Here is a 57,671-nt window from a genome sequence, read left to right as displayed (position 1 = left end):
ATTACGATCGAAGAGTTAGGTCTCTTAGTTTCCTTGATCATTTTAGCAATTTTAATGTTTATGATTGCGCGTATCATTCTAGTCGGAGTGCGTTCTAAAAAACCGTTCAATTCATTGATGTGTGTCGGTATTGGTTCAATGTTATTGTTGCAGGTTTTTATTAATCTTGGCGGTATTACAGGTGTTATTCCTCTAACCGGGATCACATTCCCTTTTCTTAGTCATGGAGGAAATAGTGTGTTGATTATTTCTACAGCAGTGGCATTTGTACTGAATATCAGTGCAGATGAAAAAAAACAAAAAATGGATCAGGAATACCGATTACTTAATAATCAATAACTATAAATGAAGGTAATTGTATGGCAAGACAGAAGTAACTTCGATTTATTTTGACGTTAAATACTTCTCAGTCAGCCTAAATAAACAGGTAGGAGTGAAAGAATGAAAAAAGTTTTAGTAGCAAATCGTGGAGAAATTGCAATTCGAATTTTTAGAGCCTGTACAGAGATGCACATCGGGACAGTGGCGATCTATGCAGCAGAAGATGAATATTCAGTTCATCGTTTTAAAGCGGATGAAGCGTATTTAGTCGGTAAGGGTAAAAAACCAATTGAAGCGTACCTTGACATGGAAGATATTATCAGAATCGCTAAAAAATCTGGTGCGGATGCTATTCATCCAGGCTACGGGTTTCTTTCTGAAAATTTAGAATTTGCTCGTCGCTGTGAAGAAGAAGGGCTCACTTTTGTCGGTCCATCATTACACCATCTAGATATTTTTGGAGATAAGATCAAAGCAAAAGAAGCGGCTGTTGCAGCTGGGATTTCATCAATACCAGGTTCTGATGGTCCAGTTGATACTGTAGAAGGTGTCTTGGATTTTGGACGGACACATGGTTTTCCGATCATGATCAAAGCAGCACTTGGTGGAGGCGGTCGCGGTATGCGAGTTGCTCACGATGAAAAAGAAGCCAGAGAAGGCTATGATCGAGCGAAAAGTGAAGCTAAGGCGGCATTTGGTTCGGATGAGGTCTATGTTGAAAAATATATTTCAAATCCGAAACATATAGAAGTTCAAATTTTAGGGGATACGCATGGCAATGTGATTCACTTATTTGAACGTGACTGTTCAGTACAACGTCGTCACCAAAAAGTCGTCGAAGTAGCGCCTTGTGTCTCGATGAATGAAGAAAAACGGAAAGAAATCTGTGATGCTGCCGTTCAATTGATGAAACATGTTCAGTATATCAATGCTGGAACAGTTGAATTCCTGGTTGAAGGAGATCAATTTTACTTTATTGAAGTGAATCCTCGTGTTCAAGTAGAACATACGATTACTGAGATGATCACAGATATCGATATTGTAGTATCTCAATTGCAAATCGCTCAAGGGCTTGATTTACATAAAGATATGAAAATCCCGAAACAAGAAAATATTACGTTGAATGGTGCAGCAATCCAGTGTCGAATCACAACAGAAGATCCACTAAATCACTTTATGCCAGATACTGGTAAAATCGATACTTATCGTTCGCCAGGCGGTTTTGGTGTCCGTTTAGATGTTGGGAATGCTTATTCTGGTGCAGTCGTTACGCCTTATTTTGATTCATTGCTAGTAAAAGTTTGTACCCATGGCTTTACCTTTGAAAAAGCAATCCAAAAGATGGAACGCTGTTTAAGAGAGTTTAGAATTCGCGGGGTTAAAACAAACATCCCATTCCTTCACAAAGTGATTGGTCACCCTGAGTTTCAGTCAGGTGAGGCAAAAACAACGTTTATTGATAATACTCCGCAATTATTTGAATTTCCAAAATTAAGAGATCGCGGAAATAAAACAATGAAATATATTGGTGAAGTAACGGTCAATGGATTTCCTGGCATTGAAAAGTTAGAAAAAAAATATTTTGATGCACCGCGTATTCCGACAGATTTAGAATTACGTAGTGATTATGTGACAGCAAAGAATATTTTAGATAAAGATGGAGCGCAAGGAGTGATCGACTGGGTCAAAAAGCAAGAAAATGTTTTATTGACTGATACGACATTCCGCGATGCACACCAAAGCTTATTAGCGACTCGTGTAAGAACACAAGATTTTAAAGAAATTGCACGATTGACAGGTGAAGGATTGCCAGAGCTATTTTCAAGTGAAATGTGGGGTGGTGCAACATTCGATGTTGCCTATCGTTTCTTAAATGAAGACCCTTGGCAACGACTACGTAAGATTCGTAAATTAATGCCGAATACATTGCTTCAAATGCTGTTCAGAGGTTCGAATGCTGTTGGCTATCAAAATTATTCTGATAATGTTATTGAAGAGTTCATTAAAGAATCAGCAAGACAAGGCATTGATGTTTTCCGTATTTTTGATAGTTTGAATTGGCTGCCTCAAATGGAAAAAAGTATTCAAACCGTTAGAGACACAGGGAAAATTGCTGAAGCGGCTATTTGTTACACAGCTGATATCAATGATCCATCAAGAGCAAAATATAATGTTGAATATTACAAAAATATGGCGAAAGAACTTGAAAAAATGGGTGCTCATATTATTGCGATCAAAGACATGGCTGGTTTATTGAAACCACAAGCAGCCTATCGTTTGATCAGTGAGTTGAAAGATACGACAGATTTACCGATTCATTTGCATACACATGATACAAGTGGAAATGGTATTATCACTTACTCGGCTGCGACGAAAGCCGGCGTTGATATCGTTGATGTCGCGACAAGTGCAATGAGTGGGGCAACAAGTCAGCCAAGCATGAGCAGTTTGTATTATGCTTTAGTTAATGGCGATCGTACGCCTGATGTCAATATCGATAATACGCAAAAAATCAACCATTATTGGGAAGATGTCCGTATGTATTATCAACCATTTGAAAATGGCTTGAATGCTCCGCAAACAGAAGTTTATATGCATGAAATGCCAGGTGGACAGTACTCTAATTTGCAACAGCAAGCAAAAGCGGTTGGTTTAGGTCATCAGTGGGATGATATTAAAAAAATGTATCATACTGTCAATCTGATGTTTGGCGATATCGTAAAAGTGACACCTTCTTCAAAAGTTGTAGGGGATATGGCACTATTCATGGTTCAAAATAATTTAACAGAAGAGGATATCTACGCTAATGGAGAAGAATTAAGTTTCCCTGAATCAGTCGTTACATTTTTCCAAGGAGACTTAGGCCAACCAGTTGGTGGATTTCCAAAAGATTTACAAAGAATTATTTTGAAAGGACGTCCAGCATTTACTGAAAGACCTGGAAGTTTGGCAGCACCTGTAAACTTTGATAAAGTAAAAGCAGAATTAGCTGAAAAAATCGGCTACGAACCAAAATTAGAAGAGATATTGAGTTATTTGATGTACCCACAAGTATTCTTAGATTACCGTACTTCTTACCAAAATTTTGGTGATGTTACTTTATTAGACACACCAACGTTTTTCCAAGGGATTCGCCAAGGTGAATCGGTTGAAGTCCAGATTGAAAAAGGTAAAACATTGATTATTCGTTTAGATGAAATTGGTGATCCTGATATTGAAGGAAATAGAGTATTGTTCTTCAATTTAAACGGACAACGCCGTGAAGTAGTCATCAAAGATACCTCTATCAAATCTTCCGTTCAAGCAAAACGTAAAGCAGAACCAACGAATAAAGAACAAATTGGCGCAACGATGTCAGGCTCTGTCCTTCAGGTTTTAGTTAAAAAAGGCGATAAAGTCAAAAAAGGCGATGCCCTATTAGTAACAGAAGCGATGAAGATGGAAACTACGATTGAAGCTCGTTTTGATGGTATTGTTGAGCATCTTTACGTGTTTGAAGAGGAACCGATCAGTTCAGGTGACCTCTTAATTGAAGTAAAAGAACATTAAACGAAAAGTGGGGGAAAAGATGAAACGATTTTTAGCTTTCTTAGGCGTTTTCTTGGTAGTCCTGATAGGCGGATACTTGCAGCCAGTCTTTTTCCCCGCTGAAAAAATGCAGCAAAAAGCAGAAAGTGGGAGACAAGATATCTCCCATACTGCTTTACCATATGAGGAAATTTCCACATCTGGTTATGCTGCTTACATAGGTGAAAAAACAGATGACTTTGTAAAAGTGTTTGGTGAACCAATTGAAAAACTGAACACAGCTATGGGATATGAGCTATGGATCTATGGCGAAAAAGATGCAGATTATCTAGAAATGAATGTCCAAAACGAAAAAATTTCTGCAATTAAAGCATTCAACGATTCAAAAGAAACAAAACCATTCTCAATTGGTATGAAGTTATCTGATGTTTCAGAACTGATGACAATATATTCAAATTTTGCGTTTACATACAAAGAAAGCAACTATGATGTGGAACTGATGGAAGAAGATATGAATTATCGACCATTGATTGCTTTTGATAACAAAACATTTGCTATTTTATTTTTCAATCATGGTACAGGTAAACTTTCAGCTGTTACGTATTTAGACAAAAAAACATTATTGACATTAATGCCTTATCAATTGATTGAAGGAGAAGTTGTGCCTTTCTTTATAACAGAACAGACCTCTGGTTTTGATGCTGTTAGAAGCAATCAAATAATCAGAACGATCAATTTGCTGAAACTTGAGGAAGATTTACCTAGTTATCGTGTGAATACTGAAAGTCAAAAAAATGCTCAAAAACTATTTGATACTTTAAATAAAAATCAAAAAAATATTTTTTCGCTTGAAAGAGCAGAAATTTGGCAGTATAGCAAAGAACAAATGATGGCAACTGCTAGTTTTACACTCACAAATGATGAATATCAGAAATTATTGAAAATTGCTCAATTAGACAAGAAAAAGGCAACGGGTATGTATACAGAACCGGTTTATGACTCAACGTTCACTGTGCTTTCTTGGTTTTCTGATTCACTGTATTATTCTCGTTTCGCACATCAAGAAAACGAAAACATAGGCGTTGCTTTCTCTAAAGCAAGTATGTTAGTCTTATTACAAGAATCAGAAAAAGAAATATCACAAACAGAGGAAAGTGAATAAGGATGATAGTAACAGAAAAACTTTTTGAAATAGAAGATCAAACAGAAAAACTTGTTCAAGCCATTTTGACAAGTGAAAGCATTGAATCTTATAAAATAAATCGTCAAACAATGTACGGATCAAAAGATGTTCGAGACAAACAAAAGGCATTTTTAGACGCAAAAGATTCATTTGAGCGAATCGAAGCTTATGGGAATCATGCACCAGATTTTCGGACTAAACAACGTGCCGTTCGTCAAGCAAAGCGAGCTTTGGATATGAGCGAAGAAGTCGCAGAATTTCGTTTTTCTGAGACAGGTGTCCAAACGATCTTAGATTTAGTAGGTATGGCAGTAGCAAAAACAATTTCAGACGATATTAAAGTAGATGCTGGAAATCCCTTTTTTGAAAAAGGAAAACACTCGGGTTGTGGAGGTAATTGTCATGCAAGTTAAAGAAGAAAAAGAATTTACTATCCAAAAACGACGTTGTTTAGTTGTTTTTGTATTCAGTTTAAAGCAATTAAAAACGCTGAAGCGCTTTGGGTTGATCCACTATGTATCACGCAGAATGAAGTATGTTGTCATTTATATGAATGAAGAAGATATCGAAAGTTCAGAAGCTAAAATCAATGGTCTGCATTTTGTTCGTAAAGTAGAACGTTCTTACCGTCCTGATGTAGAGATGAATTTTGCTGAAAAGATTGGCACAAAAGCTGCTTATCAGTATAAGAAAGAAGAAGGATTTGAAGTGGAAGAATTAAGTACTCAAATTCGTTTAGCTGAAAATGTGTAAAAATTGAGATGAAAAATGTGAAAGAACGTCAAACATTTTTCATCTTTTTTCTGTATAATTACTATACTATTAAAGTATAGTAGCTGATTAAGTAAAGGAGCGTTAAAAGATGCGGGTTATTTCTGGAGAATATGGCGGACGCCGTTTAAAGGCATTGGATGGTGACAATACACGTCCTACAACGGATAAGGTAAAAGAATCGATTTTTAATATGATCGGTCCGTATTTTGATGGAGGTACAGTATTAGATTTATATGCAGGTAGTGGAGGTCTCGCAATTGAAGCAGTCTCAAGAGGAATGGATATTGGGATTTGTATTGAAAAAAATTTCTCTGCTGTTAAAATCATCAAAGAAAATATTGAAGTAACAAAAGAATCTTCCAAGTTTATAATCAAGAAAATGGACGCCAATAAAGCGTTGGCATTTTTAAAAGAAGAAAAAATAACAATCGATTTGGTTTTACTTGATCCACCGTATGCTAAACAGGAAATCGAAAAACAAATAGAACTAATGCTTGACTATAATTTACTAAGTGAAGATGGCGTCGTTGTTTGTGAGACGGATAAATCTGTCGTACTTCCTGAAACGATCGGTACATATGCAAAAACGCGCGAAACAACTTATGGTATCACTCAAATAACGATTTATAAACGGGAGGTACATGATGACTAAAATTGCTCTTTTTCCTGGCAGTTTCGATCCGTTGACAAATGGCCATCTAAATATGATAGAACGCAGCACAAAAATGTTTGATAAAGTCATTGTGGGAGTCTTTGTGAACACAAACAAAACGTCACTTTTTACCTTAGAGGAAAAACTTGTTTTAATTAAAGCAGCAGTTGCCCATTTAGAGAATGTGGAAGTAATCATTCAAGAAACGAAACTCACTGTTGAGGGTGCAGCAGAATTAGGTGCAACCTTTTTAATTCGAGGAATAAGAAATGTAAAAGATTATGAGTATGAAAAAGATATTGCTAGAATGAATCACCATTTAGCACCTGATTTAGAGACTGTTTTTCTACTAGCCGATGAAGCGTATGCCCACATCAGTTCAAGTCTATTAAAGGAAGTACTTAGATTTGGTGGAGATGTTTCTATGTATTTACCTGACTCTATTAATCAAGCACTAAATCAAAAGAATCGTGAGATGAAACTAAATGAAGAATAAACATGAAGAAAAACGATCAATCAAGTCGATGCTCCCTTTCATAATAGTTATTTTATTAATTGTTATAATGATTTTTCCCATACCTTATTACATTGAAGGCCCAGGAACAACCGAAAATTTAAAAGATTTTGTGACAGTGAATAATAAAAAAGATGCCGAACCAGGTGCTTTCTATTTAACAACAGTTGGGGTTCGTAAAGCAACATTAGGCTCAGCATTAAAAGCAAAATTCTCTGATTTTCAAGAATTAGTTAGTAAAGAAGAGCTGATGGGATCAAGTACCAGCAGTGAATACGATCGAATTCAGCAATATTATATGGATTCGTCAAAAAATGCTGCAATTGAGCAAGCGTTAAAACTTGCTGATGTTCCATATAAAATGATTTTTAAAGGTGTCTACGTTTTAGCAATTGAAGATAATTCTAGTTTTAAAGGGAAAATTTCTGTTGGAGATACTGTGACAGGAATCGACGGAAAAACATTTAAAAGTAGTGAAGAATTTGTCGACTATGTAAAAAAACAAAAAGTCGGACAAAACGTCACTGTAAGCTATTTACAAGATGGTAAATCTAAAGAGGCGGAAGGTAAATTGATCGAATTGCCAACAGATAAAAAAGCAGGGATCGGAATTGGCCTGACAGATCATACTGAAATTGAATCTTCAATTCCTGTTGAAATCAATGCAGGAAATATTGGAGGACCTTCAGCAGGTCTGATGTTTACCTTGGAGACCTATGAACAATTAACACAGAAAGAAATCCGCAAAGGACATAAAATTGCTGGGACAGGAACGATCAATACTCAAGGAGTGGTTGGACGAATCGGTGGTATCGACAAAAAGGTTGTGACTGCTAGCAAAAATGAAATGGAAATTTTCTTTGCTCCTGATGATGAAATCACGAAAGAAATGAAAAAAGCTGAGCCAGGAATCAAAACCAATTACGAAGAAGCAAAAGCTGCTGCTGAAAAAATTGGAACTAAAATGAAAATCGTACCTGTAAAGAACGTGCAGGATGCATTAGATTATCTTGAAGCGTTGAAAGAAAAATAAAAAAGGAAAGTTGGGACAGAAAGAGTTGTTTCTGCTACCGTTTATTCGGATTCCTTAAGTCTAGGCTATAACTCGTAGAGTTATGTCCTGGGCTTTTTTTATTTTAGTGTAAAAATCAAATGAACTTCATGTCGGGCAGATTCAGTGGGACAAACTACTAAAAGTTCTTAAAAACTATAATTTTTCGACGAATGAACTTTCATATTTTCTAACATGAAAAAATAAAAAGAATGCGTATCTTTATTTAGAAGGGGGAAAATCATGGATTATCGTATGTTGTTACAGAAATACAAGCAATATATCATCGGCTGCATTATTCTGCTGATAATTATTGGTAGTATTATACTCTTTACTTTTTTTAAAGCTGCACCTGATAAACTACCAGATGACGAGTTGATGATGAGCTCCGTCCATTCATCCCAGTCAAGTGAGATAGAATCGTCTTCTCAGCAAATATACGTAGATATAAAGGGAGCTGTGGAAAAACCAGGAATGTATGAAGGGACAACGAACATGCGTGTCTGGGACGCTGTGATGCTTGCTGGAGGTGTTAGTGATGTGGCAGATACAAAACAAGTCAATTTCTCTGAGCGAATTTCAGACCAAATGGTCATTTATGTACCAAAAATAGGTGAAGAAATTCAAATATCTGAGAAAAATAGTGAGTCACAAGAGAGTCAAAGTAAAGATACAAGTAAAATCAATCTAAATCAAGCTAGTGAGACCGAATTACAAACTTTACCTGGCGTTGGCCAAAAGAAAGCACAAGAAATCATTCATTACAGGGAAGAAAATGGCGGGTTTAAAACCATTGAAGATTTAAAGAATATTTCAGGTTTTGGTGAGAAGACATTTGAGAAATTAAAAGAGTTAATCACTTCTTAAAAAATTTTACTTAAGTGAAAAAAAGACAACTATTTTCAAAAAATTTTGTGCAGGTTCTTGACGGGACTTTTTCTATAATTTACTATTTGTATATCCTATTCATAATTTAAACTCAGCAAAAATAGATTTAACAATAACAAGTTAAAAAAAGGAGCAGAATATGACATTAGAACGAATTCCTTGGGATCAATACTTTATGGCACAAAGTGTCTTATTATCATTAAGAAGTACTTGTACACGTCTAGAAGTTGGTGCAACTGTAGTCAGAGACAAACGTATAATCGCTGGCGGTTACAATGGATCAGTTAGTGGCGATATTCATTGTATTGATGACGGTTGTTATATGGTTGATGGTCACTGTGTTCGAACGATCCATGCTGAAATGAATGCTATCTTGCAATGTGCTAAGTTTGGTATTCCGACAGATGAAGCTGAAATTTATGTAACTCATTTTCCTTGTTTACAATGCACAAAGATGATTTTACAAGCTGGAATCAAAAAGATCCATTATTTAAAAGACTACCGAAATGACGAATATGCTATGGCATTGATCAAACAAGTTGGTGCAACTGTAGATCAAGTAACACTATCGAAGAAATACTTTGCTGAATTACAATTAGGAGAAGATGAGACTGCTTCAGTGGAAGAAGCACCTCAAACAGATCAATAATTACTGGATCTTTCCAGTATTATTAACTATAGGAACAGTTTTTTTAATTTTAGAACCAAGCTTATTAACAGGTATGGTTTGGTTCTATCTTATCAGTCGAGTGCTTTACACACGAAATAAAATGATTATTGGCGTAAGTTTTTTGTGCATGTTCATTCTGACAATTTCTTGTTGGCAGACCTTAAACAGAGAAAAACAAGAAAAGTTTGTGGAATCAATTGAAATGACAGGTTATTTATCTGTATTACCGGATAAGATTAAAATCGATGGTGATCGTCTTCAATTGGAAGGTCATTTTTCTACGCGTAAAAAACAAAAACAAAAAATAATAGCCTTTTACAAAATTACATCAGAACAGGAAAAACAAAACTGGCAAGAAGAGAATCTACCTTTAAGAATGAAACTTGTCGGTGAATTTGAGACACCATTACCACAAACCAATCTCAATGGATTTGATTATCGAAAGTATTTGAAAGAAAATGGAATATATCAAACCTTATCGGTCAGTAATATTCATAAAATCGAAAGAGAAAGTCCAAAATGGTACGATGTTTTAGCTTTTTTTAGTAGTTTCAGAAAAAAAGCGATTGATTATTGTGACAATATATTTTTGAAAGAAACAGCTTTGCATCTTAAAACGTTGATTTTTGGGTTTAAATCCAATGAGTTTGCTAAAAAAGAAAGTGTATTAGCAAACTTAGGTATTCTTCATTTATTCAGTTTATCCGGAATGCATGTGACGTTTTTTGTTGGAAGTTTTAGGTATTTATTTTTAAGATGTGGTATCACAATAGAAAAATTATTTTGGTTGCAGCTGTTGTTTTCAATTGTTTATGCAGGATTAACTGGTTTTTCCATCAGTGTTGTTCGGGCATTACTGCAAAGTATGATTTCACTTAGTAATCGCGAATTTAAATGGCGTTTATCGGGGTTGGATTGTTGGAGTTTATCATTGATAGGTGGCTTAATTTTCCAACCTTACTTATTATTTTCTGCAGGTGGTCAATTAAGTTACGGTTTATCTTTTTTTATTTTGTATGTCCATCCTATTCTAGAAAGAATCAGCAATCAATATATCCGAATGTATTGTTTTTCTCTGTTATTGAATATTACGATGATTCCGTTGATTGGGCTAACATTTTTTGAATGGCAATTAACAAGTAGTCTTTTTACATTTTTATTATTGCCTATTTTTGAGCGAGCAATCTTACCTGTATTAACCATTAGTTTGTTAAGTTCATTTCTCTGCAAGATCCAACTATTGATAGATGGTTTAGAAATATATTTTGTGATTCAGCAATCAATTTTTGAGTGGTTCAGTCGTTATAGTACATTCACATTGATTACAGGAGTTTTTCCACCAGTTCTTTTTTTGTTCATGTGTATCTTACTTTTTTTATTACTTCATATGATGTACAAACGTTCAAAAAAAGCCTATTTGATAGGTGCAGGATTACTGTTGATGATGAACAATAAATATTTTTCTCCCAAAGGCACGATTGCTTTTATCGATGTTGGGCAAGGGGACAGTATTTTTATTCAAACACCATTTCATAAAGAGAATATTTTGATCGATACCGGTGGGAAGGTCGAGTTCGAAAAAGAAAAATGGGCTGTTAAGGCAAAACAATCGGCTAATGCAGACTACTCGGTGATTCCATATTTGAAAAGCAAAGGGGTAAAGTATCTTGATAAAGTTTTGATCAGTCATGGAGATATGGATCATTGCGGTGATTTGCTTGCGATCAATGAAAAGATACCGATTCGTTCATTGTACTTTCCTGTAGGAACAGAAAATAAACTCGCTTTTCAACAAATTCTAGAAAAGTTAAAATTGAAAGGGACAAAAATTTATCCAATCTTAGCTGGCGCATCGATTAGTCGTTCGATTTCTTTGAAAATACTGGCTCCAATCGTCTCAGGAGTTGGGGAAAATAAAGACTCGATGGTGGTTTATACAAAAGTTTCTGATCGACGCTTCTTATTTACAGGTGATTTGGAAAAAGAAGGCGAACAGCAATTAATAAGACACTTTCCAACACTGAAAGTAGATGTACTAAAAGTGGGTCATCACGGAAGTAAGACATCATCTGATCCTTTGTTTATCCGAAAAATTGGCCTCGAGGACGGAATTATTTCTTGTGGGCGTAATAATCGATTCAACCATCCTCATGCAGAAACCGTTGAGGTATTAAACCAAGAGCAGATAACTCAGTTCCAAACAGATAAAAACGGAATGATTTATTATGAATGGACACCATTTTCAAGAATGTCTCCAGCTAGAACAGTCATGGAATAAGACTAGCATTTCTTGAATTGCCATGATAGGATGGAAAAGAGAAATGAGGGAATTTATGAACTTACAAGAGGCATTAAAACAGGTGAGACAACAGCATTTTACTTCTGTTTATTTAATTCAAGGAACAGAAGAATATTTAAGTGAGTTATTTAAAACAGAATTAATGAATCAATTGATCAAAACAGAAGATGATCAATTTAATTATTCTTCATTTGATATGGAAGAAGTACCACTTTCTGTAGCAATGGAAGAAGCTGAAACGATTCCTTTTTTTGGTGATTATCGATTAGTTTTTATCGAAAATCCTTATTTTTTAACAGCAGAAAGAAAAACGAATGGATTGGATCATGATATCGATAGTTTAATAAACTATTTGGAGCAACCTTCACCGACGACTATTTTAGTATTTAGTGCAAATGTTGAAAAATTAGATGAACGAAAAAAAGTAACAAAAGCAATAAAAAAGAAAGCTGAAGTCATTGACGTTAATCCAATGGGAGAACGTGAAGTAAGGCAATATGTGGAACAGACGATTCAAAGTGAAGGGTATGAGATTCGCCCAGAAGCATTTGATTTATTGTTACAGCTGACAGATTTGAATTTATCGAAAGCGATGGGAGAACTACAAAAATTATTTTTGTATTCTTCTGACAAAAAGATAATCTCGTTAATCGGCGTCAAAGAACTTGTCCCAAAATCATTAGAACATAACGTATTTGATCTGACCAATGATGTTTTGTCTGGTAACGGGGAAAAAGCAATTCAGTTGTATGAAGACTTATTACTTCAAGGGGAAGAAACGATTAAATTAAATGCGATTTTGTTAAATCAAATTCGCTTATTCTTACAAACAAAAATCTTAGCAAAATTAGGTTATCAACAAGCGAATATTGCCGAAACGCTAAAAATTCATCCCTATCGTGTAAAACTAGCTTTGCAGCAAGTCCGTCGATTTGAGTTGGACCGTTTGGAAGCTATTTATGATGAACTAGTGGAGAATGATTTTAAAATGAAAACGGGTAAGATGGACAAAGAGCTGTTGTTTGAATTGTTTATTCTTAAACTATCTGGACAAGTGAACAGATAGTTTAAGAATATATATGATCGATTGCTATGATACACTCAAGAAATATAGCTGATGTCAAGAAGGTCTATAGCTGCTTTAAGCTGGGCAAAAAATTAAAATGGACATAGAATATGATTATCTAAATCGTTAGCGCCTTTTATTTAGTTGAAAGAAGAAAGTTTGTTGAATATAAGAGTTAGATCGATCGTAAAGATAGTGAGGTTCAACTAAAATAAATAGAAAGTATGGAATTAAACTTGAAGCGAATTTAATTCCATACTTTTTTACCATAAAAAAGAAGCTAACACGAGGTTAGCTTCTACAATATCATTATTTTGCTAATTGTTTGCTTAGACGTGATTTGTCACGGCCTGCTTTGTTTTTATGGATTAATCCTTTTGTTTCAGCCATATCAACAGCTTTAATAGCTTCAGTATATAACGCATCAACGTTGTCAGCACCAGCAGCTACAGCATCTTCAAATTTCTTGATAGCTGTACGCATTGCATTTTTTTGAGATGAATTTTGAGCATTCTTATTAGCGTTAGTACGTACACGTTTAATTGCAGATTCAATATTTGGCATTTCTTTCACCTCCGATAAATTAAGGTCTTACACAGGAAAATCCATATGTAATTCAACACTAATCATTATACCTAATCCAAACAGGCATTGCAATAAAAGATGACAAGTTTTTTTCCTTAACAGTAAAAAATATTGATTTCATCAATTGGAAATTAGTTTGAATTTAAGTGTGACAAGAAAAAACAGATACATTTTATAAAAAATATGTTATTATGACAGGGGAAAAATGAAATGGTGGTGTTACTATGAATATTGCTCTAATTACAACAATTACTCTTGTGATGGGCGTTATTTTTGTTAATGGTTGGACAGACGCACCAAATGCTATTGCAACCGCTGTCTCTACTCGTGTCTTAAAACCAAATGTTGCGATTTGGATGGCTGTTGTAATGAACTTCTTTGGTGCATTGGTAATGACATATTTTAATGCACAAGTTGCCGAAACAATCAGTAATATTGTTAGTTTTGATGCACAGGGAAATGCATCGCAGGTCGCTTTAGCAGCGTCTTTATTTTCGATTGTCGTGTGGTCTGTGGCGGCGTGGTATTTTGGCATTCCAACGAGTGAAAGTCATGCGCTGATTGCTGGTTTGACCGGTTCTGCAATGGCCTTAGGAGGTATTGGCGCAGTGAACGGTTCTGAATGGGCGAAAGTAATTATAGGTTTAATTGTCTCCACAGTTATGGGCTTTGGTGGCGGTTTTATTGTTACAAAGCTAATTGTAATCCTTTTCAAAGGAGTTGCGAGAAGAACAGCAAATAAAGTCTTCACTTATGGACAAGCGATCGGTGCAGCTGCAAATGCTTTTTTACATGGCGCTCAAGATGGTCAAAAATTCATGGGTGTATTTATGTTAGGCCTATATTATAATAATCTGGCGGAAAAGTCTGGTTCAGGATTTATTATCCCGATTTGGGTCATGGTTCTTTGTTCTGTTACAATGGGATTTGGGACATCAGTAGGTGGTATGAGAATCATCAAATCAGTTGGGATGGACATGGTAAGATTAGAACGCTATCAAGGATTTGCGGCCGATTTAAGTACAGCAGTTTGTTTATTTGCAGCGTCCCTTTTTGGTATTCCAGTTTCTACTACGCACACCAAAACGACTGCGATCATGGGTGTAGGGGCTTCAAAACGAGTATCTAGTGTGGATTGGCGGATTGTAAAAGAAATGCTGATTGCTTGGATCTTGACGTTTCCAGGTTGTGGGATCATTGCTTTTATTATGGCAAAATTATTTATAGCACTATTTTAAGGAGAGAGTAAAATGGCTAGAAAAAAACAATTTGATTACTTTAGTGAATTGGAACATTTAGCAAAAAATGCTCATCAAGCAGCAGAGCTTTTAGAGCTGATTGCACTCAATTATTCGCTTGAAACATTAGAAGATGAAGCAGAAAAAATTCATGTCTTAGAACGTGAGGGAGACCAAATTGTTCAAAAAATTATGAGTGAGTTATATATTTCATTTATCACGCCTATTGATCGAGAGGATATCGTTAAAATTACACAACGTTTAGATGATGTCCTTGATACCATAAATAGTATTGTTTATTTACTCAGTAGCCTAGTGGTAAAAGAGTTGAAGGATAATGCTATGATATTCATTACGTACGCTGTAGAAGCTACGGCCGGCGTATTAACAGCAACAAAAGAGTTTGCAAAGTTTAAAAATTCAAAAACGTTGCATACGATGATAAATGAAGTAAGTGAAATAGAGGGGAAAGCTGATAAATTATATAGTGATTCTCTCAAAGATTTATTTACGAATGAGCAAAATCCGATTGAAGTGATTCGCTGGAAAAATGTCTATGATCAACTAGAAGAATTATTAAATGCTAGTGAATCGGTTGTTGATGTAATCGGTGGTTTGGTCATAAAAAATAGTTAAGCGTGTAGAGATCGAAGCAGAAAGACTTGATCATTGTTAGAGGTGAAGAAGTTTCTTATATCCACTCATTATTTTATTCGTATTTCAAATTTTAAACGAAAAAGGAATTTACTGTTGTTCTTGTATACTCAGTCGGAGGGATTAGATGGATAATCAAAAAATTCTAGCAATAAAACAATTTGCACAGTCGAAAATGAAAAAAGATCAATCAGGTCATGGCATGGATCATATAAATAGGGTGGTCCGCTTAGCGGAAAAAATTTCAGCTACTGAAACGTGCGATCGTTTTATTATTACAGCAGCAGCTTATCTTCACGATACTGTCGATGATAAATTGGTTTCTGATTCTGAGCTAGCGTTTCAAGAACTAACTGAATTTTTAAAAGAAATTCAACTTTCAACTATCCAAATCCAGCAAATCACACATATAATCAAGAATCTTTCTTTTAGTCAAGCACTTAATGGGAACTCAGAAAAACTTACAATCGAAGGTCAAATTGTGCAAGATGCGGATCGTTTAGACGCTATGGGGGCTATTGGTATTACACGAACAATTTATTATGGTGCATCTAAAGGAAATCAACTCTATGATCCTAAAATCAAACCTAGAACACTTGGCTCAAAAGCTGAGTATAGAGAAGAAAGTACGATTATCAATCATTTTTATGAAAAAATTCTTTTGCTTAATGAGACGCTCAATACGGATTATGCTAAAGTTTTAGGTAAAAAAAGACATGAGTTTTTAGAGTCTTTTTTGACAGAGTTTTTTGAGGAATGGGATTAAGAAAAAGAGATTGTTTCTGCTCCACCGTTTATTTGGATTACTTAAGGCTAGAATGTAACTCGTAGAGTTATATTCTAGTCTCTTTTTTGATTAAACTAATTCTGTTTTTTGTGTATGAAATGGTTGAAGAGATTTTTTTTCAATGGGAATTGTTTTTAACATTCTTAATCCATTTAAAATGACAAGGATCGTACTTCCTTCGTGTCCTACAACGCCAAGAGGCAAATTAATAATTTGAAAAAAATTGGAGAGAATAAGTATTGCAATGACTCCAGCAGAAAAAGCAATGTTTTGAGTAACGATTCGTTTTAATTTTTTTGAAAGCAAGTGACTCATTTGTAATTTTTTTAAGTCATTTTTCATTAAGACCATATCTGCTACATCCATTGCTATATCGGTGCCTTGGCCCATAGCAACACCAATAGCTGCATTCGCTAAGGCTGGCGCATCATTAATACCATCTCCGACCATCGCATTGATTCCGTACATCGCTTTTTGTTTTTTGACCAAAATTGTTTTGTCTTCAGGCAAACAATCTGCATAAATATCATCCACTTCAAGCTCAGCTGCTACAGCCGTAGCTGTTTTCTCGTGATCTCCAGTAATCATTGTGGTATGAATACCCGATTGTTTAAAATAAGTGATTACTTCCTTAGCTTCAGGTTTTGGAACATCTAATAATCCAAAGTAAGCGACGATCTCTTGATCCTGAAATAGATAAATGACCGTTTTTCCAGCATTTTGTAGTTGCTCGATTTCAATTTCTAATTCTTTACTTATCGTTGTATATTCATTGAATGCACTTTTTCCGACACGCCAAGTTGTTGCACCAATCGTTGTTTCCATTCCAAAACCAATAATATTTTTCACTTCGATTTGGTCATAGACAGCAGTATTTTCATTTTCAAATCGAGTAATTATTGCTTGAGCTAAGGGGTGGGTGGATTGTCTTTCCATTGCTAACAATATATTTAGGCTTTCTTGCTTATTTTTTAAAAATATAGCATCTGTGACTACAGGAACACCAAGAGTCAGAGTTCCCGTTTTATCAAAAGCTATTGCTTTTAATGAAGCTAAGTTTTCTAAATAAGCGCCACCTTTGAATAGTACGCCATTTCTTGCACCATTAGAAATGGCAGCTAGTGTTGCTGGCGTGGCTGATGCAACCAGAGCACAAGGTGAGGCAACAACTAATAATACTATCCCTCTATAAAAGCTTTCATTCCATGACCAGCCTAAAAATACATACGGAATGATGATCATCATAGGAATTGCAACTAAGACGATTTTTACATAGGTATTTTCCAGTTTTTCAATAAAACTAGCTGTTTGTGATGGTGTATTTTGCGCTTCTTCTACTAAACGTATAATTTTAGCAAATAATGTATCTTCACTATTTTTGTTGACTGTCATCGTGATCGCTTCGCCTAAATTAATTGTTCCGCCAAATAATTCATCGTTGATTCCCTTTTCAACGGGAACAGATTCCCCTGTGATAGCTGCCTCATCAATAGTTGAGGACCCTTTGATCAAAATACCATCGATTGGAATACGTGCACCTTTTGGTACAAGCAAACGATCACCTATTTGTAATTGAGTAACAGTGACGTCTGTTGTTTTGCCTTGATCGTCAAGTAAAAGAGCTGTTTCAGGCTGCATATTCATCAAACTGGCGATTTCTTTTTTACTTTTGTTAGTTGTGTATTCTTCCAGTGCACTACTAAGACAGAAAATGAAGGTCAACATTGCGCCTTCAAACCAATTTCCAATGATACAAGCTCCGATTGCTGCCAAGGCCATTAGTAAATCGACATTTAGATGCTTATTTTCAAACGTATCTAGTATGCCTTCCTTTGTTTGTTTGAAGCCACCAAAAAAGACAGCGAGAATAAAACTGATTGGGTAAAATACTGTTCCTGATTTTTCTAAGATAAAGCCGATGATCATAAAAATTAAACATAAAATAGTGGATAATAATGCTTTTTTTTCTTCTGAAAGTTTCATGGTTATCACTCCTCATAACGAGAATAGCATAAAATAAATATAATTGATAATGAATTATTCTAAATGAGAACGATAGTGATTATCAATTAGTTAAATCCTTTATTTTAAAGGGGATTTGATTATATTTTTTGAATACTTATTCTAATTAAGAGTGATAATCATTATCACTGGTTTAAGTTGATTTACTCATTTTTCTATAAAAAAAAGAACCGATTCAATCGGTTCTGATATGAATTATGAAAATAGCCAATAACTGATAAGTAAAACACCTAATATTATACGATACCAACCAAAAACAGTGAAATCGTTTCGTTTTAGATAGTTCAATAAGAACTTGATGACGATTATAGAGACAACAAACGCCACAATAGAACCAGTCAATAAAATAACTATTTCACTAAATCCAAATGAATTTCCTTTCATAACAAACTTCACTATCTTTAGAAAACTTGCTCCAAACATGACAGGAATACCAAGGAAAAATGAAAATTCTGTTGCTACAAATCGCGATGCGCCGATAATAATAGCGCCAAGAATCGTTGCTCCTGAGCGAGAGGTACCTGGAATCAAGGATAGGACTTGAAAGAATCCTACAATTGCTGCAGCTTTATACGTAAAGTCTCTCAAATCTGTGCATTTTGGGTTGCGATCTCTATTTCTTTTTTCAATCACTACAAATGCAATTCCATAGACGATCAGCATCAAAGCAACGGTAAAGAAATTATGAAATTTTGCTTCTAGCCAGTCATCTAATGGGATTCCTATTATTGCAGCCGGAGCACACGCAACAACAACTTTTGACCATAGAATCCAAGTATCTTTTTTCTCAACTTCATTTTTTTGTGGTGAGAAAGGGTTTAACTTATGGAAATAAAGAACGACGACAGCCATGATCGCACCAAGTTGGATCACGACATTAAACATTTCCATAAAATCTTTGCTGAGGTTCATTTTAATAAATTCATCGACTAAAATTAAATGACCAGTACTACTAATTGGAAGCCACTCTGTTACTCCCTCGATAATACCTAAAATAATTGCTTTCCATAAATTTGATAAAAGCATAGCTTCAATCCTTTCCAGCATAAAATAATAAATCAATAATAGTATACCTTTTACAGTCAGAAAAACCAACTAACTTTTGATAAGTGTAAGAAAAATTTAGATTCAAGCATATTGAGTGTTGTAATTATCCGTGGAATTTCCTATACTGTTACTATTCATGAAAATTGGAGGGAAAAGAAATGTTCGGATTTTTAAAAAAGAAAGAACCAGTTCAATTAAACGAAACAATGTATGCAGTAGCAACAGGAAATTTGATTCCAATCAGTGAGGTCAATGATCCTGTCTTTTCACAAAAAATGATGGGTGATGGTTTTGCTGTTATTCCAGAATCAGGCGAGATTTATTCACCAATTGATGGTGTTGTATTAAGTGTTTTTCAAACAAAGCATGCTGTTGGGATGAAGATGGCAAATGGACTTGAAATTTTACTTCATATGGGAATCGATACTGTTGAACTTAATGGAGCCCCTTTTGAGGTAAAAGTAAGTGAAGGTTCTAAAGTATCTCAAGGAACGTTGATTGCGACGGTTGATTTAGAGGCTATTAAAAATGCCGGAAAAGCAATCGATATGGTTGTTGTGATCACGAATATGGATGCAGTAAAAAGCTTTGATCTTAGCCGTACTGGACAAGTTAAAGCAGGAGATGAAGTTGGTACTGCTAAAGCATAATTAAGTTGAAAAGAGTAGAAAACATTAAATTGTTTTCTCTTTTTTTTGCTCCTTTATGAAAAAAAATTTCATTTTAAAAATAAAAATGATGTTTAAGTTGAAATAATATTTCAAATGATCTATAATGAAAGCGGATTAGGAAGGAGCGACTAAAATGTATGGCATTTCGATTTTTTTGAGTGAAGAGATGACAGATGAAACACGCACATATATTGAAAAAATGAGCGAAATTGGTTTTAAAGGAATTTTTACTTCTCTACATATCCCAGAAGATGATGCTGCGTTATATGCTCAAAGATTAAAAGAACTTGGTCAGATTGCACAAAATACCGATATGAAACTGATGGTTGATATCTCAGGTGAAGCAATAAATCGAGCGGGATTTTCTTTTGAACGACTGGATGAAATTTTATCTATAGGAGTTACTGGTTTACGTATGGATTATGCTATTTCAAACCAAGAGATTGCGAAGGCTTCTCAATATTTAACAATTGGATTGAATGCTAGCACAATCACTGTAGAAGATGTGAAAGAATTGCAATCCTTCAACGCCGATTTCACAAATTTTGAAGCTTGGCACAATTATTATCCGAGACCCGAAACTGGGTTATCTAGTCAATTTTTCCGAGAAAAAAATCGTTGGCTAAAACAATCAGGTTTTCAGGTATTTGCGTTCGTTCCAGGAAATCAGCAGTTAAGAGGACCATTATATGAAGGTCTGCCAACACTAGAAAAGCATCGATATGACAATCCGTTTTCAGCAGCTTTGGATTTGAATGAAAATTATGAAGTGGATGGTGTTTATCTGGGTGATCCTGAAATTACCAAGCGCACAATGCATCAATTTGAAGCCTATAGTTGTGATCAAATTCTGTCACTTGAAGTAGCTGATATCGGCAGTAGCTATTACTCACATATTCTAGGGGTCCACAAAAATCGTCAAGATGAAGCACGTGATGTAATTCGTAGTGCAGATGCGCGATTTAAAGAGATACCGACAGTTGATCCGGAAATAGTATTAGAACGAAATCAGGGCAGTGTGACTATTGATAATCTTCACTACGGAAGATATATGGGCGAAATACAAGTAACAAAAAAAGATTTACCGGCGAATAAAAAAATTAATATTGCAGCAAAAATTGTATCAGAAGACTGCTCATTGCTTCATTTAATAAACGCAGGTAGAGTCTTCAATTTAATAGAGAAGGGAACTTTGTAAAATGAACTTAGAAAACTTAACTACAGAACGTAGAAATCAGGAAACTATGAACTTGGATAAACTAACGATAAAAGAAGCCTTAGATAAAATGAATCAAGAAGACCAGAAAGTCGCTTTGGCAGTAAAAGAAGCACTTCCTCAAATCGAACCAGTGATAGAATCGATCATCGCAGCCTTTAATAACGGTGGCCGTCTGATATATATGGGTGCTGGAACGAGTGGACGTTTAGGTGTACTTGATGCAGCAGAGTGTGTACCAACATTTGGCGTAGATGCATCTATGGTTCAAGGCCTGATTGCTGGTGGCCAAAAAGCTATGACTGTAGCGGTTGAAGGCGCAGAAGACTCTAGAGAGTTAGGACAACAAGACTTAGTAGATCTTGCGTTGACAGACAAAGATGTTGTGATTGGGATCGCAGCTAGTGGTCGGACACCGTATGTAATTGGAGCTTTGATATATGCAGATTCAATTGGTGCTGCTACAGCGTCGATATCTTGTAATAAAGAGGCTGAAATCAGTCAATACGCTCAAATGCCAATCGAAGTCGATGCAGGACCAGAATTTTTAACAGGATCTACTCGATTAAAATCAGGTACAGCACAAAAATTGATCTTAAATATGTTGTCGACGATTTCAATGATTGGAATCGGCAAGGTATACAACAATTTAATGGTCGATGTAAAACCTACAAACGAAAAATTAGTTGAACGATCAAAACGAATTATCATGGAAGCGACGAATTGTGACTATGAAACGGCCGCAGATTATTTTGTAAAGGCAGATGAAAATGTAAAACTTGCTATTGTCATGTTGCTAACAAATTCTTCAAAAGAAGAAGCAGTAGAAAAATTAAATCAAGGCAATAATTTTATAAAGAATACAATTTAAAAAAAGTTTAAAGGAGAAAAGACTATGGCAGAAGATAAAATCAAACGTATAGCGAGGGAAATCTATGATGAAGTAGGTGGCCAAGGGAATGTTTTGAAACTTAGACATTGTATGACTCGTGTTCGTATGGATATTCGTGATTATGATGAAGTTAATTTAGAAGGATTGAAAAATATTGATGGCGTAATGGGTGTTGTAGAAGATGATACGCTACAAGTTGTAATCGGTCCTGGAACAGTCAATAAAGTAGCACAAGAAATGGTCGATATGGCTGGTGTAAAACTGGGAGAATCCTTTGCAAGTTCTAATGAGCAAGATTCAACTGGAAAAGAATTAGTTGAAGAAAAAGCAGCACAAATGAAAGCGGCACAAAAAGAAAAAAACAAAAGTAATTCTAAGTTTAAAGTAGTTTTGAAGTCTATTTCCAATATTTTTGTTCCACTGATTCCAGCATTTGTTGGAGCGGGTATTATTGGTGGGATCGCGGCAGTTATGTCCAATCTTTTAGTCGCTGGAACAATTGGTGATTCTTGGCAACAATATATTGATGTTTTAAATATTATCAAAAATGGGATCTTTGCTTACTTAGCATTATATACGGGGATCAATAGTGCCAGCGAATTTGGTGCAACTCCAGCACTTGGTGGTGTAATTGGAGCAGTGACAATGCTGACAGGAATGAATCCTGAGACACCTCTACCAAATATTTTGACTGGCGATAATTTATCAGCAGGGCAAGGGGGAATTATCGGAGTTATCTTTGCAGTTTGGCTACTTTCTTTAATCGAAAAACGACTACACAAAGTTATTCCTGATTCAATTGATATCATTATTACTCCAACAGTCTCATTGCTTGTGATCGGATTGATTACAATATTCCTCATAATGCCTGTCGCGGGATTAATTTCAAATAGTCTAGTAGGGGTAATCAATGTTGTATTAGAAAAAGGTGGTATTCTAGCCGGTTTTACTCTAGGTGCTACATTCTTACCAATGGTAATGTTTGGATTGCATCAAATATTGACACCTATTCACATCGAAATGATAAACCAAACGGGAATGACTTTATTGTTACCAATCCTAGCAATGGCCGGTGGTGGTCAAGTTGGTGCGGCATTGGCTTTATGGATTCGTTGTAAAGATGACAAAAAACTTGTCGAAATGATCAAAGGTGCGTTGCCAGTAGGAATTTTAGGTATTGGAGAACCGTTGATTTACGGCGTGACATTGCCTCTGGGACGTCCGTTTATTACAGCTTGTATTGGTGGCGGTATTGGTGGAGCTGTGATTGGTGCTTTTGGGAATGTAGGCTCGATTGCAATTGGTCCAAGTGGTGCAGCTTTAATCCCATTAATCGCAAATAACCAATGGTTGGTTTATATTTTAGGATTACTGGCAGCATACGCAGGTGGTTTTATTGCAACATTTTTCTTTGGTATTCCAAAAGACCTACAAGAAAAATAAGTCTAAATAATTGTTAGTTAAAGAACAACTGGTTTCTTAGCATAAGGCATTTGAATGCTGAGCTAGATAAATCAGTTGTTTTTTTATTAACTATTTCTAATTTAATAGACGGATTTCCTTTCTGTTTTTTTTTAGCTATAATAAAGAAGTAAACTGCTGAAATAGATATTAAAATAAAATTGATTTCGGTAAGAAAAAGGATGTGTAGGAAATGCAGCAAAATATAATTTTAACAATTCAAGATCATCAAAAACATTTGCCTGGTTCTGAGCAAAAAGTAGCAGAATATATTTTAAAAAATACGAGCGAAGTCATTAATTTAAGTGCCCAGGAATTAGCTAAAAAGTCTGGGTCTAGCCCGGCAGCAATCATTCGTTTTTGCCGATCGATTGAGGTCAGTGGTTTTACTGATCTAAAATTATTGCTTTCAGCGAACCTTGGATCTGTGCATACTCAAATGTCTACCGAAGTCGAAAATGGTGAGACTACGAATGCGATTAAAGAGAAGCTTCAGCACCGCTTGATTCATATTTTAGAACGTACCAATGAACATTTGGAAAGTGAAGCAATTGATCAGGCAGTTGTGGATTTGCAATGTGCTGAAATTATTTTTGTTTATGGTCTTGGGGCATCGTCATTAGTTGCTCAAGATATTTATCAAAAATTTACCCGTTTAGGATTGAATGTGTTTTTTACGATGGATCATCATTTGTTTGCTTCTGCGCTTGGTACAAACGGGTTGAAAGGGATTTTTATAGGCGTTTCAAATTCAGGGAAAAATCAGGAAACAAATGCATTGGCCGATCTGGCTATTGAAAAAGGGCTGATGGTGATTGGATTGACTGCTGATTCTGATTCATTATTGGCGAAGAAAAGTTCTATTTTACTATTGACACCAGCAGGAGGAGAAGCCCCATTGCGAAGTGCAGCAACTGTTTCATTAACAGCACAACTCTATGTAGTTGACGTCTTGTTCTTTGCTTATGCTGCTAAGAATTATCAGGAAACATTAGAAAAAATCCAATATTCTAAGCAAGCTGTTGAGATTGTAAAAAAAGACTTGAATTAAAAAAATGTAAAAGTAAGAGAGGGTAATTTTTGTACCCACCTCTTACTTTTTAAATATCGTGAAACAAAGCTGAAGGTCACTAATGTTTCACAATGTACTTATTCTGGATTGATTAATTATATGAGGCACTACGTCCATTTTCAATATAGTGGGTATCATTGACGGAATCAATCGTAAATTTTCCATTTTCATAGATAAGTTTAGTCACACTGCCATTTTCAAGACCAATCTGCATAGGTAAGCTATCATCGATCAAGGACATTAAAAATGAAATCGTCAATCCATGGGAAACGATCAAAACATTGCCACCACCATTTTTTTCTCGATAATAGGCAATATCTTCAAAACCACTCCAAACGCGTTCACGAATTTTTTCATAAGGTTCAGCCCAGTTAGCTGTGTCTGCAGCAACGATGGCTTCAGCCAACTCTTTATAACTGATCCGATTAGTCATCATATCTTCATAATTGTTAAACGCTAGAATTCTAGGAACGACGCCCCAAAGTTCTCCATCATAACCGCCATCTAAAGAACCGAAGCACCATTCACGAATACGGCTATCTGTGCCATAAGGAATAGCTTCGCCTTTAAGATGTTCTTGTAAAATAATGCGTGCGGTCTGCATTGCACGACCGCTATCACTGGAATAGGCTTCTTTGAAATCAATCTCTTTTAAACCAAGCCCCAAATAGTGAATGACTTGTTCCCCATCTTTCGTCAAGGGGGTATCAGACCAGCCCTGAGTTCTGCCTATTGTGTTGAACATCGTTTTGCCATGTCGAACAATGTACAGCGTTGTTGGTTCATTCATACTTTATTTCCTCCCTTATTAGATAAATAACAATAGTATACGTTGTTTTTAGTTAAAAAAAGGATTTGTTTTCTTCTCATGTTCGATCGTAGTTGCATCGCCATGTCCAGAGTAAGCTGGAAATTCATCTGGTAATGTGAAAAGATAGGTATTGATACTGTGAATAAGTTGTTGCATGTCACCCGTGTGTAAGTCAGTTCTACCGATGCTTCCTTTAAATAAGGCATCACCTGTAACAACAAAGTCATCAAACACAAAACTCACACTGCCAATCGAATGTCCAGGTGTCGGTACAACAGAAAAAGTCATTCCACCCAACTCATAATCGGTCAATTCAAATTCTACTTCAGCAGGCTGAACGATAATATCTGCAATATCGTCATGACGGCCTAGTCCAGATAAATTAAGGATAGGGTTTGACAACCATTCTTGTTCCAGCGGACTGACATAAACAGGGATAGTATATTGGTGACGGAGCTCTTCGACTGCACCGATATGATCATAATGTGTGTGTGTTAATAAAATAGCAATTGGTTTTTTCCCTGTCTTTTCAATAAATGTGGCTATTTTGTCTGCTTCAGCACCTGGATCAATAATCAATAAATTTTCTTCATTATAAATTAAATAGCAATTTTCTTGAATAACACCAGTTTGAATACGTTCGATTTTCAGCATAATTAGTTGCCTCCTAGTAGTATGATTCATTACTAAGTATAACTCAATTCTACTTAGAATCAAAAGGCAGTGCAGTAATTTTAAGTATAAAATCAAAATTTAGCTGGATGGTTGAACGCAATGATATTTTACTTTTATTTTGCTATCCAGCATAATAGAGAGAGTTTTCTAAAAGAGAATGCAAGGTAAGGAGTTGATCGGAAATGAAAAAAATAAATCAATTTTTAGAACAAATTCCAGCGTTGTTAGCTAGTAAAATATCTATTTTCATTTACCTGTTTCTTTTTTTCTATTTAGTTGTTTTTGCTGTTTTAACAATGTGGGTCCCTCTATTAAAAAATGTACAACCATCCGCTAATGTACAGTTGATTCTGGGAAATTATACGAATGTTTTGAGTGCTTTAGGTGCTTCTTTGGCAGCAGGTAGCGGCACACTTATTCATCACAGCTTGTCAACGCTACATAAAAAACACGATAAAATGCATGATGAACTGCAAAAAACAATCGCTGAACTTCATGATAAGATCGACCGTTTAGAAAGAGAAAAGCAATAGCTTGAATGGTGAATCAAATTATTTAAAAGAAGATAAAATGTTTTATCCGATTATAAAGAGAACGCAAAACGATATTTTAGTTTTGTGTCTTTTTTTGCTAAATTCGATTAAAGTTCGTGTTTTGAACGATTCGAGAAAGTTTTTACAGATGTTTGACAGAAAAATATAGAATAAAAACGAATTATTTTATATAATGTTTTTGTATTGTTATGAAAGGGGTTTTCATTTTGTATAAGTTTGTCGTAAAAGGAACAGCATTTTCAAGTAGTGATTCAAAGAACGTGGCAGTTCTAGAGGATTCTCTGTTTTGTATCTCAGAATCAGGTAGGATCAGTGCTATTATTTCGCCAAAAGAAAAAGAATATGAATTCATTATTCAAGAGTATTCCCAAAAAAATAAACTTCAAGAATTAGCTCAGGGTCAATATATTCTTCCAGGTTTTATTGATCTTCACATCCACGCACCTCAATGGGCGCAAGCTGGAACAGCACTTGATCTGCCTTTATATGAATGGCTCAATACGTATACTTTTCCACTGGAAGCAAAATTTTGTGACCTACAATTTGCGGAAAAAGTTTATTCAGACTTAGTTTCACAATTAATAAAAAATGGAACAACAACAGCTTTGTATTTTGCAACAGTTCATCGGAAGTCTAGTCTACGATTAGCAGAAATATGCAGCGAAAAAGGGCAGAGAGGTTTAGTTGGTAAAGTTGTAATGGACGATCACGAACAAAACCCTAACTATTATCGAGATGCTACAACTGATATAGCGCTGAATGAAACTGAATTATTTATTCAGGAAGTATTAGAATTGAATCAAAAAACACCTCAAGGGGTCTATCCAGTTGTAACACCTCGTTTTATTCCAAGTTGTACGGACGATTCTTTAAAAGGCTTAGGCACTTTAGCAGCTAAGTATGATATTCATATCCAATCTCATTGCAGTGAAAGCGATTGGGCTCACTCTTTTGTTCAAAATAGGTTTGGTAAAAACGATGCCTTTGCCTTAAATGATTTTGGACTACTTACAGAAAAATCAATAATGGCGCATTGCGGATTTTTATCAGATGAAGATATGACGTTATTTGCCGAAAAAGGAACGGCAGTTGCACATTGTCCGATTTCTAACGCATATTTTGGTAACGCTGTAACGCCGATTGCAAAACTATTAAACGAATATCAAGTAGAAATAGGGTTAGGAAGTGATATTTCTGGTGGTTTCTCACCTAGTTTGTTCGATAATATCAGGCAAGCTGTTATATCATCTCGGATGTTGGAAGATGGCGTTGACAAAGATTGCTGTAGTGGGAAAAGAGGTGTTTCGGGGTCGAGTATCACCTTAAACGAAGCGTTTTATCTAGCAACTGCAGGTGGTGGAGAGTCTTTGAGTTTACCGATTGGGAAATTAGCTGTTGACTACGCATGGGATGTTCAAATTATTGATAGTAAAGAGTTACCGATTTTTTCTGAGAACGAACCATTGATGGAAATTTTTCAAAAATTGCTTTATTTATCACGTCCTGAAATGATCACTGAAGTATGGATCCAAGGAAGAAAAGTTCACGATAAAACTATGAATTTGCAGGGAGTGTAAGCACAAAATGACAGATACACAAATGAAAAAATCAAAATTGACGGTAGGACCAAATGATGATCTATCAATTGGTCAATCTGCTCTTTTAGGAATTCAACACGTTTTAGCGATGGATGTGTATGTAGTACCATTTATTATTGCATCAATCATTGGATTGACAACGAAAGAATCTTCAGCGCTGATCCAGTCGACTTTTATTGCAGCAGGTATCGCTACAATCATTCAGTCTCATTTTTGTATGAAATTGCCTGTTGCCCAAGGCCCATCCTTTATTCCTATTGGGGCTGTTGCAGGTATTTATTTTGCAAATAATCACAATGGTAACGGCTGGGGAGCTGTTTTAGGCGCCAGTTTGGTTGGCGCAATTTTAGTTATTGTTTTAGGCTTAACGGGTATTTTCAATCGATTGATCAAAGCTTTTGTCCCACCAATTGTAGGTGGTACGATCATTTTTATTGTGGGCTTATCATTGATGCCGGTTGCACTCAATGACAATGTTTTTAATGCTTCAGGAGATTTAGGACAAAATATTCTGCTAGCAGTGATTTCAGCTGTAACACTGATCTTATTTGCGATGATCGGTTCACGATTTCCTAGAAAAGGCCGTATTTTTAGAATATCTTCTGTTATTTTAGCCTTAGTCATTGGAAGCTTAGCGGCAAAATTTATGGGGATTCTTGATTTATCTCAGGTCAAAAATGCATCATTGATCAGCGTACCAAAATTACCATTTGTTGATCTTTCCTTTTCATTCGATTTGTCTTCAATTTTAACAATGATCATTATTTATGTTGTACTAATGGCTGAAACGACCGGTACTTGGTTTGCAGTTAGTAATGTCTGTGAGGAACCTTTAACAGATGAAAATATCAATAGAGGAGTTGTAGGTGAGGGAATTGGCTGCCTAATTTCGTCTTTGTTGGGGACAACACCTGTTACGGGGTATTCAACGAATGCAGGGATCATTTCTATTACAGGAGTTGCAAGTAAAAAGGTATTTGTGGCAGCTGGTGCTTGGTTTGTCGTTTTTGGTTTGTCAGGGAAACTATCAACGTTGATTTCTTCAATTCCTTCTCCTGTAATCGGCGGTGTTTTTGTGATTGTTTGCGGAATTATTTCAATTAGCGGAATCAAAGTGATTAAAGAAGTTGAAATAAATGAAAAGGAAATGTATGTGATCGCAATTCCAATGATTCTAACGGTTGCATTGACATTGATTCCTGAAGTGTTTATTCAATCATTGCCGCAATTTTTACAGTATTTAATCGGTTCATCTGTGGCAACGGCTTCGATCGCCGCGATCGTATTGAATTATGTATTACCTGCTGAAAAAACAGAAGAGCAAATAGTTGAACCCAAGAAAATAAAAACTGTATAAACACGAAAGATAACCATTGTTCTTTCAAAACACGAACTATTGTTTCTGGAATTGTAATTTTTCGTTATTTACCTTTGACTTTTGTATATGAATAGTGTAAATTAGCATAGGTGTTTTAAAATGCGAACTATTAGATGGAGAACATTCTTTTTTTTGCGTGTTTTAATAGAACTTACTAGGAGGCAATACAGTATGAAAGTTTTTGATTACGAAGATGTCCAGTTGATTCCAAATAAATGTATCGTGAGCAGTCGTTCACAATGTGATACAGTGGTGAAATTAGGGAAGCATACCTTTAAAATGCCTGTCGTACCTGCGAATATGCAAACGATTATTGATGAAGAAATTGCAGAATTTTTAGCTAAAAATGATTATTTTTATATCATGCATCGCTTTGATGAAAATGCTCGAATTCCATTTATTGAGAAAATGAATGCTAAAGGCTTGCTCACGTCCATCAGTGTAGGGGTAAAAGAAGCTGAATATGGTTTTGTAGAAGAATTAGCAGAACGTAATTTGATTCCCGATTATGTAACGATCGATATTGCGCATGGTCATTCAAATGCAGTGATCAATATGATTCAACATCTGAAAAAACATTTACCAGATACCTTTGTTATTGCTGGAAATGTTGGAACGCCTGAAGCGGTCCGTGAATTAGAAAATGCTGGAGCGGATGCGACAAAAGTCGGAATCGGTCCAGGTAAAGTGTGTATCACAAAAATCAAAACAGGATTTGGAACTGGCGGCTGGCAACTAGCAGCATTACGCTGGTGTGCTAAAGCTGCAAGAAAACCAATAATTGCAGATGGTGGCATCCGGACACCGGGTGATGTTGCAAAATCAGTCCGTTTTGGTGCAACAATGGTCATGATTGGTTCACTATTTGCAGGTCATGAAGAATCCCCTGGTGAAACAAAAGTAGAAAACGGCGTAGTTTATAAAGAATATTTTGGTAGTGCATCAGAGTTTCAAAAAGGTGAAAAGAAAAATGTTGAAGGAAAGAAAATTTGGATTCAACATAAAGGAAGTTTAGCAGATACATTAGTAGAAATGCAGCAGGATCTACAATCTTCGATTTCTTATGCTGGCGGTCGAGATCTTGAAGCGATTCGTAAGGTAGATTATGTGATCGTAAAAAATTCTATTTTTAATGGGGATACAATTTAATTTAAGACGAAAGGTTCTTTTTCCCTTCAGTCCCCCAATAGTATATATCTTCAGTTTGACCATCAGTCGCTGTGAATTAAAATAAAAAAGGAGCGTATTTTACGTTTCTTTTTTATTTTGATTATTTTTACTTTACCTGTCGTAGTAATCGTGTTATGATTATTACAACGACAGACGTAGTACGTCAGGTGAAGTAATAGGAGGTGATTCAATGATCGGCAGTGATGCAATAAGAGGATATAATGACACATTCATTCTATCAGTACTACAAGAAGGTGATTCTTATGGTTACGCGATTTCCAAAAGAATCACAGAAATCTCCGAAAGCAATTATTCAATCAAAGAAACGACGTTATATTCAGCTTTTAACCGCTTGGAAAAAAATGGATTTATCGACTCTTTTCCTGGTCAGATAACGCATGGGAAAAAGAGGACATACTATAAAATCACTTCGGCAGGACACGCGTATTTAGAAGAAAAAATACAAGAATGGAATCTTACAAAAAAAGTCGTTGAACGCTTTATAAAGGAGGAAAAATAATGAAAACGATCCAGGAATATATCGACAGTTTATTTTTAGGAATAGCTGAAACAAGTCAAACAAAACAATTAAAAGAAGATCTGTTAGCAGGTGCTGAGGATCGCTATGAGGATTTAAAAAAACAAGGAAAATCCGAAAATGAAGCAATTGGTGGTGTCATTTCAGAATTTGGATCAATTGATGAGTTAGTAGAAGAAATGAACATAAAACAAGAATTTATTGATGAAAAGGGATTTGAAATGGATGAAATCACTTTAGCTGATTCAATTGATTTTCTAGCTGTTCGACGTAAAGGAGCAACACTGATTGGATTTGGTGTTATGACGATTATGATAGGTGCGGCAACTTTATTCACGTCTATGGGATTAGCTAGTGGAAATTATGGGATAGGTTTTGGGCTACTATTTTTGTTTGTCGGTACCGCTATTGGAGTTCCATTATTTATCATCGCAGGAATAAGTATAGTCAATTCGAATAAAAAATTGGATGATCGTTTTATTCCTATGCAAGTAAAACATGAAATGAAAAAAAGAAAAGAAAACTTTCAGCGTTCGTTTGTTTTTTGCATGGTGGCCGGAGTAGTGTTGAGTATTCTCTCATTGATTCCTGTATCCTTATACGCTTTAATAGATTCATCACAAGAAAATGTAATGTTTGGTGCTGGGTGTATGTTTTTAGTCGCATCTTTTGGTGTTTTCTTCTTTATATTCGGAGGAGTGATCATGGGAAGTTTTACTAAAATGCTAGAGCAAACGTATTTCATTTCTGATGAAGGAGAATTAGGACCACGCGCTAAAGCAGAACGAGATAGCAAAAAGCCATCCTGGCTGCAAACCCTTGAAAAAATTTATTGGCCAATCGTTGTTGCAATCTTTTTAGGACAAGGATTTTTATTAGGAAATTGGGGATCAAACTGGATCATTTTTCCTGTAGCTGGAATTGCTTTTGGTGTATTAGAAAATATTTTTAGCAAAAATGATTAAAGAAAACTCCGCTTATTGTTGGAATACCCAAGATAAGCGGAGTTTCTTTATATAAAAAATCAAAAGGATTGCCTTGAAAAAATGATACTCATTGCCTTTTTCAATGGAAAATAAACAAGTGTCACAATAACAATAGTTGTAGCCACATTAATAAATGTTGCTGGTAGTTTGGATAAGGCACTTGCAAAAGATACACTAAAATCTGCACCTGCAATAAGTCCCATCACAGTGTTTTTTATTTGCGTCATGATTATCTTAACAATTCCTGTTACGACAGCAACTACAATGACTTTCCAAATGACATCAATATTTTGATGGAAAAATAAGATGACCAACGCCGCCGCACCCCCGACAATAAAACTTTCCAAAATAAAGTATGGCGCTTCGGCAGCAAAGCCATTTAAAACATCAAAAATAGCAAAACCTAGCCCTCCAGCTAAAGCCCCTTTTTTATAACCAATCAAAAGTACAGCTAATAATAAAACTGAGTTACCTAAATGAGCAAAGGCACCAGTTGGCATAGGAATTTTGATCATTGTTCCAAGAACGGTCAATGCAGCAAACAATCCAACCAATACAATGGATGTCGTTGAGCTTTTTTTATTCATTCAAACACTCCTTATTTTTCTATCATTCGATCTTGGGCATGATTATATGCTCCATGCCATACATGGCCAAGAAAAGGATTGATTTTTTGACCGTTTTCAATCGCCGCAGCTACAAATTTCTTTGCTAAGGAGACAGCATCAACGACTGAGTAACCTTTTGCAAGACCCGCAGTGAGAGCTGCAGCAAAGGTACAGCCAGCTCCGTGGTTATAATCGGTTAAAAATAGTTCACTTTCAAAGAGAGTGAAATTCGTTCCATCATAGAATAGATCAATCGCTTTATCAGTTTTTAAACGGTGACCCCCTTTAATCACAACATTTTTAGGGCCCAAATCAATAATATTTTTTGCTGCTTCTTTCATTTGTTCAATAGAAGTTAAATCTCCCATTCCAGACAAAATTCCTGCTTCTACTAAGTTTGGTGTTGTTACAGTTGCTTTAGGCAAAAGCAAACGAGTCATTGCAGCAACATTTTCTGGTTGGAGTAATTCACTTGTACCTTTACATGCCATGACGGGATCGATCACGATATTTTTCATATTAAACGTATCGATATAAAGTCTAGTTACTTCGATAGCTTCAATAGAGCCAAGCATTCCTGTTTTCATAGCGTCAAGTGCTCCGCCTGCAAATATAGTTTTTAATTGTTTTTCCACTAAATCAGGTTCGATCGGAGTAACTGCGTGACTCCAACCTTCATCTGGATCCATCGTCACAATACTAGTTAAAGCTGAAAATCCAAATGTTCCATATTCTTCAAACGTCTTTAAATCCGCTTGAATACCTGCACCGCCACTAGAATCAGAACCAGCAACTGTTAAAACTTTTTTTATCATAGTCTAACCTCTATTCAGATAAATTTTGATATATATAGTGTAAAACAAACATAAGTTGACAAAAACAGCCAATTGGGTTATTTTCAGGTCATCCAATTGCTGCGAATCACGGAGAACGTAGTGATCCGATGATGAGCAGTACAAGCCGACTGAAAGGAGAGTTGATCCTTGATTTTGAATCACGGAGAACGAAGTGATCCGATGATGAGCAGTACAAGCCGACTGGAAGGAGAGTTGATCCTTGATTTTGAATCACGGAGAACGAAGTGATCCGATGATGAGCAGTACAAGCCGACTGAAAGGCGAGTTGATCCTTCAAAATAATAATCAAACTTAGTCAATTATAAAATATCCAACTAAAAATAACAAAAAAATCAATCCAATAATGGAGGCTAAAAAATGTGGTCACTAAAAAAAGAAAAAGGGGTTCCAGTATATGTCAGTATCATCGAACTAATTTTGTCTTACATTAAAAATGGCGATCTTCTACCAGGTGAACGTTTACCCTCAGAAAGAAAGTTAGCAAATTATTTTCAAGTAAATCGTTCTACTGTCGTTCATGCATTAGATGAGCTTGTATCTTTAGGCTGGATTATCAGAAAACAAGGTAGTGGAACGATTGTTAATGAAGGGAAATGGGGAATCAGCACTACGCCAAGAACAGATTGGCGGCGCTATTTGGAACAAAATGCTTTTGCTAAGGTTGATCCTTTTACTGAAGAAATCGAACGATTGATCAAGCAATCAGATGAGCATATTTTAGATTTGTATACAGGAGAATTGCCAATGGATTTGATTCCCAGTTTCTCATTTCCACCATTGACATGGAAACATTTTTTAGAGCAGGAACAGCAAGACGACTTAGGTTATTTACCATTAAGGCAATCAATCAGTCTTGAAACTAAAAAAGAGTATGGTCTTTCGCTTCCACCAGAAAGTCTTCTAATTACATCAGGTGCGCAGCAAGCGTTATTTTTGATTTTACAAGTATTGCTTCAATCAGGAGATAGTGTAGCAATCGAAGATCCGTCTTTTCTGTATGCATTACCGATATTTCAAGCAGCTGGTATTCGTCTTTATGGCGTAAAAATGGATCAAGAAGGTATCCATCTAGAATCGCTAGAAAAAATGATGCGCCAACATCGCGTCAAAATGGTCATGGTCAATCCTTCATTTCAGAATCCTACTGGAAAAACGATGTCGATGAAACGCAGAAAAGCATTAGTCGAGTTATGTCAAAAGTATCAAATCCCCATATTAGAAGATGATGTGTTTGCCAAACTAAATTTTGTTCCGTCAGATCAAATTCAGCCGTTAAAAAAATTAGACCCGGAAAATGTCCTCTACATTGGTTCTCTTTCAAAAATTCTTGGCTCAACAACCAAAATTGGTTGGCTAAGTGCACCGACATCAGTCAATCAGAAGTTAGCGGAAGCAAGAAAAATGATGGATTTCTCTATCAGTATTTTCCCACAACTATTGGCGAATTTGGCTTTAACAGATAGAGGTTTTACAGATAAAATTTCTGATCTAAAAGAAACGGTAGAACAAAGAGCCACAGCGGTATTTGAGGTGCTAGATAAAATGGACGAATGGGAAGTAAGTATGCCTAAGGGAGGCTTTTATATTTGGGCAAAATGGAAACAAGGAAAGCTTAGATCAAAGGATTGGTCTGTATTTTTACAGGAAGGGTTATTAATTGCGCCAAGTTTCTCTTTTAGTGAAAATCAAGATAGTATTCGGATTAATTTTACCAGAATAGACATGGAAACCTTACCGATTTTTAAAGAAAAATTGCTAAAAATCACAAAAATAATTACGCTTGATTCTAAAATAGTATGATAAAATAAACATAAATGGAGGAAAATGAAATGAACAGAACGCTTGATATTTTGAAAAATAGACGTAGCTATCGTGATTTTGACGAGAAACATGATCTAACTAAAGACGAACTGCAAGAGATTTTAGATGCAGCTCGCCAAGCACCAAGCTGGATGAATGGACAGTTTTACAGCATTATCGTAATTCAGGACAAAAAGCTTCGTGAACAATTAGTCAATTGGAATCCAGGCAATCCCCATATTTTGAAAAGTTCTATCTTTTTACTATTTGTCGGTGATTTGTATCGTACAAAAATGGTCAGCGAAGCGCATGAAAGTGTGTATTCTATTGATGAAAGTATTGAACCAATTATTCTAGCAACGACAGATGCGGCTTTGGCGCTTGAAAATGCAGTCATTGCAGTTGAGAGTTTAGGCTTAGGTTCGGTAGTTGTTGGAAGTATACGCAAGCATGGAAAAGAAATTAGTAAATTATTAGAGCTGCCAGAGTACACTTTTCCATTATTTGGTTTAAGCATCGGAAAGCCCATCGTTGAAATGGAGGTCAAACCACGTTTGCCAGAGGCTGCGGTAGTTCATTATGATCGATATAAACCATATACTTACACATTGATCGAACAATATAATCAGATAATGGAAGAATTCGGTGAAGCTCGAGAAACGAAACATTGGAGTCGAAAATTTTCAGATTTTTTTGCATCGGAGCCAACAATGCTTACCGATCGATTATTAAAACTTCAACATCTATTAAAGTAAATATGTAGAGCCGATTTGAGGAGGGTTTTTTTTTTTATAGTCATCACTTTATTCTAAAGCTCTGCAATGATATACTTACTAGTGAGAAAAAACAAATGAAAAAAAGAGGTGCTAACATGTCTTGGGAACAAGTATATGAACAGTGGATAAATGAAGAAAACGTACCAGAATATTTAAAAAAAGAATTAAACGATTTAAAAGAAGACCCTGAAAAATGCGAAGATGCGTTTTATGCACCTTTAGAATTTGGAACAGCGGGTATGCGGGGTATTTTAGGTGCTGGTATCAATCGGATGAATATTTTTACGATTCGTCAAGCAACGGAAGGATTGGCCCGTTTTATGGATGCTGAAGGAGCTGAGGTAAAACAACGCGGTGTTGCAATCGCTTATGATTCTCGCCACATGTCTCCAGAATTCGCGATGGAAGCAGCAAAAACATTAGCGCAACATGACATTCCTGCTTTTGTATTTAAAAGTTTAAGACCAACCCCTGAGCTATCTTTTGCGGTTCGTTATTTGAATGCATTTTCAGGGATCATGATCACGGCATCCCACAATCCGGCAGCCTACAATGGCTACAAAGTTTATGGTGCAGATGGTGGACAAATGCCGCCAGCGGATGCGGATGCATTAACGAAATACGTTCGTGAAGTTGAAAATCCATTAAAAGTTGACGTTCTAGCAGATGATCAAGCAAAAGAGAGCGAATTGATCACGATCATTGGTGAAGAAGTTGATGCCGCTTATCTAAAAGAAGTGAAGGCTGTTACAATCAATCAAGAATTGATCAATGAAATGGGTAAAGAGTTGAAACTTGTTTATACACCATTACATGGCACAGGAAAGATGCTAGGTGAAAAAGCGTTGCAACAAGCTGGATTCGAAAAATTTGTTCTTGTTCCAGAACAGGCAATTGCTGATCCTGATTTCACAACAGTTAAATCGCCAAATCCAGAAGAACATTCTGCCTTTGAATATGCTATTCGTCTAGGTGAAAAAGAAGGTGCGGATTTATTGATCGCAACAGATCCTGATGCCGATCGTTTAGGTGCAGCAGTTCGCTTACCAGATGGAAATTATCAAGTTCTAACAGGTAACCAATTAGGCTCAATCATGATTCAATATATTTTAGAAGCGCATAAACAAGCTGGGACTTTACCAGAAAACGCAGTTGTTTTGAAATCAATCGTGTCTAGCGAGTTAGCGACTGCGATCACAGCGAAATACAATACAAAAATGGTAGATGTCTTGACAGGTTTTAAATTTATTGCAGAAAAAATCGAGCAATATGAAGAAGATCATTCACAAACATTTATGTTTGGTTTTGAAGAAAGTTATGGCTATTTAGTAAAATCTTTTGTACGTGATAAAGATGCCATTCAAGCATTAGTTTTATTGGCGGAAGTTGCAGCATTCTACAAAAAGCAAGGAAAAACCCTGTACGATGGCTTACAAGATATTTTCAATGAATATGGATATTTTGAAGAAAAAACAATTTCAGTCACGTTAAGTGGAATTGAAGGTAGCGAAAAAATTAAAGCCTTGATGAAAAAATTCCGTGAACAAGCACCCAAGTCCTTTGCTGATATCAACGTAACGCAAACAGAAGATTTCAAACAATTAACAAGAACTTTCTCTTCGGGAACAGTTGAAGCATTGACAACTCCACCATCCGATGTACTAAAATACTTCTTGGAAGATGGCAGTTGGATTGCTATTCGTCCATCTGGAACTGAGCCTAAAATCAAATTTTATTTGGCAACTAAAGCATCTTCTCAAACAGAAGCTGACCAAAAAATAAAGAATTTTGAACAAGCGGTTAATGCATTAACAAATTAAAATGAAAGGACTGAAAAAAACTGGACAATAGGTTTATTTCAGTCTTTTTATTTGTAAAATCATAAGGAGTGGTAAAAATGAAGATTGGATTTATCGGAGCAGGACATATGGGCAGTGCGATGATCGAAGGATTGCTAAAAGCAAAAATAGTAGCACCTGAAAATTTATTTGTAAAGGGTGGTTCAAGTGGTACTGCTGAAGCACTGCAAAAGAAACTTGGATTTAAATTGATCAAAGAGTATGACGCTTTGAAAGAGTGCCAAGTGATTTTCATTGCTACAGGTGCTAAAATTGTCTTAGAGATATTGACACAAGCAGCCCCGAACATAAGTAAAAATACTATTCTTATTTCGGTGGCGACAGGACATACAGTAAAAGAAGCTCAAGCTGTGTTAGGGGAAGCGATTCATGTTGTTCATGCTATTCCAAACACTCCTGTAAGTGTGAATGCTGGAATGATCGGTACTGTTTTTGCAGATCAGATGCCTAGTGAATCAAAAGCAGAAGCAACTCGCATATTGGAATCATTAGGAAAGGTAGAAGAGGTCAGCGAGGATCTTTTGGGAACATTTGGTACAGTTGCAGGATGTAGTCCAGCATTTGTAGATATTTTTATGGAAGCATTAGCAGATGGCGCGGTGTTAGAAGGTATGCCTCGGGCGCTTTCATATGAGATAGTTGCCCAAATGATGTTAGGGTCTGCTAAACTTGCAATCGAAACAAAAAAACATCCAGGAGAATTAAAAGATGGTGTCACTTCACCTGGAGGCAGTACTATAAAAGGTGTTACTGCTCTAGAAAAAAACGGATTTAGATATGCTGTGATCGATGCAGTCAAGCAAGCAAATAGCTAAAAACGATACTTTACAAGAGGCAAATGGGAGAGCTATTTAAATCCTAGTTGCCTTTTTAGCATCAAAGAAGAATTTTATCGTCTTTTGAAAAAAGTTTGCTATAATATATAATAGAATAATGAAAGGAAGCTCAGCGATGAAAGAAATAGAAGAGATTCAAAAAGTAAGCCAGTTATATAAAGTGTTGAGTGATCCAACAAGATTGCGAATTTTACTTTTGTTAAAAAAAGGAGAATTGAATGTAACGGCGATCGGAGAACAGCTTTCAATGGAACAATCAGCCGTTTCTCATCAATTAAAACTATTACGAGATAATCATGTAGTAAGATCCAGACGTGAAGGAAAAACGATCTATTATACATTGGACGATCATCATGTCATCGACATTCTTAACCAAACATTTGAACATATCAAACACCAATAACTCACCTTTTCTAGGATTCCCATGGGAAAATCAAAGAAAAGGGTAGTTTTTTTTACGTCAGTTGGGTATACTAGAAACATGTTTTATTAGAAGAAAATGAAATGTTTCTAATTTTATAGTTGGAGGAAGAAGAATGAAGGAAAAATTGAAAGTTGGGTTACTTGGACTAGGTACAGTTGGCTCTGGTGTACCAACAATTTTACAAGAACATCAAGAGAAAATTTCGCAAGTGACAGGAATGGAGATCTCGATTTCAAAAGCGTTAGTACGGGATGAAGAAGAAAAAAAACGTCTAGCTGAGAAATTTGATATCCAACTCACAACAAGTATTGAGGATATTATCAATGATGATGAAATCAAAATAATTGTAGAATTGATCGGAAAAGTAGAGCCCGCAAAAACCTTCATTACTAAAGCACTAGAAAATGGCAAACATATCGTGACAGCAAATAAAGATCTTTTGGCCCAACATGGGAGTGAATTGGTATCATTAGCGCAAAAAAATAATTGTGATCTCTATTATGAAGCAAGCGTCGCAGGTGGTATTCCTATTTTGCGGACGATTGCCAATAGTTTAGCTGCGGACAATATCCAGAAGGTATTAGGAATAGTTAATGGAACGACAAACTACATGCTGACTCAAATGGTTTCAGAGAAAAAAACGTATAGTCAGGCGTTAAAAGAAGCCCAAGAATTAGGTTTTGCTGAATCTGATCCGACGAATGATGTGGACGGTATTGATGCAGCTTATAAAATGGTGATCTTAAGTCAGTTTGCTTTCGGAATGAATATTCGCTTGGATCAAGTTGATGCACGTGGTATTAGGGGACTATCTTTAGATGATGTTGAAATGGCTGCTCAATTGGGGTATGAAGTGAAATTGATTGGTTCCTCAGAGAATCAAGAAGGCAGTATTGCAGTTGAAGTCGGACCGATGCTTGTCGCAAAATCACACCCGATCGCTTCCGTTCGTAATGAATTTAATGCTGTATTTATCGAAAGTTCAGGTGTTGGGGAATCTATGTATTACGGACCTGGCGCTGGTGCAAAACCAACTGCTACAAGTGTGGTCAGCGATATCATTACGATTGCCAAAAATATTCGCTTAGGAACGACAGGGCATATGTTTAATGCCTATCAACATGATACAAAATTGGCAGCAGATGATACGATTTCTGGAAAATATTATTTCTCAATCGAAGTGCCAGATCGACAAGGTCAAATATTAAAATTAACACAGATAATGACTGAAGCAAATGTTAGTTTTGATCAACTCGTTCAACAAAAGTCTGATGGTACTAGAGCTCGAATCGTAGCAATTACACATACAATTACAAAAGAACAGATGAAACAAGTCGCCAAAAAAATCGAATTGACAGAAGAATTCGAACTATTAAATACATTTAAAGTATTGGAGGATTAATCGATGTACGAAGGGTTATTAACACAATATAAGGAATATTTACCGATCACAGATAAAACGCCAATGATTTCATTAGCAGAAGGAAATACACCATTGATTCCATTGCATAGTTTATCAAAGGAATTGGGAATTAATCTATATGGAAAATATGAAGGATTAAACCCGACCGGTTCATTTAAAGACCGCGGAATGGTCATGGCCGTTGCTAAAGCAGTTGAAGAAGGCGCAAAAGCAATTGTTTGTGCTTCAACCGGTAATACGAGCGCAGCAGCTGCTGCATATGCTACAAGAGCAGGGGTTAAAGCGTATGTTGTTATTCCAGATGGCAAAATCGCAATGGGCAAGCTAGCTCAAGCAATCATATATGGTGCAGATATCATTTCAATTCCAGGAAACTTTGATGAAGCACTAAAAGCAGTCCGTGATATTGCCAAAACAGAAGCAGTGGCATTAGTAAATTCAGTGAATCCATATCGATTAGAAGGCCAAAAAACAGCCGCCTTTGAAGTCTGCGAACAACTTGGGCAAGCGCCAGATGTACTTGCAATCCCTGTTGGAAATGCTGGTAATATTTCGGCATACTGGAAAGGATTCAAAGAATGGCATGATAAAAAAGGAACACTATTACCAAGAATGCATGGTTTTGAAGCAGAGGGAGCCGCAGCTATCGTAAAAGGTGAAGTAATCGAACAACCTGAAACAATCGCGACAGCGATCCGCATTGGGAATCCTGCTAGCTGGACATTGGCAGAAGCTGCTCGTGATGAATCAAAGGGATACATTGATTCTGTTACAGATGAAGAGATTCTAAATGCCTACCGCAAAGTAGCTGCGCAAGATGGCGTGTTCGTTGAACCAGGATCTGCAGCATCGTTAGCAGGAATCATTCAACATGTGAAAAGTGGAAAAATAAAACAAGGTGAAACAGTAGTCGCTGTTTTCACAGGAAATGGATTGAAAGATCCTGATACAGCAATTAATGCAACTGAAGTCAAAATTTCTAAAATGAGTGATTTAGAAGAGATGAGACTGCATTTGCGTAACGGAGTGTCAGAACTATGAAAATAAGAATTCCCGCAACCAGTGCAAATCTAGGTCCGGGGTTTGACTCATGTGGTATCGCCGTGTCACAATACCTTAATATCGAAGTATTGGAAAACGCGAAAGAATGGCAAATTATCCATTCTTTAGGAAGTGATATCCCCTCAGATGCAACAAATTTATTGATTCAAACAGCACTAAAATTAGCACCAGACCTTGCTCCTAAAGTGTTGAAAATGACATCGGATATTCCGTTAGCAAGAGGTTTAGGTAGTAGTTCTAGTGTAATAGTTGGCGGAATTGAACTTGCTAATCGTTTAGGAAATTTGCAGTTATCTCAAAAAGATAAAGTACAGATTGCGACTGAGATCGAAGGACATCCAGACAACGTTGCCCCAGCCATATGTGGAGATTTTGTTGTGGCGAGTTACGTTGACGGACAAGTCCATTCTGTGAAACATCATTTTCCAATGTGTGATGTGATTGCTTATATCCCTGATGTTCATCTATTGACATCTGAAAGCCGCAGTGTACTTCCAACTTCTATTCCGTATAAAGAAGCTGTCCAGGCAAGCTCGATCGCAAATGTAATGATTGCGGCAATTTTAAATGGAAACTTGCCATTGGCTGGTGTAATGATGGAAAAAGATCGTTGGCATGAAGCGTACCGCAAGAAATTGGTGCCTCATTTAGAAGAAATCCGAGCGTTAGGTCATAAAATAGGTGTCTATGGCGCATTTTTAAGTGGAGCAGGACCAACTGTTTTGGTTTTATCACCTGAAGAAAAAACAGATCAAATGGTTCAAGAATTGGAGAAATTACCTGATTCAGCAGCTATCAATGTGCTATCAATAGACCAAGAAGGAATTCAAGTATTTTAAGAAAAAAAACTAAGAGCAGTGAGTTTTTAATCAACTCATTCTTATGCTCTTAGTTTTTTTTATTACGCTTCAGGTGATTCAGTTGCGTAATAACTATGATCTTCCAGATTTAACGCATTTAAAATCATCGAAGCTGTTTCTTCAATCGAGAGTGAGGCAACATTAATAACGACACATCCCAGTTTTTCATATAAATCATTGGCAAAAGTCAATTCTTTTCTGATTTTTTCAATATCTGAGTAAGAAGTATTAGCAGGTAATCCATAAGTTCTCATTCTCTCTTTTCGGATACCATTCAAAATATCTGGATCATTTGTCAAGCCCACAATTTTTTTAGAGTTTGTTTCCCACAATTGTTTTGGTAAATGAGCCTCTGGGATCAAAGGCAAATTTGCTACTTTCAAATTTTTATTCGCTAAAAATAAACTAAGTGGCGTTTTCGAAGTTCTAGAAACACCTAATAAAAGCACATCGGCTTCCAAGAAACCGCGAGGATCTTTTCCGTCATCATATTTAACAGCAAATTCCATAGCTTCGATCCGTTTAAAATAATTTTCATTCAAATGATGCAGTGCTCCAGGTTCTCTTGTAGGTGCAATCCCAGTCAATCGCTCGATTTCAGCTACTGGAGGTGTGAGTATATCAAAGTGATATAGATTATGTTCTTCGAAGAAATCATTCGCAATTTTGACTAAACGATCACTTACAATCGTATGTAAAACCATAGCATTTTCACGTTTGGCATCTTCAAGTGCTTTTCTAAGTTTACCTTCTTCTTTTGCAAATGTTCGTCTAAATAAAGAAAAATCGATCGTTGGATATTGTGCCATAGAAGCTGCTGCCAATTTTGAAGCTGTTTCGCCAGCTGAATCGGAAATAACGAAAATCGTTACGCATTTTTTAGGTTCATTTGTTGTCATGATAGGATTCCTCTCTTGCTTTTTTTTTAGATTTATTATACCATACCTTCATGAATCTTATCCGTAATGATTCTGATTTGAAAAACTGGAGGTTGTCAAATGGCACAGTCAAATTCAAAAGTAGAGCAGTCATTAGCAGTGATGAAAAAGCATGGCTTAAAGTATACAAAAAAAAGAGAAGCCATGATTACTTATCTAATTCGAAGAAATCGTTATATTTCTGCAAGAGAAGTCTATGAATTTATGAATCAAGAATATAAAGGTGTAAGTTATGACACTATTTATCGCAACTTACACGATTTTGAAACATTTGACCTGTTAGAAACAACAGATTTGAACGGAGAAAAAAAATTCCGGTTCCATTGTTGCCAAGAAGTAGGCCATCATCATCATTTCATTTGCACGGTTTGTGGAAAAACAAAAGAAATTCACATGTGTCCAATGGATTTTTTTGAAGAGCAATTAAGTGGATGTGAAATTGAAGGACATCGATTTGAAATTTTTGGACGATGTGAGGAGTGTAAATGATTGTTTTTTTAGAGGAAAAATGATGAATAATACATGTGTGTGTAAAAATTTACTCATTTTGGGACTTTTTTATGCATTTTTTCAATACAAAGGTTGACGTTAAAATAACCATTCGATATAATGTAACAAGAACGGTATTTTATTTATGTCTAATAATTCATAAATATAAAAAACGGTTACTTTTTAAGCTCGGAGGGAGGGAATTAACATGTCAAAAACTGTCGTTCGTAAAAACGAATCTCTTGACGATGCTCTTCGTCGCTTCAAACGTTCCGTTTCAAAAGCGGGTACTTTACAAGAATCTCGTAAACGTGAATTCTACGAAAAACCAAGTGTAAAGCGTAAGAAAAAATCTGAAGCAGCTAGAAAACGTAAAAAATTCTAGTTTTCGATGAATTGGAGTCGGTTGTATGTCATTACTAACAACATTGAATGACGACATCAAAACTGCAATGAAGTCAAAAGATAAAGATACTTTATCGGTACTTCGCATGTTGAAAGCAGCCATTCAAAATGAGCAGATTAAAGCTGGCCGTGATTTGGACGGAGAAGAAGAGTTGACAGTGTTATCTCGTGAGATGAAACAACGCAGAGACTCTTTATCAGAGTTTGAAAAAGCGGGACGTGACGATCTTGCTGACAAAGTAAAAATCGAAATCACAATTGTTGAAACATATATGCCAAAACAACTTTCAGAAGAAGAAATTCGTCAGATCGTTCAAAAGGCAATTGATCAGACTGGAGCCGCTTCACCAAAAGAATTTGGTAAAGTAATGAGCGCTGTAATGCCTGAAGTCAAAGGCAAAGCAGATGGCAATAAGGTCAATGCAATTGTAAAAGAATTACTACAAGAGAATTAGTCAAAATGAAATGGCCAACGGAAACCCGTTGGTCTTTTTGTTTAAAAAAAATGAAGACAGAAAATGGGAAAACAAAGAGGAATCACTAAAAACAAGTATCTAGTTTAGCCCACTCTCTTTTTAATAAATAAATAATATGGTATGATTATAAAGAATGAAAAAATAAAGGAGATGGGCGTTTTTTGACAGAAAATCAGTCAATATCGTTGGAATTAAAATTAAATGATTCTGATGATGTGAGTATGCTTTTAGGAACCCATGATAAACATATAAAATATTTAGAAGAAAATACAGAAGTAACCATCAACACAAGGGGAGAAATAATCCAATTACTTGGTGAAGAATCCGAAGTTCAATTAATTGCTTCAGTTTTGCGAACTTTGCAGGTGTTGATTCAGCGCGGTATTAAAGTTAGTACACCAGATGTTGTTTCTGCTTTAAAAATGGCAAAAAGTAATGATTTAGATTCTTTTGTAGCAATGTATGAAGAAGAGATTTTAAAAGATCATCACGGCAGAGCCATTCGAATAAAAAATATTGGTCAAAAAAGATATGTGGATGCGGTAAGAAAACGTGATATTACTTTTGGAATTGGACCGGCAGGAACAGGGAAAACCTTTTTAGCAGTCGTTATGGCTGTTTCGGCATTAAAAAAAGGTGAAGTCCAAAAAATTATTTTGACTCGTCCAGCTGTTGAGGCAGGAGAAAGTCTGGGTTTTTTACCTGGTGATCTAAAAGAAAAAGTTGATCCTTATCTACGACCTGTATATGATGCGTTGTATCAAATTTTTGGTATGGATCATACAAATCGTTTGATGGAACGTGGTGTGATTGAGATTGCACCATTAGCCTATATGAGAGGTCGAACTTTAGATGATGCTTTCGTTATACTAGATGAAGCTCAAAATACGACAATCGCTCAAATGAAAATGTTTTTGACAAGATTAGGATTTAACTCCAAAATGATCGTCAATGGTGATACAAGTCAGATTGATTTGCCTAAAGGCGTAGGCAGCGGTTTGATCCACGCAGAAAAAACATTACAATCGATCGATAAAATTGCGTTTGTTCATTTTGATGCTGGAGATGTTGTAAGACACCCAGTAGTTGCTCAAATTATACGAGCATATGAAAAAGAAGATCAAAAATAGGCTTAAGTCTGCGGAAAGGAGTGAAAATTCCGTTGAAATACTCATTACTAAAATTACGAGATAAATTAGGGAAAGCGTATATCCCGATACTTCTATTAGTTTTTTCATGTTTTTTATTTATCATTATGTTTGGTAGTGTCCACCAAAAAAGAGTAGAAATCAAAGAAGGTCAATTGGCTGAAAATACCATTCGAGCGAATAAAAACGTTGAGAACACGTACGAGACTGCCCAAAAGAAGAAGCTGGCTGCTGAAGCTGTTACACCAGAGTACATTTATCAGGAAGACACAGCGGATGTTCAGCATAAACGAATAGAAAAACTATTTAAGTTGATTATTACCGCAAATGAAAAGACGGATAAAGACTATGAAGAAAAAAAAGCGAAGGCAAAAAAAGACGAAACGATTCCGAAACCGACTACAGAAGAGAGAATCGCGAATTTAAAAGCTCAATTTGAATCGTTGGATCAAGATGAAGTTGCCTTTTACCAAAAGTTTCCAAACGTGTTTTATGAGAATATATTTTCATTAGACGAAAATCAAATTCAGCAAGTTAAAACGGAAAGTTTAAAAATTGTAGATGAAAAAATGAAAGATCATGTTCGTGAGGCTGATTTGGATAATATTCGTCAAAGTGCAATTGAAAAAATCCAATTTCTTGATGTCACGAATACCATGCAACAAGAAATTCGCTATATTGTAAATCAAGGTATCGTAGCAAATGATTTTGCTAACGATAAAAAGACTAAAGAGATGCGTCAAAATGCAATGGATGCTGTTCCACTTGCAATGATCTATCAAGGTGAAATCATCGTTCGTGAAGGAACTCAGATCGATAGTAAAGCGATGGAAAAACTTGAATTATTAGGTATGACAAATCAAAATACCTCACTATTTCCAATGGCAGCACTGGCTTTAGCAATAGTATTACAAGTGTTCGTTTTATTATTTTTTACAAAGCAAGTAGCTGAAGAAGGCAAGCGTAGACATTTTATTTTGTTTTATGTAGGTGCAATGTCACTAAGCGTTGTATTGATGAAGTTTTTCCAAATTTTCCAATCTGAACAAATGATGTATATTTCTTTGTTTTTCCCAGCAGCATTTACACCACTTGTATTAAATTATTTTGTAAGCCGGCGAGCAGGTGTTTTAGCAGCTGTTTTCCAAGTGATATTTTCGCTATTCGTATTTTATAATTCTATAGGAACAAACTCATTGACCATTATTTTGGTGAGCTACATGTTTTCTGGATTATTAGCTACAGTCGTTAAACGAACTAGAATTGCTGAACAAGGATTAGTGGCAGTTTTTTGGGTGATTATTTTCCCTGTCAGTTTAGAGTTTATTTTGATGGTTTACCAAGGTATGAGCTTTTTTGACGGTAAATCATGGACGATGATGATTTGTGCTTTAGCAGGAACCGTCTTGTCTTTCCTTGCAACGATGGGACTTCACCCGTATATCGAATTGCTTGTAACAGATGACAGTGTAATCGTCTTAAATGAACTCAGCAACCCAAATCATCCGTTGTTGAAACAACTACTTGAAGAAGCACCTGGAACGTATCACCATAGTATGATGGTGGCAAGTTTGAGTGCAAATGCAGTAGCTGAAATCGGTGGACGTTCATTATTGACACGAGTTGCTTGTTATTATCATGATATTGGTAAAATCAAGCATGCAAATTTCTTCGTTGAAAACTTGCCGGCAGGAGCTGAAAATCCACATAATTTCTTATTACCTGAAGACAGCAAACAAATTATTTTCGGACATGTCATTGATGGGGCTAAAATATTAGAAGACTATCATATGCCTGAAATGGTGATTGATATTTGCCGTCAACATCATGGAACGACATTAATGAAGTTTTTCTATGTAAAAGCAAAAGAACGAAATTCTGAGATTTCTGAATCAGATTTTAGATATCCTGGTCCTAAACCTCAAACAAGAGAAGCTGGAATCGTTAGTATTGCAGATACGTGTGAGGCTGCTGTTCGTGCGATGGATCATCCAACAAACGAGAAGATACAGGCATTTGTTCATAATGTTATTCAAGATCGGATTTCAGATGGACAACTAGATGATTGTGGCTTAACAATGAAAGAAATTCGTATTATAGAGAAGTCTTTAGTAAATGGTTTATGTAGCACTTTCCATTCTAGAATCAAGTATCCAAAAATGAAATCAGAAGCGGAAGAAATGAAAGTCGAACAAGAAAAGAGAGATGACTAATGGATATTTCATTCATTGATGAAACAGAGAATTTATCAAAAGAAAATCTAGAAGAAGTAGAAAATCTGTTGCAGTTTGCAGCGGATTTTCTGAAAATAGCTGAAGATACTGAAATGTCTGTATCATTTATGGACAATGCAGGTATTCAGGTGATAAACAGAGAGTATCGAGGAAAAGATGTCCCCACAGATGTTATAAGTTTTGCTTTGGAAGAAGAAGGACAAGACGAAATGCCAATTATATTTGAAGATGCAACGGAAGCTTTTCCAAGAAATCTTGGCGATATTATGATATCAACTGAACGTGCTGCAGAACAAGCGGTGGAGTATGGTCATTCTTTTGAACGTGAATTGGGCTTTTTGGCTGTCCACGGTTTTTTACATTTAAATGGTTACGATCATATGGAACCTGAGGATGAGAAGGAAATGTTTGGTTTACAGAAAGAGATCTTAGATGCCTATGGACTCAAAAGATAAGCGGACAGCAAAGAATAAACATTTTATAGCCTCATTAGAGTTTGCTCTTCAAGGAATCAAAACAGTATTCAAGGAAGAGCGCAATATGCGGACACATTTTATTATGGGTGTTCTAGCGATTATTATCGGTTTTGTGTTTCGACTGGCCATTTCAGAATGGTTATGGCTATTACTTGCGATTTTTCTTGTATTAGTAATGGAAATCATTAATACGGTATTTGAAAATGTAGTGGATATGGTGACCGATTTTCATTTTCATCCAATTGGTAAAAAAATCAAAGATATGGCTGCGGGCGCAGTTCTTTTGACGACAGGATTTGCTGTTGTTGTTGGAGTGCTGTTGTTTGTCCCAAAAATTTGGCAGATACTACAAGGTTTTTTATAAAGGAGAGAAACAATGACAGAAGCACATAAATCCGGATTTGTAGCGATTGTAGGAAGACCAAATGTTGGTAAATCTACTTTGCTGAACCGAATTGTCGGACAAAAAATTGCGATCATGAGTGACAAAGCTCAAACGACTAGAAATAAGATACAAGGAATTTATACTGTTCCAGAAGCACAGATCGTTTTTATTGATACACCAGGTATTCATAAACCAAAACATCGTTTAGGTGATTTTATGGTTGAAACAGCTTATAGTGCGTTACGTGAAGTGGATGCAACGCTATTCATGATCAGTGCAGATCAAAAAAGAGGTAAAGGGGATGACTTCATTATTGAGCGTCTTAAAACAATGACCAGTCCTGTTTATCTTGTCATCAATAAAATAGATACGGTTCATCCAGATCAACTTTTGGGTATCATTGAAGACTATTCAAGCCAAATGGAATTTGCAGAAGTTGTGCCGATTTCAGCTACAGAAGGGAATAATGTGGATCGGTTGATGGCTGTTTTGGTTGATCAAATGCCGGAAGGTCCTCAGTATTTTCCAGATGATCAAATCACGGACCATCCAGAATATTTTATTGTTTCTGAATTAGTTCGTGAGAAAGTGCTATTGCTTACAAGAGATGAAATTCCTCATTCAGTTGCTGTTGTAGTTGACTCTATGAAACGTGATGAGAATGATAAAGTACGTATTCAAGCAACGATTATCGTTGAACGTGACAGTCAAAAAGGGATCATTATCGGCAAAGGCGGTAAGATGCTTAAACAAATTGGAACCAAAGCCAGACAAGATATTGAATATTTACTTGATGATAAAGTTTACTTGGAACTTTGGGTAAAAGTACAAAAGGACTGGCGTGACAAAAAAGTTCATTTACAAGACTTTGGTTATCGTAAAGATGACTATTAATGAGAGCAAAAAGAACAATTCTGTATTATTACGGAATTGTTCTTTTACTTGTATCTCTGTTAAAATAGAGTAGAGCGGATAGGAGGCGAAAAAATGACCTTAGGTGAAACAAAAGGAATTATTTTATTTACCAAAGACTACAAAGAAAAAGACAAACTAGTCAAAATTTTTACGGAATCTTTTGGTAAATTGATGTTTTTTGTCAAAGGAGCACATCGCAAAAATAATCCGATCGGTCCTGCAATTTTGCCTTTTACTGAAGCTGCATACATCGGTGATTTTAGAGAAGATGGGTTGTCATTTTTAAATGGTAGTAAAGACGTCCAACCATTTCGAATGATTCAGAGTGATATTTTTATAAATGCGTATGCAACCTATATTTTGAATTTGGTCGATGCGGCAATCGATGATCGGACTTACGATCCGAACTTGTATCATTTTGTTCAGCAAGCGTTGCGTTTATTGAATGAAGGTAAAGATGCCGAGATTATCACAAATATTTTTGAAATCCAATTATTAAGTCGTTTTGGTATTACACCCGAATGGACGCATTGTACGGTCTGCCAAGAGACACGTGGAAAGTTTGATTATTCATCAAAATATAGTGGGGTTCTTTGTGAACGTCATTGGCATCTTGACAATCACCGTTACCATGCTGATCCTAGAGCAATCCATTTCATTCGCCTTTTTTCTGGGATCTCTTATGACAAGGTTCAAGATATCAATGTGAAATCGGAGACGAAAAATGCGATTAGACAAACGATTGATGAATTATACGATGAGTATGTTGGGATTCATCTAAAGAGTAAGAAATTTATTGATCAAATGAAAAGTTGGGAAGATACTTTGAAAATACCGAAACGAAAAAATAAAAATGAAGAGAATGACAAAACGATAACTTAAAATCAATGATTATAAAAACTATAGCTGAGTCAATGGATTTAAATCACGAAGATGGATCAAAAAATATTTTTTTGTTTCATATGAAGAACAATTTTACCAAAGATTGTTTGAATCTTGAAAAATAATTTGACATCTCATCAAGCAACGATTATCATAAAGAAGAAATAAATAAATACGTTGAAAAAGAAGAGTAGAAAGAACTGCTGTCATAGCGAATCTGGGAAGGTGTAAGCCAGATACAAGCAACTTTTGAAGGGCGCTTTTGAGTATGTTTAAACGAAGCTGCCGATAGTCGATATCGGAAGTAGGGTGGAACCGCGATTATTCGTCCCTATGTCTCTTTGAGGCATAGGGACTTTTTGTTGTAGTACGATGCCTGTAATACTATTGTAAAAAGCTTGTCTCTTATGTATCCAAAGAGAACAACACTTTAGTGCTATTTTTAAAATCATCGAAAAGGAGGTACAGCATGCAATTTAATGCAACATTTTTTCCTGCTGATTTTACAGAGAACAAGTTAAACGTTTTATCTCTTGTGAGACTATTGGTTCAGGTAAAGGAGAATGATGGTACAGAAATCGAAGAATTTGAAACGGACCCTAGCGAAAAGTTATATAAAATCGATACAGAATTGACAGAAACAATGAAAGTTGAAGTGTCTGTTGTTCAAGGTGAAGTAATTGAGTTTTACCCAGTTGTTACTGCGTTATGAAAAATAGCTTGGTTTTGAATGAAGAAGATAAGAAGGGAATGCGACAAAAAGTGTCACACTCATTTTTTTCTATTTTCCAGTCGAGGCTGACTAAGCTCTTTTAGCTTTTAAATTAGGAGGATCACAATGGAAAAGAAACTTACTGTGCAAGATATGATTTTAACGTTACAAAAATTTTGGTCATCAAATGGTTGTATGCTGATGCAAGCATATGATACTGAAAAAGGTGCAGGGACAATGAGTCCGTATACTTTTTTACGAGCAATCGGACCAGAGCCATGGAATGCTGCGTATGTAGAGCCATCAAGAAGACCAGCAGATGGACGTTACGGAGAAAATCCTAACCGTTTATATCAACATCATCAATTTCAAGTTGTGATGAAACCTTCACCTGAAAATATTCAGGAGTTATATTTAGAAAGTTTAGAATTATTAGGGATCGATCCATTAGCTCATGATATTCGATTTGTTGAAGATAATTGGGAAAATCCTTCTATGGGATGTGCAGGTCTAGGTTGGGAAGTTTGGCTTGATGGTATGGAGATCACTCAGTTTACCTATTTCCAACAAGTAGGAGGACTAGCTTGTCATCCAGTCACTTCAGAAATTACTTATGGAATTGAACGACTTGCGTCTTATATTCAAGAAGTAGAAAGTGTTTACGATCTAGAATGGACTGATGGCGTGAAATACGGAGAAATTTTTAATCAGCCAGAGTATGAACATTCGAAATATTCGTTTGAAATCAGCGATCAAGAAATGCTATTGGAAAACTTTGATAAATTTGAAAAAGAAGCGAAACGTTGTATTGATGAAAGTTTAGTGCATCCAGCGTATGATTATATTTTGAAATGTAGCCATACATTTAATTTATTGGACGCTCGTGGTGCTGTATCTGTAACGGAGCGCGCTGGTTATCTAGCCCGCATTAGGAACTTGGCGAAAGCTGTGGCGAAAATTTTTGTCGCAGAGCGTGAAAAATTAGGATTTCCACTTTTAAACAAAGAAAATAAAACGACTAAGGAGGCAAAATAACATGGCCAAAGACCTATTACTTGAAATCGGATTAGAAGAAATACCAGCTCATATTGTCAGCCCAAGTCGTTTACAATTGGAAAATAAAATTGTGAAATTCTTAGACGAAAATAATTTAACATATGAAACAGTTCAAAGCTTCTCGACCCCTCGTCGTCTAGCTGTTCGTGTGACACAATTGCCAGAGCAACAAGAAGATACACAAGAAGAAGTTAAAGGTCCTGCTAAAAAAATTGCTCAAGATGCTGAAGGGAATTGGAGTAAGGCCGCTGAAGGTTTTGTTCGAGGGCAAGGGCTGACGACTGATGCAATCACCTATAAAGAATTGAATGGTGTGGAATATGTCTATGTGACAAAGCATAATCAAGGACAAAAAACGATCGATGTCTTAACTGGATTGAAAGATGTTATTACAAGTTTGACTTTTCCAGTCACGATGCATTGGGCTGATTATGACTTTGAATATATACGTCCGATTCATTGGATCGTTGCTCTGTTAGATGATGAAGTGATTCCACTTACTGTTCTTGATGTAGCGACAGGAAGAAATTCTCGTGGACACCGTTTCTTAGGAGATGACGTGACGCTTAATCACTCAAATGAGTATGAAGAAAAGATGAAACAACAATTTGTTATCGTTGATCCTAATGAAAGAAAAACGATGATTATCGAACAAGCAAATCACTTAGCCAAGAAAAACAATTGGAAGTTAGATCTAGATGAGAAACTATTGGAAGAAGTCAATAATTTAGTTGAATACCCAACAGCTTTTGTGGGTGCTTTTGATGAAAAATATCTTTCTGTTCCAGATGAAGTATTAGTAACGTCAATGAAAGAACACCAACGTTATTTTGATGTACGTAATGATCAAGGATTATTACTGCCGCATTTTATTTCCGTAAGAAACGGAGACAGTGTGCATATTGAAAATGTGATCAAAGGAAATGAAAAAGTTTTGATCGCTCGTTTAGAGGATGCTGAATTTTTCTATAGCGAAGACAAAAAACTATCAATCGAAGAATGCGTTGAAAAGCTAAAAAATGTCACTTTCCATGAAAAAATCGGCACGATTTATGAAAAAATGCAGCGAGTGGGCATTATTGGACAAATCATTGGAAAAGAAGTAGGTTTATCGGAAGATGAAATGACTGATTTGAAACGTGCTTCTGAAATTTATAAATTTGATTTAGTCACAAATATGGTTGGTGAATTCCCAGAATTACAAGGAATCATGGGCGAAAAATATGCATTGCTTAAAGGCGAAAAACCTGCTGTAGCTCAAGCGATTCGTGAGCATTATTTGCCGACATCAAGTGAAGGAGAACTGCCTATTTCTGCTATTGGAGCGGTACTAGCGATCGCTGATAAATTAGATAGCGTATTATCATTCTTTGCAGTGGGTATGATTCCTAGCGGTTCTAATGATCCTTACGCGCTGCGTCGCCAAACGTACGGTGTAATCCGAATTGTTGAAAATAAAGACTGGCAGTTCCCGTTAGTTCAATTGCAGAAGGATATCGATGCAGCTGTCAATTCAGACAGCCAAAAATATGGCATTCAATTAACTAGCGGACAAGAAGAAGTTATTGACTTTGTAAAAGCGCGTCTGCGTCAGTTATTAACAACGAAAGATATGCGCCATGATGTAATCGATGCAGTCATTTCATCTGAGCAAAAAGACTTAACAAAACTATTTTCATCTGCGACGATTTTAAAAAATCATCTGCTGGATAAAGACTTTAAACCTTCAGTTGAGGCTTTGACACGAGTGATCAACTTAGCTAAAAAAGGGCACGAAATATTAAGCCATGAAGGAAAAGTTGACGCAGCTTTATTTGAAAATGATGCGGAAAAAGCTTTACATCAAGCAGTAAATAAAATTGAAGAGAAATTCAATCAAAATACAATGTCTGAAAATTATCAAGCATTGGTAGACTTACGACCGTTGATCGAACAGTATTTTGATGAAACGATGGTCATGGTAGATGATGAGAAGGTGAAAGCAAATCGTTTGAAAGAACTCAATCGAATTGCTAAAATGTCATTATCATTAGCTAGTCTTGATTTACTTGTCGTTAAATAAGAATAAAGTGAAAAAGGTGAGGAGACTAATTAAGTTTTACTCACCTTTTTTATAGAAGCAAAATTTTTTCATAAATGAATTTAACGTGGTACGATAACCTTATCATTTGATAAGGCTATCGTACCTATTTTTTTATTAACCTGAGGAGGATCTAAAATGAATCATTTTGTAAAATTATTTAGTATTGCAGCAGTGGGGTTTTTAGTACTAGATTTTATATGGTTACTTTTCATTGCGAAAAAAATCTATCAAGAATATTTAGGTTATCTATTAGGGCCCACTAAAATACTTCCAGCAGCTATTTTTTATGTATTGTATCTTATTGGAATCTTATTTTTCGTCATTTATCCTGCAATTGAAAAGGATAGTTTGATCTATGCTATTTCTGCTGGAGCATTACTTGGAGTGCTCTGTTATGGGACGTATGATTTAACCAATTTATCTACAATCAAGGACTGGCCAGTTTTTGTAACCGTTATTGATTTGATATGGGGAGGATTTGTCACTGCAGCTACTTGTGGTATAACCGTCTTTATAGCGCAGCATTTTAATTGGAGGTAAGAAGAATCATGAAAAGTCAGTCTATTGATTCCAAAGAGTTGTTATTTGCATTTCAACAAGGTGCGATTCAACTGATCAATGAGAAACAAGAGTTGAACCACATTAACGTTTTTCCTGTTTCAGATGGTGATACAGGTAGTAATTTGGCCTCATTAATGCAAACGATCCTTGAGGAAACAAAAGATGAAACAAGTTCCGTCATTGATGTTTTTGAAAAGATTGCAGAAGCTTCTTTAGTAGGAGCTAGAGGGAACTCAGGTATTATCTTTGCCCAATATTTTAATGGTATCTATAATAATTTATTGCTTCAGGACGAAAAAAATTCTGTCACTAGTTTTGTAAAAAGTGTAAAATCTGCAATCAGTGAAGCCTATCAAGCTATTGCAAATCCTGTTGAAGGTACGATTATTACAGTCATTCGCTCGTGGGCAGAAGCTTTGGATGAAAATGACCAACTAACTAGTTTAGAAGAGCTGTTACCAAATGCTCTTGTTAGAGCTGGAGAAGCACTTGAGAACACAACGAGACAACTAAAAGTCTTGCAGAGAAATCAAGTTGTTGATGCAGGTGCAAAAGGTTTTTATGTCTTTATAGAAGGGTTTACTCAAGCTTTTATCAACAAAGAGAACGTGGTTAAAACAAATATCAATGTAGACGATTCGATAAAGATGGCTCTCTCTGAATCCTTGCATCAAAATACATCTGAACCGCGATACAGATACTGCACTGAAGTTTTGTTAGATCAAGTGACACAATCAAAAAATAATATGCAAGAAAAGTTAAGTCCTTTTGGTGATTCCTTAATCGTTGCCATGAATCGAAAAAAAGCAAGAATTCATATCCATTCTAATCAACCTGATCAAGTATTGCGCTATTTAAGCACTGTTGGACAGCCAATTCAGCAAAAAGCTGATGATATGTTATTACAGTATCAAGTAAACACAAAACCAAAGGCATCCATTGCACTAGTAACGGATTCGATCGCTGATTTACCCGCTGATTATGTACTGAATAACCAAATTCATGTATTACCAATGAATATTTTGATAGGAAATACTAGTTATATCGACAAAATAACGATTCAAAGTAATCAATTTTTTGAAATAAATAAAAATCAAGCGGAACGAGCTACTAGCTCACAACCAACGTTGAAAGCAGTAGAAAATCTTTTTTCATTTTTAGAGACTAAATATGAAGCAATTTTAGTTATTACAGTGGCTAAGAAATTAAGTGGCACGTTTCATACCGTAAAAGAAGCTGCTAAGCATCTGACATCAACAACCACTAAAATTGATGTAATCGACTCCAAACAAAATTCTGCAGCACAAGGGTTACTTGTAATGAGCGCGAATGAGTGGATTCAAGAAGGGTTATCTTTTGAGGAAATTGTTGAACGAACAAAAAATAAACGGAGCCAGCTTAAAATACTCGTTAGTGTCGATGATCTAGATCCTATGGTAGAATCCGGGAGAATTCCTCAATTCGCTGGAAAAATAGCAAAGAAAATCAATTTGAAGCCTATTGTCAGTTTAAATAATGAAGGGGAAGGAACATTGAGTGAATTTGCCTTTAGTTTGGAAGGGAACGAAAGAAAAATTATTAAACAACTCAAAAAATGGCACGAGAAAAACAAAATACAACGCTATGCCATCATCCATGCCAATTCGCCAGAGCGAGCACTGCAATGGGAAAAAAACTTAATTGAACAACTTGGTTTTCAGCCGAGCTATAAAATGGATATCTCGACGGTGGTTGCTATGAGTGCGGGACAAGGAAGCGTTGCGGTTGCTGTTGAATTAGAAGAAGGAGGAAGTTAGTATGACGATTTGGATTATTAGTTTGGTACTGTTTATTTATTTTACTGCATTATTCTTTTTGGCACAATATCTTCATAATAATTCTATTGTTGACTTAGCTTGGGGAATTGGTTTTGTTATTGTCGCCGTTACTGGTTATTTAGTCATGCCAGATAAAACGAAAATCAGTACGATCATTTTATTATTGGTAAGCATTTGGGGACTGCGTTTGTTTTTCCACTTAGCTAAGAGAAATATCGGAAAACCTGAAGATTATCGTTATGTGAACATGCGGAAACGATGGGGGAAACATTGGGCAAAATTAAAAGC

57 protein-coding genes and 1 other annotated feature (2 of these 58 running past the window's edge) are annotated in these 57,671 nt (G+C 35.9%); of the genes, 49 read left to right on the top strand and 8 right to left on the bottom strand.

Going from position 1 to position 57,671, the window contains the following annotated elements:
• The 12 genes from AC4BC4_RS09260 to holA all read left to right on the top strand — a co-directional run.
• Positions 1–339, top strand: the final stretch of a protein-coding gene (locus tag AC4BC4_RS09260; protein ID WP_438755773.1) for an FtsW/RodA/SpoVE family cell cycle protein. It extends 855 nt beyond the left edge of the window; 339 of the gene's 1,194 nt are visible here — the last part of the coding sequence; its start codon lies off the left edge, out of view; its stop codon occupies positions 337–339.
• Positions 340–441: 102 nt separating this feature from the next.
• Positions 442–3,870 (top strand): pyruvate carboxylase, encoded by a 3,429-nt coding sequence (locus tag AC4BC4_RS09255; protein ID WP_490475484.1) that lies wholly within the window; start codon positions 442–444, stop codon positions 3,868–3,870.
• A 19-nt stretch (positions 3,871–3,889) separates the two neighbouring features.
• Complete coding sequence (locus AC4BC4_RS09250) at positions 3,890–5,011, top strand: CAP-associated domain-containing protein (RefSeq protein WP_490475483.1); 1,122 nt, start codon at positions 3,890–3,892, stop codon at positions 5,009–5,011.
• A 2-nt stretch (positions 5,012–5,013) separates the two neighbouring features.
• Complete coding sequence (locus AC4BC4_RS09245) at positions 5,014–5,445, top strand: YlbF/YmcA family competence regulator (RefSeq protein ID WP_438755776.1); 432 nt, start codon at positions 5,014–5,016, stop codon at positions 5,443–5,445.
• A complete protein-coding gene (locus AC4BC4_RS09240) occupies positions 5,435–5,785 on the top strand; it encodes a YlbG family protein (protein ID WP_490475482.1) in 351 nt (116 codons plus the stop codon). Before AC4BC4_RS09245 ends, AC4BC4_RS09240 begins: the two co-directional genes overlap by 11 nt.
• 109 nt (positions 5,786–5,894) lie before the next feature.
• On the top strand, positions 5,895–6,458 hold the full coding sequence (gene rsmD / locus AC4BC4_RS09235; protein WP_438755778.1) for a 16S rRNA (guanine(966)-N(2))-methyltransferase RsmD: 564 nt from the start codon (positions 5,895–5,897) through the stop codon (positions 6,456–6,458).
• On the top strand, positions 6,451–6,954 hold the full coding sequence (gene coaD, locus AC4BC4_RS09230; RefSeq protein ID WP_490475481.1) for a pantetheine-phosphate adenylyltransferase: 504 nt from the start codon (positions 6,451–6,453) through the stop codon (positions 6,952–6,954). The genes rsmD and coaD overlap by 8 nt, the downstream gene beginning before the upstream one ends.
• Positions 6,944–8,005 carry a SepM family pheromone-processing serine protease gene (locus AC4BC4_RS09225; RefSeq protein WP_490475480.1) on the top strand — a complete coding sequence of 354 codons (1,062 nt, stop codon included), beginning with the start codon at positions 6,944–6,946 and terminating at the stop codon, positions 8,003–8,005. The genes coaD and AC4BC4_RS09225 overlap by 11 nt, the downstream gene beginning before the upstream one ends.
• 261 nt (positions 8,006–8,266) lie before the next feature.
• Positions 8,267–8,890: a helix-hairpin-helix domain-containing protein gene (locus AC4BC4_RS09220; RefSeq protein WP_490475479.1), complete on the top strand. Its 624-nt coding sequence runs from the start codon at positions 8,267–8,269 to the stop codon at positions 8,888–8,890.
• A gap of 160 nt (positions 8,891–9,050) precedes the next feature.
• Positions 9,051–9,560, top strand: coding sequence for a ComE operon protein 2 (locus AC4BC4_RS09215; protein ID WP_490475478.1), 510 nt, complete (start codon positions 9,051–9,053; stop codon positions 9,558–9,560).
• A complete protein-coding gene (locus tag AC4BC4_RS09210) occupies positions 9,517–11,859 on the top strand; it encodes a DNA internalization-related competence protein ComEC/Rec2 (RefSeq protein ID WP_490475477.1) in 2,343 nt (780 codons plus the stop codon). The genes AC4BC4_RS09215 and AC4BC4_RS09210 overlap by 44 nt, the downstream gene beginning before the upstream one ends.
• 55 nt (positions 11,860–11,914) lie before the next feature.
• Positions 11,915–12,946 carry a DNA polymerase III subunit delta gene (holA, locus tag AC4BC4_RS09205; RefSeq protein WP_490475476.1) on the top strand — a complete coding sequence of 344 codons (1,032 nt, stop codon included), beginning with the start codon at positions 11,915–11,917 and terminating at the stop codon, positions 12,944–12,946.
• A gap of 309 nt (positions 12,947–13,255) precedes the next feature.
• Here holA and rpsT read toward each other — a convergent pair whose 3' ends face one another.
• The gene (gene rpsT / locus AC4BC4_RS09200; protein WP_438755786.1) at positions 13,256–13,510 is read right to left on the bottom strand and encodes a 30S ribosomal protein S20; all 255 of its coding nucleotides are present in this window, start codon (positions 13,508–13,510) and stop codon (positions 13,256–13,258) included.
• Positions 13,511–13,755: 245 nt separating this feature from the next.
• On the opposite strand from rpsT, the gene AC4BC4_RS09195 reads away from it, so the two are divergent.
• The 3 genes from AC4BC4_RS09195 (at position 13,756) to AC4BC4_RS09185 (ending at position 16,189) form a co-directional block, all read left to right on the top strand.
• On the top strand, positions 13,756–14,769 hold the full coding sequence (locus tag AC4BC4_RS09195; protein ID WP_490475475.1) for an inorganic phosphate transporter: 1,014 nt from the start codon (positions 13,756–13,758) through the stop codon (positions 14,767–14,769).
• Positions 14,770–14,781: 12 nt separating this feature from the next.
• Positions 14,782–15,405: a DUF47 domain-containing protein gene (locus AC4BC4_RS09190; RefSeq protein WP_490475474.1), complete on the top strand. Its 624-nt coding sequence runs from the start codon at positions 14,782–14,784 to the stop codon at positions 15,403–15,405.
• A 145-nt stretch (positions 15,406–15,550) separates the two neighbouring features.
• A complete protein-coding gene (locus tag AC4BC4_RS09185) occupies positions 15,551–16,189 on the top strand; it encodes an HD domain-containing protein (RefSeq protein WP_438755789.1) in 639 nt (212 codons plus the stop codon).
• 90 nt (positions 16,190–16,279) lie between these two features.
• Here AC4BC4_RS09185 and AC4BC4_RS09180 read toward each other — a convergent pair whose 3' ends face one another.
• Positions 16,280–18,193 carry a heavy metal translocating P-type ATPase gene (locus AC4BC4_RS09180; protein WP_490475473.1) on the bottom strand — a complete coding sequence of 638 codons (1,914 nt, stop codon included), beginning with the start codon at positions 18,191–18,193 and terminating at the stop codon, positions 16,280–16,282.
• A gap of 234 nt (positions 18,194–18,427) precedes the next feature.
• The gene (locus AC4BC4_RS09175) at positions 18,428–19,258 is read right to left on the bottom strand and encodes an undecaprenyl-diphosphate phosphatase (RefSeq protein ID WP_438755791.1); all 831 of its coding nucleotides are present in this window, start codon (positions 19,256–19,258) and stop codon (positions 18,428–18,430) included.
• 179 nt (positions 19,259–19,437) lie between these two features.
• Between AC4BC4_RS09175 and AC4BC4_RS09170 the strand changes: the two genes are divergently transcribed.
• The 5 genes from AC4BC4_RS09170 to AC4BC4_RS09150 all read left to right on the top strand — a co-directional run bounded on the left by AC4BC4_RS09170 (position 19,438) and on the right by AC4BC4_RS09150 (position 24,570).
• The gene (locus AC4BC4_RS09170) at positions 19,438–19,929 is read left to right on the top strand and encodes a PTS sugar transporter subunit IIA (RefSeq protein WP_438755792.1); all 492 of its coding nucleotides are present in this window, start codon (positions 19,438–19,440) and stop codon (positions 19,927–19,929) included.
• 154 nt (positions 19,930–20,083) lie between these two features.
• Positions 20,084–21,148, top strand: a complete 1,065-nt coding sequence (locus AC4BC4_RS09165; RefSeq protein ID WP_490475472.1) for a DUF871 domain-containing protein — start codon at positions 20,084–20,086, stop codon at positions 21,146–21,148.
• Position 21,149: 1 nt separating this feature from the next.
• Positions 21,150–22,037: an N-acetylmuramic acid 6-phosphate etherase gene (murQ, locus tag AC4BC4_RS09160; RefSeq protein ID WP_438755794.1), complete on the top strand. Its 888-nt coding sequence runs from the start codon at positions 21,150–21,152 to the stop codon at positions 22,035–22,037.
• Between the two features lie 24 nt (positions 22,038–22,061).
• Positions 22,062–23,501 (top strand): PTS transporter subunit EIIC, encoded by a 1,440-nt coding sequence (locus AC4BC4_RS09155; RefSeq protein WP_438755795.1) that lies wholly within the window; start codon positions 22,062–22,064, stop codon positions 23,499–23,501.
• Between the two features lie 211 nt (positions 23,502–23,712).
• The gene (locus tag AC4BC4_RS09150; protein WP_438755796.1) at positions 23,713–24,570 is read left to right on the top strand and encodes a MurR/RpiR family transcriptional regulator; all 858 of its coding nucleotides are present in this window, start codon (positions 23,713–23,715) and stop codon (positions 24,568–24,570) included.
• A gap of 112 nt (positions 24,571–24,682) precedes the next feature.
• Here AC4BC4_RS09150 and AC4BC4_RS09145 read toward each other — a convergent pair whose 3' ends face one another.
• Both AC4BC4_RS09145 and AC4BC4_RS09140 read right to left on the bottom strand, forming a co-directional pair.
• On the bottom strand, positions 24,683–25,381 hold the full coding sequence (locus AC4BC4_RS09145) for a histidine phosphatase family protein (protein WP_438755797.1): 699 nt from the start codon (positions 25,379–25,381) through the stop codon (positions 24,683–24,685).
• A 48-nt stretch (positions 25,382–25,429) separates the two neighbouring features.
• The gene (locus AC4BC4_RS09140) at positions 25,430–26,056 is read right to left on the bottom strand and encodes an MBL fold metallo-hydrolase (protein ID WP_438755798.1); all 627 of its coding nucleotides are present in this window, start codon (positions 26,054–26,056) and stop codon (positions 25,430–25,432) included.
• Between the two features lie 203 nt (positions 26,057–26,259).
• Here AC4BC4_RS09140 and AC4BC4_RS09135 point away from each other — a divergent pair, with 203 nt between their 5' ends.
• From AC4BC4_RS09135 to AC4BC4_RS09110, 6 genes are all read left to right on the top strand, one after another.
• A complete protein-coding gene (locus tag AC4BC4_RS09135) occupies positions 26,260–26,610 on the top strand; it encodes a hypothetical protein (protein WP_490475471.1) in 351 nt (116 codons plus the stop codon).
• A 227-nt stretch (positions 26,611–26,837) separates the two neighbouring features.
• Complete coding sequence (guaD, locus tag AC4BC4_RS09130; RefSeq protein WP_490475470.1) at positions 26,838–28,208, top strand: guanine deaminase; 1,371 nt, start codon at positions 26,838–26,840, stop codon at positions 28,206–28,208.
• Between the two features lie 7 nt (positions 28,209–28,215).
• Positions 28,216–29,586 carry a uracil-xanthine permease family protein gene (locus tag AC4BC4_RS09125; protein ID WP_490475469.1) on the top strand — a complete coding sequence of 457 codons (1,371 nt, stop codon included), beginning with the start codon at positions 28,216–28,218 and terminating at the stop codon, positions 29,584–29,586.
• A gap of 192 nt (positions 29,587–29,778) precedes the next feature.
• Positions 29,779–30,756, top strand: a complete 978-nt coding sequence (gene guaC / locus AC4BC4_RS09120; protein WP_490475468.1) for a GMP reductase — start codon at positions 29,779–29,781, stop codon at positions 30,754–30,756.
• 211 nt (positions 30,757–30,967) lie between these two features.
• Positions 30,968–31,297 (top strand): PadR family transcriptional regulator, encoded by a 330-nt coding sequence (locus AC4BC4_RS09115; protein WP_438755803.1) that lies wholly within the window; start codon positions 30,968–30,970, stop codon positions 31,295–31,297.
• Entirely contained in the window at positions 31,297–32,280 is a 984-nt protein-coding gene (locus AC4BC4_RS09110) for a permease prefix domain 1-containing protein (protein ID WP_490475467.1), read from the top strand. Before AC4BC4_RS09115 ends, AC4BC4_RS09110 begins: the two co-directional genes overlap by 1 nt.
• A gap of 59 nt (positions 32,281–32,339) precedes the next feature.
• Here the strand turns inward: AC4BC4_RS09110 and AC4BC4_RS09105 are convergent, their stop codons facing one another.
• Entirely contained in the window at positions 32,340–32,888 is a 549-nt protein-coding gene (locus AC4BC4_RS09105) for an ECF transporter S component (protein WP_438755805.1), read from the bottom strand.
• 11 nt (positions 32,889–32,899) lie between these two features.
• Complete coding sequence (gene thiD / locus AC4BC4_RS09100; protein ID WP_490475466.1) at positions 32,900–33,724, bottom strand: bifunctional hydroxymethylpyrimidine kinase/phosphomethylpyrimidine kinase; 825 nt, start codon at positions 33,722–33,724, stop codon at positions 32,900–32,902.
• A gap of 399 nt (positions 33,725–34,123) precedes the next feature.
• Between thiD and AC4BC4_RS09095 the strand changes: the two genes are divergently transcribed.
• The 8 genes from AC4BC4_RS09095 to thrB all read left to right on the top strand — a co-directional run bounded on the left by AC4BC4_RS09095 (position 34,124) and on the right by thrB (position 42,785).
• Positions 34,124–35,566 (top strand): aminotransferase-like domain-containing protein, encoded by a 1,443-nt coding sequence (locus AC4BC4_RS09095; protein ID WP_490475465.1) that lies wholly within the window; start codon positions 34,124–34,126, stop codon positions 35,564–35,566.
• A gap of 29 nt (positions 35,567–35,595) precedes the next feature.
• Complete coding sequence (locus AC4BC4_RS09090) at positions 35,596–36,321, top strand: nitroreductase family protein (RefSeq protein ID WP_490475464.1); 726 nt, start codon at positions 35,596–35,598, stop codon at positions 36,319–36,321.
• A gap of 116 nt (positions 36,322–36,437) precedes the next feature.
• Complete coding sequence (locus AC4BC4_RS09085; protein WP_438755809.1) at positions 36,438–38,162, top strand: phospho-sugar mutase; 1,725 nt, start codon at positions 36,438–36,440, stop codon at positions 38,160–38,162.
• A 77-nt stretch (positions 38,163–38,239) separates the two neighbouring features.
• On the top strand, positions 38,240–39,016 hold the full coding sequence (proC, locus tag AC4BC4_RS09080; protein WP_490475463.1) for a pyrroline-5-carboxylate reductase: 777 nt from the start codon (positions 38,240–38,242) through the stop codon (positions 39,014–39,016).
• A gap of 136 nt (positions 39,017–39,152) precedes the next feature.
• On the top strand, positions 39,153–39,440 hold the full coding sequence (locus AC4BC4_RS09075) for an ArsR/SmtB family transcription factor (protein ID WP_438755811.1): 288 nt from the start codon (positions 39,153–39,155) through the stop codon (positions 39,438–39,440).
• Positions 39,441–39,573: 133 nt separating this feature from the next.
• Positions 39,574–40,863, top strand: a complete 1,290-nt coding sequence (locus AC4BC4_RS09070) for a homoserine dehydrogenase (protein ID WP_438755813.1) — start codon at positions 39,574–39,576, stop codon at positions 40,861–40,863.
• A gap of 3 nt (positions 40,864–40,866) precedes the next feature.
• Positions 40,867–41,925 carry a threonine synthase gene (thrC, locus tag AC4BC4_RS09065; protein WP_438755814.1) on the top strand — a complete coding sequence of 353 codons (1,059 nt, stop codon included), beginning with the start codon at positions 40,867–40,869 and terminating at the stop codon, positions 41,923–41,925.
• Positions 41,922–42,785, top strand: coding sequence for a homoserine kinase (thrB, locus tag AC4BC4_RS09060; RefSeq protein ID WP_438755815.1), 864 nt, complete (start codon positions 41,922–41,924; stop codon positions 42,783–42,785). The genes thrC and thrB overlap by 4 nt, the downstream gene beginning before the upstream one ends.
• Positions 42,786–42,847: 62 nt before the next feature.
• Here thrB and AC4BC4_RS09055 read toward each other — a convergent pair whose 3' ends face one another.
• Positions 42,848–43,705, bottom strand: coding sequence for a pyruvate, water dikinase regulatory protein (locus tag AC4BC4_RS09055; protein WP_490475462.1), 858 nt, complete (start codon positions 43,703–43,705; stop codon positions 42,848–42,850).
• A gap of 99 nt (positions 43,706–43,804) precedes the next feature.
• Between AC4BC4_RS09055 and AC4BC4_RS09050 the strand changes: the two genes are divergently transcribed.
• The 15 genes from AC4BC4_RS09050 to AC4BC4_RS08980 form a co-directional block, all read left to right on the top strand.
• Positions 43,805–44,233, top strand: coding sequence for a Fur family transcriptional regulator (locus AC4BC4_RS09050; RefSeq protein ID WP_438755817.1), 429 nt, complete (start codon positions 43,805–43,807; stop codon positions 44,231–44,233).
• 208 nt (positions 44,234–44,441) lie between these two features.
• Positions 44,442–44,618 carry a 30S ribosomal protein S21 gene (gene rpsU, locus AC4BC4_RS09045; protein WP_002356740.1) on the top strand — a complete coding sequence of 59 codons (177 nt, stop codon included), beginning with the start codon at positions 44,442–44,444 and terminating at the stop codon, positions 44,616–44,618.
• 25 nt (positions 44,619–44,643) lie between these two features.
• Positions 44,644–45,093 (top strand): GatB/YqeY domain-containing protein, encoded by a 450-nt coding sequence (locus AC4BC4_RS09040; RefSeq protein WP_438755818.1) that lies wholly within the window; start codon positions 44,644–44,646, stop codon positions 45,091–45,093.
• Positions 45,094–45,275: 182 nt separating this feature from the next.
• Complete coding sequence (locus tag AC4BC4_RS09035; RefSeq protein WP_490475461.1) at positions 45,276–46,244, top strand: PhoH family protein; 969 nt, start codon at positions 45,276–45,278, stop codon at positions 46,242–46,244.
• Positions 46,245–46,276: 32 nt separating this feature from the next.
• The gene (locus tag AC4BC4_RS09030) at positions 46,277–48,475 is read left to right on the top strand and encodes an HD family phosphohydrolase (protein WP_438755820.1); all 2,199 of its coding nucleotides are present in this window, start codon (positions 46,277–46,279) and stop codon (positions 48,473–48,475) included.
• Positions 48,475–48,951: an rRNA maturation RNase YbeY gene (ybeY, locus tag AC4BC4_RS09025; protein WP_490475460.1), complete on the top strand. Its 477-nt coding sequence runs from the start codon at positions 48,475–48,477 to the stop codon at positions 48,949–48,951. The genes AC4BC4_RS09030 and ybeY overlap by 1 nt, the downstream gene beginning before the upstream one ends.
• A complete protein-coding gene (locus AC4BC4_RS09020; RefSeq protein ID WP_490475459.1) occupies positions 48,929–49,336 on the top strand; it encodes a diacylglycerol kinase family protein in 408 nt (135 codons plus the stop codon). Before ybeY ends, AC4BC4_RS09020 begins: the two co-directional genes overlap by 23 nt.
• A 12-nt stretch (positions 49,337–49,348) precedes the next feature.
• On the top strand, positions 49,349–50,251 hold the full coding sequence (gene era / locus AC4BC4_RS09015) for a GTPase Era (RefSeq protein WP_438755823.1): 903 nt from the start codon (positions 49,349–49,351) through the stop codon (positions 50,249–50,251).
• A gap of 93 nt (positions 50,252–50,344) precedes the next feature.
• Positions 50,345–51,154: a DNA repair protein RecO gene (gene recO / locus AC4BC4_RS09010; RefSeq protein WP_490475458.1), complete on the top strand. Its 810-nt coding sequence runs from the start codon at positions 50,345–50,347 to the stop codon at positions 51,152–51,154.
• A 168-nt stretch (positions 51,155–51,322) separates the two neighbouring features.
• Positions 51,323–51,490: a binding site (T-box leader), on the top strand.
• A 133-nt stretch (positions 51,491–51,623) separates the two neighbouring features.
• Positions 51,624–51,866, top strand: coding sequence for a hypothetical protein (locus AC4BC4_RS09005; protein ID WP_438755826.1), 243 nt, complete (start codon positions 51,624–51,626; stop codon positions 51,864–51,866).
• Between the two features lie 126 nt (positions 51,867–51,992).
• The gene (glyQ, locus tag AC4BC4_RS09000) at positions 51,993–52,901 is read left to right on the top strand and encodes a glycine--tRNA ligase subunit alpha (RefSeq protein ID WP_438755827.1); all 909 of its coding nucleotides are present in this window, start codon (positions 51,993–51,995) and stop codon (positions 52,899–52,901) included.
• Between the two features lies 1 nt (position 52,902).
• Positions 52,903–54,984 (top strand): glycine--tRNA ligase subunit beta, encoded by a 2,082-nt coding sequence (gene glyS / locus AC4BC4_RS08995; RefSeq protein ID WP_490475457.1) that lies wholly within the window; start codon positions 52,903–52,905, stop codon positions 54,982–54,984.
• Between the two features lie 156 nt (positions 54,985–55,140).
• Entirely contained in the window at positions 55,141–55,545 is a 405-nt protein-coding gene (locus AC4BC4_RS08990; protein ID WP_438755830.1) for a DUF2177 family protein, read from the top strand.
• A gap of 8 nt (positions 55,546–55,553) precedes the next feature.
• Positions 55,554–57,362, top strand: a complete 1,809-nt coding sequence (locus tag AC4BC4_RS08985; RefSeq protein ID WP_490475456.1) for a DegV family protein — start codon at positions 55,554–55,556, stop codon at positions 57,360–57,362.
• Position 57,363: 1 nt separating this feature from the next.
• Positions 57,364–57,671, top strand: the 5' portion of a protein-coding gene (locus AC4BC4_RS08980; protein ID WP_490475455.1) for a DUF1295 domain-containing protein. It continues 466 nt past the right edge of the window; the window shows 308 of its 774 coding nt (coding positions 1–308); its start codon is at positions 57,364–57,366; its stop codon lies beyond the right edge, outside the window.

This window comes from Enterococcus sp. AMC1086, from assembly GCF_058216575.1.
This window is presented reverse-complemented; position numbering and strand designations above follow the sequence as displayed.

Excerpts from the sequence above, each read along its gene's own strand:
- AC4BC4_RS09255 (WP_490475484.1), top strand. The coding sequence starts at position 442 with ATGAAAAAAGTTTTAGTAGCAAATCGTGGAGAAATTGCAATTCGAATT.
- AC4BC4_RS09250 (WP_490475483.1), top strand. The coding sequence starts at position 3,890 with ATGAAACGATTTTTAGCTTTCTTAGGCGTTTTCTTGGTAGTCCTGATA.
- AC4BC4_RS09245 (WP_438755776.1), top strand. The coding sequence starts at position 5,014 with ATGATAGTAACAGAAAAACTTTTTGAAATAGAAGATCAAACAGAAAAA.
- AC4BC4_RS09240 (WP_490475482.1), top strand. The coding sequence starts at position 5,435 with ATGCAAGTTAAAGAAGAAAAAGAATTTACTATCCAAAAACGACGTTGT.
- rsmD (WP_438755778.1), top strand. The coding sequence starts at position 5,895 with ATGCGGGTTATTTCTGGAGAATATGGCGGACGCCGTTTAAAGGCATTG.
- coaD (WP_490475481.1), top strand. The coding sequence starts at position 6,451 with ATGACTAAAATTGCTCTTTTTCCTGGCAGTTTCGATCCGTTGACAAAT.
- AC4BC4_RS09225 (WP_490475480.1), top strand. The coding sequence starts at position 6,944 with ATGAAGAATAAACATGAAGAAAAACGATCAATCAAGTCGATGCTCCCT.
- AC4BC4_RS09220 (WP_490475479.1), top strand. The coding sequence starts at position 8,267 with ATGGATTATCGTATGTTGTTACAGAAATACAAGCAATATATCATCGGC.
- AC4BC4_RS09215 (WP_490475478.1), top strand. The coding sequence starts at position 9,051 with ATGACATTAGAACGAATTCCTTGGGATCAATACTTTATGGCACAAAGT.
- AC4BC4_RS09210 (WP_490475477.1), top strand. The coding sequence starts at position 9,517 with ATGAGACTGCTTCAGTGGAAGAAGCACCTCAAACAGATCAATAATTAC.
- holA (WP_490475476.1), top strand. The coding sequence starts at position 11,915 with ATGAACTTACAAGAGGCATTAAAACAGGTGAGACAACAGCATTTTACT.
- rpsT (WP_438755786.1), bottom strand. The coding sequence starts at position 13,510 with ATGCCAAATATTGAATCTGCAATTAAACGTGTACGTACTAACGCTAAT.
- AC4BC4_RS09195 (WP_490475475.1), top strand. The coding sequence starts at position 13,756 with ATGAATATTGCTCTAATTACAACAATTACTCTTGTGATGGGCGTTATT.
- AC4BC4_RS09190 (WP_490475474.1), top strand. The coding sequence starts at position 14,782 with ATGGCTAGAAAAAAACAATTTGATTACTTTAGTGAATTGGAACATTTA.
- AC4BC4_RS09185 (WP_438755789.1), top strand. The coding sequence starts at position 15,551 with ATGGATAATCAAAAAATTCTAGCAATAAAACAATTTGCACAGTCGAAA.
- AC4BC4_RS09180 (WP_490475473.1), bottom strand. The coding sequence starts at position 18,193 with ATGAAACTTTCAGAAGAAAAAAAAGCATTATTATCCACTATTTTATGT.
- AC4BC4_RS09175 (WP_438755791.1), bottom strand. The coding sequence starts at position 19,258 with ATGCTTTTATCAAATTTATGGAAAGCAATTATTTTAGGTATTATCGAG.
- AC4BC4_RS09170 (WP_438755792.1), top strand. The coding sequence starts at position 19,438 with ATGTTCGGATTTTTAAAAAAGAAAGAACCAGTTCAATTAAACGAAACA.
- AC4BC4_RS09165 (WP_490475472.1), top strand. The coding sequence starts at position 20,084 with ATGTATGGCATTTCGATTTTTTTGAGTGAAGAGATGACAGATGAAACA.
- murQ (WP_438755794.1), top strand. The coding sequence starts at position 21,150 with ATGAACTTAGAAAACTTAACTACAGAACGTAGAAATCAGGAAACTATG.
- AC4BC4_RS09155 (WP_438755795.1), top strand. The coding sequence starts at position 22,062 with ATGGCAGAAGATAAAATCAAACGTATAGCGAGGGAAATCTATGATGAA.
- AC4BC4_RS09150 (WP_438755796.1), top strand. The coding sequence starts at position 23,713 with ATGCAGCAAAATATAATTTTAACAATTCAAGATCATCAAAAACATTTG.
- AC4BC4_RS09145 (WP_438755797.1), bottom strand. The coding sequence starts at position 25,381 with ATGAATGAACCAACAACGCTGTACATTGTTCGACATGGCAAAACGATG.
- AC4BC4_RS09140 (WP_438755798.1), bottom strand. The coding sequence starts at position 26,056 with ATGCTGAAAATCGAACGTATTCAAACTGGTGTTATTCAAGAAAATTGC.
- AC4BC4_RS09135 (WP_490475471.1), top strand. The coding sequence starts at position 26,260 with ATGAAAAAAATAAATCAATTTTTAGAACAAATTCCAGCGTTGTTAGCT.
- AC4BC4_RS09125 (WP_490475469.1), top strand. The coding sequence starts at position 28,216 with ATGACAGATACACAAATGAAAAAATCAAAATTGACGGTAGGACCAAAT.
- guaC (WP_490475468.1), top strand. The coding sequence starts at position 29,779 with ATGAAAGTTTTTGATTACGAAGATGTCCAGTTGATTCCAAATAAATGT.
- AC4BC4_RS09115 (WP_438755803.1), top strand. The coding sequence starts at position 30,968 with ATGATCGGCAGTGATGCAATAAGAGGATATAATGACACATTCATTCTA.
- AC4BC4_RS09110 (WP_490475467.1), top strand. The coding sequence starts at position 31,297 with ATGAAAACGATCCAGGAATATATCGACAGTTTATTTTTAGGAATAGCT.
- AC4BC4_RS09105 (WP_438755805.1), bottom strand. The coding sequence starts at position 32,888 with ATGAATAAAAAAAGCTCAACGACATCCATTGTATTGGTTGGATTGTTT.
- thiD (WP_490475466.1), bottom strand. The coding sequence starts at position 33,724 with ATGATAAAAAAAGTTTTAACAGTTGCTGGTTCTGATTCTAGTGGCGGT.
- AC4BC4_RS09095 (WP_490475465.1), top strand. The coding sequence starts at position 34,124 with ATGTGGTCACTAAAAAAAGAAAAAGGGGTTCCAGTATATGTCAGTATC.
- AC4BC4_RS09090 (WP_490475464.1), top strand. The coding sequence starts at position 35,596 with ATGAACAGAACGCTTGATATTTTGAAAAATAGACGTAGCTATCGTGAT.
- AC4BC4_RS09085 (WP_438755809.1), top strand. The coding sequence starts at position 36,438 with ATGTCTTGGGAACAAGTATATGAACAGTGGATAAATGAAGAAAACGTA.
- proC (WP_490475463.1), top strand. The coding sequence starts at position 38,240 with ATGAAGATTGGATTTATCGGAGCAGGACATATGGGCAGTGCGATGATC.
- AC4BC4_RS09075 (WP_438755811.1), top strand. The coding sequence starts at position 39,153 with ATGAAAGAAATAGAAGAGATTCAAAAAGTAAGCCAGTTATATAAAGTG.
- AC4BC4_RS09070 (WP_438755813.1), top strand. The coding sequence starts at position 39,574 with ATGAAGGAAAAATTGAAAGTTGGGTTACTTGGACTAGGTACAGTTGGC.
- thrC (WP_438755814.1), top strand. The coding sequence starts at position 40,867 with ATGTACGAAGGGTTATTAACACAATATAAGGAATATTTACCGATCACA.
- thrB (WP_438755815.1), top strand. The coding sequence starts at position 41,922 with ATGAAAATAAGAATTCCCGCAACCAGTGCAAATCTAGGTCCGGGGTTT.
- AC4BC4_RS09055 (WP_490475462.1), bottom strand. The coding sequence starts at position 43,705 with ATGACAACAAATGAACCTAAAAAATGCGTAACGATTTTCGTTATTTCC.
- AC4BC4_RS09050 (WP_438755817.1), top strand. The coding sequence starts at position 43,805 with ATGGCACAGTCAAATTCAAAAGTAGAGCAGTCATTAGCAGTGATGAAA.
- rpsU (WP_002356740.1), top strand. The coding sequence starts at position 44,442 with ATGTCAAAAACTGTCGTTCGTAAAAACGAATCTCTTGACGATGCTCTT.
- AC4BC4_RS09040 (WP_438755818.1), top strand. The coding sequence starts at position 44,644 with ATGTCATTACTAACAACATTGAATGACGACATCAAAACTGCAATGAAG.
- ybeY (WP_490475460.1), top strand. The coding sequence starts at position 48,475 with ATGGATATTTCATTCATTGATGAAACAGAGAATTTATCAAAAGAAAAT.
- AC4BC4_RS09020 (WP_490475459.1), top strand. The coding sequence starts at position 48,929 with ATGCCTATGGACTCAAAAGATAAGCGGACAGCAAAGAATAAACATTTT.
- era (WP_438755823.1), top strand. The coding sequence starts at position 49,349 with ATGACAGAAGCACATAAATCCGGATTTGTAGCGATTGTAGGAAGACCA.
- recO (WP_490475458.1), top strand. The coding sequence starts at position 50,345 with ATGACCTTAGGTGAAACAAAAGGAATTATTTTATTTACCAAAGACTAC.
- AC4BC4_RS09005 (WP_438755826.1), top strand. The coding sequence starts at position 51,624 with ATGCAATTTAATGCAACATTTTTTCCTGCTGATTTTACAGAGAACAAG.
- glyQ (WP_438755827.1), top strand. The coding sequence starts at position 51,993 with ATGGAAAAGAAACTTACTGTGCAAGATATGATTTTAACGTTACAAAAA.
- glyS (WP_490475457.1), top strand. The coding sequence starts at position 52,903 with ATGGCCAAAGACCTATTACTTGAAATCGGATTAGAAGAAATACCAGCT.
- AC4BC4_RS08990 (WP_438755830.1), top strand. The coding sequence starts at position 55,141 with ATGAATCATTTTGTAAAATTATTTAGTATTGCAGCAGTGGGGTTTTTA.
- AC4BC4_RS08985 (WP_490475456.1), top strand. The coding sequence starts at position 55,554 with ATGAAAAGTCAGTCTATTGATTCCAAAGAGTTGTTATTTGCATTTCAA.